The 56,956-nt window shown below is 60.3% G+C and carries 51 protein-coding genes and 1 pseudogene (2 of these 52 only partly in view); 29 read left to right on the plus strand and 23 right to left on the minus strand.

What is annotated here, in order from left to right; translation table 11 throughout:
* From AEQ67_RS32580 to AEQ67_RS32590, 3 genes are all read left to right on the plus strand, one after another.
* Positions 1-333 carry the 3' portion of an OmpA family protein gene (locus AEQ67_RS32580; RefSeq protein WP_059407924.1) on the plus strand. The gene continues 381 nt to the left of window position 1, outside the view, so only the last 333 of its 714 coding nucleotides appear in the window; its start codon lies beyond the left edge, outside the window; it ends in the stop codon at positions 331-333.
* A 148-nt stretch (positions 334-481) separates the two neighbouring features.
* Positions 482-760, plus strand: a complete 279-nt coding sequence (locus tag AEQ67_RS32585) for a DUF1145 domain-containing protein (RefSeq protein ID WP_059407926.1) — start codon at positions 482-484, stop codon at positions 758-760.
* Positions 753-1,511, plus strand: a complete 759-nt coding sequence (locus AEQ67_RS32590; protein ID WP_059407927.1) for a collagen-like triple helix repeat-containing protein — start codon at positions 753-755, stop codon at positions 1,509-1,511. Before AEQ67_RS32585 ends, AEQ67_RS32590 begins: the two co-directional genes overlap by 8 nt.
* 120 nt (positions 1,512-1,631) lie before the next feature.
* On the opposite strand, the gene AEQ67_RS32595 is transcribed toward AEQ67_RS32590, so the two are convergent.
* Positions 1,632-2,096 (minus strand): CopD family protein, encoded by a 465-nt coding sequence (locus AEQ67_RS32595; RefSeq protein WP_059407928.1) that lies wholly within the window; start codon positions 2,094-2,096, stop codon positions 1,632-1,634.
* A gap of 99 nt (positions 2,097-2,195) precedes the next feature.
* On the opposite strand from AEQ67_RS32595, the gene dinG reads away from it, so the two are divergent.
* The 5 genes from dinG (at position 2,196) to pdxH (ending at position 10,209) form a co-directional block, all read left to right on the plus strand.
* Positions 2,196-4,340, plus strand: a complete 2,145-nt coding sequence (gene dinG, locus AEQ67_RS32600) for an ATP-dependent DNA helicase DinG (protein WP_059407930.1) — start codon at positions 2,196-2,198, stop codon at positions 4,338-4,340.
* Positions 4,341-4,435: 95 nt separating this feature from the next.
* Positions 4,436-6,940, plus strand: coding sequence for a beta-galactosidase (locus AEQ67_RS32605; protein ID WP_059407932.1), 2,505 nt, complete (start codon positions 4,436-4,438; stop codon positions 6,938-6,940).
* 223 nt (positions 6,941-7,163) lie between these two features.
* Positions 7,164-8,309 carry a serine hydrolase domain-containing protein gene (locus AEQ67_RS32610; RefSeq protein WP_059407936.1) on the plus strand — a complete coding sequence of 382 codons (1,146 nt, stop codon included), beginning with the start codon at positions 7,164-7,166 and terminating at the stop codon, positions 8,307-8,309.
* A gap of 115 nt (positions 8,310-8,424) precedes the next feature.
* Entirely contained in the window at positions 8,425-9,537 is a 1,113-nt protein-coding gene (locus tag AEQ67_RS32615; RefSeq protein ID WP_059407938.1) for an OmpA family protein, read from the plus strand.
* A 24-nt stretch (positions 9,538-9,561) separates the two neighbouring features.
* On the plus strand, positions 9,562-10,209 hold the full coding sequence (pdxH, locus tag AEQ67_RS32620; RefSeq protein ID WP_059407940.1) for a pyridoxamine 5'-phosphate oxidase: 648 nt from the start codon (positions 9,562-9,564) through the stop codon (positions 10,207-10,209).
* A gap of 5 nt (positions 10,210-10,214) precedes the next feature.
* Here the strand turns inward: pdxH and AEQ67_RS32625 are convergent, their stop codons facing one another.
* Entirely contained in the window at positions 10,215-10,451 is a 237-nt protein-coding gene (locus AEQ67_RS32625; protein ID WP_059407942.1) for a hypothetical protein, read from the minus strand.
* Positions 10,452-10,618: 167 nt separating this feature from the next.
* Here AEQ67_RS32625 and AEQ67_RS32630 point away from each other — a divergent pair, with 167 nt between their 5' ends.
* Complete coding sequence (locus tag AEQ67_RS32630; RefSeq protein ID WP_059407943.1) at positions 10,619-11,083, plus strand: glycine zipper 2TM domain-containing protein; 465 nt, start codon at positions 10,619-10,621, stop codon at positions 11,081-11,083.
* 267 nt (positions 11,084-11,350) lie between these two features.
* Here the strand turns inward: AEQ67_RS32630 and AEQ67_RS32635 are convergent.
* Positions 11,351-11,593, minus strand: a pseudogene (locus tag AEQ67_RS32635) (Na+/H+ antiporter NhaA); the annotation flags it as partial.
* An 86-nt stretch (positions 11,594-11,679) separates the two neighbouring features.
* On the opposite strand from AEQ67_RS32635, the gene AEQ67_RS34535 reads away from it, so the two are divergent.
* A complete protein-coding gene (locus tag AEQ67_RS34535) occupies positions 11,680-12,657 on the plus strand; it encodes an RHS repeat-associated core domain-containing protein (protein WP_082378011.1) in 978 nt (325 codons plus the stop codon).
* 168 nt (positions 12,658-12,825) lie between these two features.
* On the opposite strand, the gene nhaA is transcribed toward AEQ67_RS34535, so the two are convergent.
* Positions 12,826-14,013 carry a Na+/H+ antiporter NhaA gene (gene nhaA / locus AEQ67_RS32640; RefSeq protein ID WP_059407945.1) on the minus strand — a complete coding sequence of 396 codons (1,188 nt, stop codon included), beginning with the start codon at positions 14,011-14,013 and terminating at the stop codon, positions 12,826-12,828.
* Between the two features lie 239 nt (positions 14,014-14,252).
* Between nhaA and AEQ67_RS32645 the strand changes: the two genes are divergently transcribed.
* Positions 14,253-15,347, plus strand: a complete 1,095-nt coding sequence (locus AEQ67_RS32645) for a PLP-dependent cysteine synthase family protein (protein ID WP_059407948.1) — start codon at positions 14,253-14,255, stop codon at positions 15,345-15,347.
* 120 nt (positions 15,348-15,467) lie between these two features.
* Here the strand turns inward: AEQ67_RS32645 and AEQ67_RS32650 are convergent, their stop codons facing one another.
* The 3 genes from AEQ67_RS32650 to AEQ67_RS32660 form a co-directional block, all read right to left on the minus strand.
* Positions 15,468-17,081: an NAD(P)/FAD-dependent oxidoreductase gene (locus tag AEQ67_RS32650; RefSeq protein ID WP_059407950.1), complete on the minus strand. Its 1,614-nt coding sequence runs from the start codon at positions 17,079-17,081 to the stop codon at positions 15,468-15,470.
* 95 nt (positions 17,082-17,176) lie between these two features.
* On the minus strand, positions 17,177-17,842 hold the full coding sequence (locus AEQ67_RS32655) for a COG3650 family protein (protein ID WP_059407952.1): 666 nt from the start codon (positions 17,840-17,842) through the stop codon (positions 17,177-17,179).
* Between the two features lie 186 nt (positions 17,843-18,028).
* Positions 18,029-18,628, minus strand: coding sequence for a short chain dehydrogenase (locus AEQ67_RS32660; RefSeq protein WP_059407954.1), 600 nt, complete (start codon positions 18,626-18,628; stop codon positions 18,029-18,031).
* 104 nt (positions 18,629-18,732) lie between these two features.
* Here AEQ67_RS32660 and AEQ67_RS32665 point away from each other — a divergent pair, with 104 nt between their 5' ends.
* Positions 18,733-19,662 carry a LysR family transcriptional regulator gene (locus tag AEQ67_RS32665; protein ID WP_059407956.1) on the plus strand — a complete coding sequence of 310 codons (930 nt, stop codon included), beginning with the start codon at positions 18,733-18,735 and terminating at the stop codon, positions 19,660-19,662.
* A gap of 145 nt (positions 19,663-19,807) precedes the next feature.
* Here AEQ67_RS32665 and AEQ67_RS32670 read toward each other — a convergent pair whose 3' ends face one another.
* From AEQ67_RS32670 to AEQ67_RS32690, 5 genes are all read right to left on the minus strand, one after another.
* Complete coding sequence (locus tag AEQ67_RS32670; protein WP_059407957.1) at positions 19,808-20,509, minus strand: ABC transporter ATP-binding protein; 702 nt, start codon at positions 20,507-20,509, stop codon at positions 19,808-19,810.
* Positions 20,510-21,277, minus strand: coding sequence for a high-affinity branched-chain amino acid ABC transporter ATP-binding protein LivG (gene livG, locus AEQ67_RS32675; protein ID WP_059407959.1), 768 nt, complete (start codon positions 21,275-21,277; stop codon positions 20,510-20,512).
* The gene (locus tag AEQ67_RS32680) at positions 21,274-22,530 is read right to left on the minus strand and encodes a high-affinity branched-chain amino acid ABC transporter permease LivM (RefSeq protein WP_059407961.1); all 1,257 of its coding nucleotides are present in this window, start codon (positions 22,528-22,530) and stop codon (positions 21,274-21,276) included. The genes livG and AEQ67_RS32680 overlap by 4 nt, the downstream gene beginning before the upstream one ends.
* Positions 22,527-23,450: a high-affinity branched-chain amino acid ABC transporter permease LivH gene (livH, locus tag AEQ67_RS32685; RefSeq protein ID WP_059407963.1), complete on the minus strand. Its 924-nt coding sequence runs from the start codon at positions 23,448-23,450 to the stop codon at positions 22,527-22,529. Before livH ends, AEQ67_RS32680 begins: the two co-directional genes overlap by 4 nt.
* Positions 23,451-23,682: 232 nt before the next feature.
* Positions 23,683-24,810 (minus strand): branched-chain amino acid ABC transporter substrate-binding protein, encoded by a 1,128-nt coding sequence (locus tag AEQ67_RS32690; RefSeq protein ID WP_059407965.1) that lies wholly within the window; start codon positions 24,808-24,810, stop codon positions 23,683-23,685.
* A 338-nt stretch (positions 24,811-25,148) separates the two neighbouring features.
* On the opposite strand from AEQ67_RS32690, the gene AEQ67_RS32695 reads away from it, so the two are divergent.
* A complete protein-coding gene (locus tag AEQ67_RS32695) occupies positions 25,149-25,454 on the plus strand; it encodes a DUF2288 domain-containing protein (RefSeq protein WP_059407967.1) in 306 nt (101 codons plus the stop codon).
* A 303-nt stretch (positions 25,455-25,757) separates the two neighbouring features.
* On the opposite strand, the gene AEQ67_RS32700 is transcribed toward AEQ67_RS32695, so the two are convergent.
* A complete protein-coding gene (locus AEQ67_RS32700; RefSeq protein WP_059407969.1) occupies positions 25,758-27,953 on the minus strand; it encodes a hypothetical protein in 2,196 nt (731 codons plus the stop codon).
* Between the two features lie 198 nt (positions 27,954-28,151).
* Between AEQ67_RS32700 and AEQ67_RS33450 the strand changes: the two genes are divergently transcribed.
* Positions 28,152-29,048, plus strand: a complete 897-nt coding sequence (locus AEQ67_RS33450; protein WP_063854486.1) for an NAD(P)-dependent oxidoreductase — start codon at positions 28,152-28,154, stop codon at positions 29,046-29,048.
* Here the strand turns inward: AEQ67_RS33450 and AEQ67_RS32715 are convergent.
* Both AEQ67_RS32715 and AEQ67_RS32720 read right to left on the minus strand, forming a co-directional pair.
* Positions 28,939-30,903 carry a putative bifunctional diguanylate cyclase/phosphodiesterase gene (locus AEQ67_RS32715; protein WP_059407972.1) on the minus strand — a complete coding sequence of 655 codons (1,965 nt, stop codon included), beginning with the start codon at positions 30,901-30,903 and terminating at the stop codon, positions 28,939-28,941. The two genes, AEQ67_RS33450 and AEQ67_RS32715, sit on opposite strands and share 110 nt — an antisense overlap.
* Positions 30,904-31,048: 145 nt before the next feature.
* Positions 31,049-31,414, minus strand: a complete 366-nt coding sequence (locus AEQ67_RS32720; protein WP_059407974.1) for a YkgJ family cysteine cluster protein — start codon at positions 31,412-31,414, stop codon at positions 31,049-31,051.
* A 369-nt stretch (positions 31,415-31,783) separates the two neighbouring features.
* Between AEQ67_RS32720 and AEQ67_RS32725 the strand changes: the two genes are divergently transcribed.
* Entirely contained in the window at positions 31,784-33,133 is a 1,350-nt protein-coding gene (locus tag AEQ67_RS32725; protein ID WP_059407976.1) for a spinster family MFS transporter, read from the plus strand.
* Between the two features lie 184 nt (positions 33,134-33,317).
* Here the strand turns inward: AEQ67_RS32725 and rapA are convergent, their stop codons facing one another.
* Positions 33,318-36,164: an RNA polymerase-associated protein RapA gene (gene rapA, locus AEQ67_RS32730; protein WP_059407978.1), complete on the minus strand. Its 2,847-nt coding sequence runs from the start codon at positions 36,162-36,164 to the stop codon at positions 33,318-33,320.
* Positions 36,165-36,382: 218 nt separating this feature from the next.
* Between rapA and AEQ67_RS32735 the strand changes: the two genes are divergently transcribed.
* The gene (locus AEQ67_RS32735; protein WP_059407980.1) at positions 36,383-36,724 is read left to right on the plus strand and encodes a hypothetical protein; all 342 of its coding nucleotides are present in this window, start codon (positions 36,383-36,385) and stop codon (positions 36,722-36,724) included.
* Positions 36,725-36,786: 62 nt separating this feature from the next.
* On the opposite strand, the gene AEQ67_RS32740 is transcribed toward AEQ67_RS32735, so the two are convergent.
* From AEQ67_RS32740 to AEQ67_RS32750, 3 genes are all read right to left on the minus strand, one after another.
* Positions 36,787-37,965: an aminotransferase class V-fold PLP-dependent enzyme gene (locus AEQ67_RS32740; RefSeq protein ID WP_059407982.1), complete on the minus strand. Its 1,179-nt coding sequence runs from the start codon at positions 37,963-37,965 to the stop codon at positions 36,787-36,789.
* Positions 37,962-38,432 carry a RidA family protein gene (locus AEQ67_RS32745; RefSeq protein ID WP_059407984.1) on the minus strand — a complete coding sequence of 157 codons (471 nt, stop codon included), beginning with the start codon at positions 38,430-38,432 and terminating at the stop codon, positions 37,962-37,964. Before AEQ67_RS32745 ends, AEQ67_RS32740 begins: the two co-directional genes overlap by 4 nt.
* 87 nt (positions 38,433-38,519) lie before the next feature.
* Positions 38,520-39,392, minus strand: coding sequence for a LysR substrate-binding domain-containing protein (locus AEQ67_RS32750; RefSeq protein ID WP_059407986.1), 873 nt, complete (start codon positions 39,390-39,392; stop codon positions 38,520-38,522).
* A gap of 186 nt (positions 39,393-39,578) precedes the next feature.
* On the opposite strand from AEQ67_RS32750, the gene AEQ67_RS36055 reads away from it, so the two are divergent.
* Together AEQ67_RS36055 and ccoM are read left to right on the plus strand one after the other, a co-directional pair.
* Positions 39,579-39,740, plus strand: coding sequence for a hypothetical protein (locus tag AEQ67_RS36055; protein ID WP_020299074.1), 162 nt, complete (start codon positions 39,579-39,581; stop codon positions 39,738-39,740).
* Between the two features lie 144 nt (positions 39,741-39,884).
* Positions 39,885-39,998, plus strand: a complete 114-nt coding sequence (gene ccoM / locus AEQ67_RS36630) for a cytochrome c oxidase subunit CcoM (protein ID WP_010462558.1) — start codon at positions 39,885-39,887, stop codon at positions 39,996-39,998.
* Positions 39,999-40,266: 268 nt separating this feature from the next.
* Here ccoM and AEQ67_RS32765 read toward each other — a convergent pair whose 3' ends face one another.
* Both AEQ67_RS32765 and AEQ67_RS32770 read right to left on the minus strand, forming a co-directional pair.
* Positions 40,267-41,742: an inorganic phosphate transporter gene (locus tag AEQ67_RS32765; protein WP_059407990.1), complete on the minus strand. Its 1,476-nt coding sequence runs from the start codon at positions 41,740-41,742 to the stop codon at positions 40,267-40,269.
* Positions 41,743-42,119: 377 nt separating this feature from the next.
* Entirely contained in the window at positions 42,120-42,320 is a 201-nt protein-coding gene (locus tag AEQ67_RS32770; RefSeq protein WP_007935837.1) for a hypothetical protein, read from the minus strand.
* Between the two features lie 673 nt (positions 42,321-42,993).
* Between AEQ67_RS32770 and pcaR the strand changes: the two genes are divergently transcribed.
* From pcaR to pcaC, 11 genes are all read left to right on the plus strand, one after another.
* Entirely contained in the window at positions 42,994-43,836 is an 843-nt protein-coding gene (pcaR, locus tag AEQ67_RS32775) for a pca regulon transcriptional regulator PcaR (RefSeq protein ID WP_059407993.1), read from the plus strand.
* 139 nt (positions 43,837-43,975) lie between these two features.
* On the plus strand, positions 43,976-45,322 hold the full coding sequence (locus AEQ67_RS32780; protein ID WP_059407995.1) for an MFS transporter: 1,347 nt from the start codon (positions 43,976-43,978) through the stop codon (positions 45,320-45,322).
* A gap of 269 nt (positions 45,323-45,591) precedes the next feature.
* A complete protein-coding gene (locus tag AEQ67_RS32785; RefSeq protein WP_059407998.1) occupies positions 45,592-46,449 on the plus strand; it encodes a CoA transferase subunit A in 858 nt (285 codons plus the stop codon).
* Positions 46,449-47,228 (plus strand): CoA-transferase subunit beta, encoded by a 780-nt coding sequence (locus tag AEQ67_RS32790; RefSeq protein ID WP_059407999.1) that lies wholly within the window; start codon positions 46,449-46,451, stop codon positions 47,226-47,228. Before AEQ67_RS32785 ends, AEQ67_RS32790 begins: the two co-directional genes overlap by 1 nt.
* Positions 47,225-48,430, plus strand: coding sequence for a 3-oxoadipyl-CoA thiolase (gene pcaF, locus AEQ67_RS32795; protein WP_177333696.1), 1,206 nt, complete (start codon positions 47,225-47,227; stop codon positions 48,428-48,430). The genes AEQ67_RS32790 and pcaF overlap by 4 nt, the downstream gene beginning before the upstream one ends.
* Before the next feature lie 36 nt (positions 48,431-48,466).
* A complete protein-coding gene (pcaH, locus tag AEQ67_RS32800; RefSeq protein ID WP_059408005.1) occupies positions 48,467-49,171 on the plus strand; it encodes a protocatechuate 3,4-dioxygenase subunit beta in 705 nt (234 codons plus the stop codon).
* Position 49,172: 1 nt separating this feature from the next.
* On the plus strand, positions 49,173-49,739 hold the full coding sequence (pcaG, locus tag AEQ67_RS32805; protein ID WP_059408007.1) for a protocatechuate 3,4-dioxygenase subunit alpha: 567 nt from the start codon (positions 49,173-49,175) through the stop codon (positions 49,737-49,739).
* A 194-nt stretch (positions 49,740-49,933) separates the two neighbouring features.
* Positions 49,934-51,229 (plus strand): MFS family transporter, encoded by a 1,296-nt coding sequence (locus AEQ67_RS32810; protein WP_059408009.1) that lies wholly within the window; start codon positions 49,934-49,936, stop codon positions 51,227-51,229.
* A gap of 45 nt (positions 51,230-51,274) precedes the next feature.
* A complete protein-coding gene (locus AEQ67_RS32815; protein ID WP_059408011.1) occupies positions 51,275-52,639 on the plus strand; it encodes a 3-carboxy-cis,cis-muconate cycloisomerase in 1,365 nt (454 codons plus the stop codon).
* 11 nt (positions 52,640-52,650) lie between these two features.
* Entirely contained in the window at positions 52,651-53,442 is a 792-nt protein-coding gene (pcaD, locus tag AEQ67_RS32820; RefSeq protein ID WP_059408013.1) for a 3-oxoadipate enol-lactonase, read from the plus strand.
* 10 nt (positions 53,443-53,452) lie between these two features.
* Positions 53,453-53,845, plus strand: a complete 393-nt coding sequence (pcaC, locus tag AEQ67_RS32825; RefSeq protein WP_059408015.1) for a 4-carboxymuconolactone decarboxylase — start codon at positions 53,453-53,455, stop codon at positions 53,843-53,845.
* 272 nt (positions 53,846-54,117) lie between these two features.
* Here the strand turns inward: pcaC and AEQ67_RS32830 are convergent, their stop codons facing one another.
* A complete protein-coding gene (locus tag AEQ67_RS32830) occupies positions 54,118-55,377 on the minus strand; it encodes an OprD family porin (protein WP_059408016.1) in 1,260 nt (419 codons plus the stop codon).
* A gap of 444 nt (positions 55,378-55,821) precedes the next feature.
* Positions 55,822-56,956: the 3' portion of an efflux RND transporter outer membrane subunit EmhC gene (gene emhC / locus AEQ67_RS32835; RefSeq protein WP_059408018.1), read on the minus strand. 326 nt of this gene lie beyond the right edge of the window; only the last 1,135 of its 1,461 coding nucleotides appear in the window; its start codon lies off the right edge, out of view — the gene reads right to left on this strand; its stop codon occupies positions 55,822-55,824.

The following is a 56,956-nucleotide window of genomic DNA, read 5'->3' on the forward strand; positions in this document are numbered from 1 at the left end:
ACGTTGCCCGGCGACGTGCTGTTTGCCTTCAACAAGTACGAACTGACGCCCTCCGCGCAGAGTCAGTTGGATGCGCTGATGCCCAAACTGCAGAGCGCCGATGTGGTGAGCATCAAGGTCGTCGGTCATACCGACAGTAAGGGTACGGATGCCTATAACCAGGCACTCTCGGAGCGCCGCGCCAGCAGTGTGGCGGCCTACCTGTTGAGCCAGGGCCTGGCGCCCAACAAACTCACTAGCGAGGGCAAGGGTGAAAGCCAGCCTGTGGCCGACAACGAAACAGAAGCAGGGCGGGCGAAAAACCGTCGCGTGGAGTTGCACATCAACCGCTGAGCCACGTAATAGAGCCGTCGGACGACAATTACAGTCGCCCCGACGGCCATTCGGTGGCCTTTGCGAAGAATTTTCTGTTGCCCTCTGGCTTATCCCGCGTGGAAGCCGTTACTGTGCGCGCAAAGAATAATTCTCAACGGGGGAGCGTATGAAGGTGTTTTGGGGGCTGGGGAAGCTGTTGACCCTGCTGTTCTGGTTGGTGGTGCTGGTCAATCAGCTCATGCCGTTTGTCAATCCTCTGCATCTGTTGGTCGATCTGGCCGGCAGCCTGCTGGCAGGGCTCCATCTTCTTGAAACGCTGTTCTGTTATCGCAGCCTCAGAGGTCGCGCCCATCCTTGGCTTGATCGCTTGAAGATCCTTTTCTTTGGCGTTTTCCACCTGCAAACCATCCCGGCTCCGACCGCACCGAAGGCTTCCCATGCGTAAACTCTGTCTGCTCGCTGCACTCGTCAGCCCATGGGCCTGCGCTCAGGTTGTCAGCGTCGAAACCAACTCGCTGATGCGCTTGCCCAACACCGCCAGCACCTTGCAACTGGAACGCCTGGAAGTCGCCGATTACGGCACGTTGCTGATTCCTTCGAATGTGACCGAAGTCTCCGTTGGCGAATTGCACCTGGGCCGGGACGCGCGGATCGCTATCGTGCCAAGCGAAAAGACGCTGGAGTTGAAGGTGAGCCGTGCCCAGTTGTCTGAAGGCAGTCAGATTACCGCTCGCGGCGCGCCGGGGACTTATCTCAAGGCTGCCCGCTCCGGGCGCAATCTGAATTTACAGATCAAGGCGCTGAACGCGCCACAATTGTCGGTCGACGCTCGCGGCGGTGCGGGTGCGCCGGGTTTTGTCGGTCTTGACGGGGCCAACGGTCAGCCGCCGGGTTGCACCTGGGGCCAGGCCGGTCGCGGTGCCGATGGCAGCGATGGCAGTGACGGCCAGGCCGGTGCGCCGGGCGCGCTGGTTCGACTGGAAGTGCCGCGCGATTACCCGGCGCAGCAGATCAAGGTTCAGGTCGCCGGCGGTGCCGGTGGTGTTGCAGGGCCTGGCGGTAAGCCGGGGGCGGGTGGCAAGGCCAAGGGCTGCTTTGTCTACAAGGCCGATGGCGGCAAGAGCGGACGTCCTGGCGCTGATGGCCAGCCAGGGCCTGCGGGGGCGGCGGGTTCGGTGACGGTTCAGCGGTTGTAAGACGTTTCTGAGTTTTGTGTTGTCTGATCGATCGCTATCGCGGGCAAGCCCGCTCCCACAGGGATCACTGCGAACCCTGTAGGAGCGAGGCTTGCCCGCGAAGGCGTCAGCCCAGTCGCCTCAAAACATCGGCCGCGCCGCTGCAATCGCCACCAACACCAACCCGACAATCAGATTGATCCCCACCAACTTACGAATCTTCCCCAGCACCGCAGCCCCGGTCGGCCAATCCTGTGCCGTCACCGCCGTGCGCAGTCCCGGCAGCAACAACGCCTGAATCCGGATAAACAGCGCGGTCATCACCACGTACAACCCCATCATTACCTGCACGTAACGCGGCGCGGTTTCAAACCCGGCGTATTGCAGATGAATCATGCCCACACCGCTGATCGGCAAAAGCACCACCGCGACCCAGACCCAGCGGAAAAAACCTTGAAACACTTCTACCCACAGCTTCAGCCGGGCAGGGCCTTCCAGTGCCTTCATCGCCGCGGGGCGCAAGACCATCCAGGCGAAAAACATGCCGCCCACCCACACCAGTGCGGCGAGGATATGCAGGCTATAAACAAAGCTAAAGGCGGTCATTGAGGTACTCCGTTCTGCGCGGGATTAATTAGCGCGGTATGATAGCCGCCGAACCAAACCACTGAAAATTTATCCAGCGTTTTTTGCGCCCGACAATCCATGATCAGCACTGAACTCAAAACCACGATCCAGGGCGCCTACTCGCGTTTTCTCGAAGCCAAGAGCTTGAAACCGCGCTACGGCCAACGCCTGATGATCGCCGAAATTGCCAAGGTCCTCGGTGACATCGACACCGACGACGAAGGCCGGCGCAGTGGCGACCCCGCGATTGTCGCGGTGGAAGCCGGCACCGGTACTGGCAAAACCGTGGCCTACAGCCTGGCGGCGATTCCCACCGCCAAAGCCGCGGGCAAACGCCTGGTCATCGCCACGGCCACCGTGGCCCTGCAAGAGCAGATCGTCTACAAGGACTTGCCGGACCTGATGCGCAACAGCGGGCTGAATTTCAGCTTCGCCCTGGCCAAGGGGCGCGGGCGCTACATGTGCCTGTCCAAGCTCGACATGTTGCTCCAGGAAGGTCACGCGCAAACCGCCACGGCGCAGTTGTTCGAAGAAGAAGGCTTCAAGATCGAAGTCGATGAGGCCAGTCAGAAGCTGTTCACCAGCATGATCGAGAAGCTCGCCGGCAATAAGTGGGACGGCGACCGCGACAGCTGGTCCACCGCCCTGGAAGACGCCGATTGGGCGCGCCTGACCACCGATCACAGCCAGTGCACCAACCGCCATTGCCCGAACTTCGGCCAGTGCGCCTTCTACAAGGCCCGCGAAGGCATGGGCAAGGTCGACGTGATCGTCACCAACCACGACATGGTGTTGGCCGACCTGGCCCTCGGCGGCGGCGCTGTTCTGCCGGACCCGCGCGACACCATCTACGTCTTCGACGAAGGCCACCACCTGCCGGACAAGGCCATCGGTCACTTCGCTCATTACACGCGCCTGCGTTCCACCGCCGACTGGCTGGAAACCACCGCCAAGAACCTCACCAAACTGCTGGCCCAGCATCCATTGCCGGGTGACCTGGGCAAGTTGATCGAGCAGGTGCCTGAACTGGCCCGCGAGATCAAAACCCAGCAGCAGTTCATGTTCACCGCGTGTGAGCAGGTCGCCGACTTCAAACCCGGCGAAGACGTCGAAGGCCGCGAGCGGCCGCGTCACCGTTTCGTCGGCGGGGTGATTCCCGAGCACATGCGCGAAATGGGCGTCGAACTGAAAAAAGCGTTCGCCCGTCTGACCGACCTGTTCACCCGGCTCACCGAGCTGCTCAAGGAAGGCATGGATGGCGAGGTCAACATCGGCATCGCCAGCAACCAGGCCGAAGAGTGGTATCCACTGTTTGGCAGCCTGTTGTCGCGCTCTTCGGGCAACTGGGAGTTGTGGGGCGCGTTTACCGCTGAAGACCCGGAAGACAATCCGCCCATGGCCCGTTGGCTGACCCTCGCCGAAAGCGGTTCGCTGTTCGACATTGAGGTCAACGCCAGCCCGATCCTTGCGGCGGAAATGCTCCGGCGCAATCTGTGGAACGTGGCTTACGGTGCACTGGTGACCTCGGCGACGTTGACTGCACTCGGGACGTTCGACCGTTTCCGCATGCGCGCCGGCCTGCCGAAAAAAGCCGTGACTGCCGTGGTCCCTAGCCCGTTCCACCACGCCGATGCCGGTGTACTGCGGGTGCCGGACCTGAAAGCCGACCCACGGGATGCGCCAGCCCATACCGCCGCGATCATTCGTGATTTGCCGGCACTGGTGGAAGGTTCGCGCGGCACGTTGGTGCTGTTTTCTTCGCGCAAACAGATGCAGGACGTGTTCGACGGTCTCGACCGCGACTGGCGCAAGCAAGTGTTCATTCAAGGCAACCTGTCGAAACAGGAAACCCTGAACAAGCACAAGGCGCGGGTTGATGGCGGGGATTCCAGCGTGCTGTTCGGCCTGGCAAGTTTTGCCGAGGGCGTCGACTTGCCCGGTGCGTATTGTGAGCACGTGGTGATCGCGAAGATTCCGTTCTCGGTGCCGGATGATCCGGTCGAAGCGGCCCTCGCCGAGTGGATCGAGGCGCGGGGCGGCAATCCGTTCATGGAAATCTCCGTGCCGGATGCCTCGCTGAAACTGGTCCAGGCCTGCGGGCGCTTGCTGCGTACCGAAGAAGACCGCGGCACCATCACCTTGCTCGACCGGCGTCTGGTGACCCAGCGCTACGGCAAGGCGATCCTCAATGCGTTGCCTCCCTTCCGTCGTGAAATTTCCTGAAACACCGGTGGGCAAATGTGCCCACCGCGTTGTCTATCTCTCTACCATCGCTTTTCCACTGGCCATTGATGGCCGTTAGGGAGAATTTCGTTCTCATGATTCGCCGTTCGCTGCCTGCCGTTTTTGCCCTGATGTTCGCAGCCCCGTTGCTGGCGGCCCCTGCTGCCCAGCAGACGCTGTTCAACTTTGTACGCCCCGCCGACGTCGTCCAGATCGCGACTCAGGACGCCAGCCTGCCGCAATCCAATGCCGAGCAAACGGCCGAAGGCGAAGTGCTGCGCCGGGTGACCTTCAATCCGGTGGCCCAGCCGACCTTGCGCCTGACCCCGCAAACCGGCGCCTGGGACTGGTCGCAGTCGGGCGTCATGAGCCTGCGAATCCAGAGTGCGATGAACTGGGCCGTGACGCTCTACGTGAAAATCCAGAGCAACGATGGCAAGACGCTGATCAGCCGCGTCGATCTGCCGGCGGGCCCGGCGCAAACCCTGTTAGTGCCGTTGGTCGCCAGCACACCCTTGAGCCAAGGCATGAAAGCCGGCCCACCAATGCCGATGAATGTCGATGGCCAGCGCGTACTGCTGGCCAACAGCAGCGGTGAACTGGATCGCAGCCAAGTGGTGTCGGTGAGCTTGTCGATGGATCAACCGAAAGTGGCCCAGAGCATCCTGCTGGAACGCTTCGGTGTGCAGGACGGCGAGGCCGTGACCAAAGCCGCTTACGGCGGTCTGGGGGGCGCTTACGGCCAATCGACCCGGGCCAAATGGCCGGAAAAAGTCAGCAGCGATGAGCAACTGAAAAGCGCCGCCGCCAAGGAACAGCAGCAGCTGAAAACCTGGCTGGCCGAGCGCGAGAAATCGTCCCTCGACAAATTCGGTGGCTTGAACAAAGGCCCGGCGTTCAAGGCCAGCGGCTTTTTTCGCACCGAGAAGCGTGACGGTCGCTGGTATCTGGTGACGCCGCAAGGGCATCCGTTCTATTCCCTGGGGGTCAACACCGTTACCCCGGACGTTAACCAGACCTACATCGCCGGCCGCGAGTGGATGTTCGAGTCCCTGCCCAAACCCGACGAGGTGCTGGCCAGCCACTACGGCGAAGGCGACAACCGTGGCGGCAACGGCGTCGATCAGGGCCGGAGCTACAACGCCGGCCGCTGGTACGATTTCTATGGTGCCAACCTGCAGCGCTTATATGGCGCACCTTGCGCGTTGGGCAGCGAGACGAAGGCCGGTGTTGCCGAAGCGGCCAAGGCCGATGCGGTTGAGGCGACGGCCGACAAGGCTGCCGAGCAACCGGTTGCGCCTACGACGGCCGAAGCCGGTGTCGCCGAGGCCGCCAAGACCGGCGCAGTCGAAGCGACGGCCGCGAAAGCAGCCGAGCAAACACCGGCCGAACCGTGCAAAGCGCTGGTTGATGAACAGCGCTGGGCTGGCCACACCCTGGATCGCCTGCAAGCCTGGGGTTTCAACACCATCGGCAACTGGAGCGCTCCGGCGCTGGGCAGCACCGACCGCGTTCCGTACACCCTGCCGCTGTCGATTGTTGGCGATTACGCCAGCATCAGCACCGGCACCGACTGGTGGGGCGGCATGCCTGACCCGTTCGACCCGCGTTTCGCCATGGCCACCGAGCGTGCCGTGGCCATCGCGGCCCGCGACCATCGCGACGATCCGTGGCTGATCGGCTACTTTGCCGACAACGAACTGGCCTGGGCCGGCCCCGGCGACGATCCGAAAGCCCGCTATGCGCTGGCCTACGGCACCTTGAAGATGACCACCGATGTGCCGGCCAAACGTGCGTTCCTCAAGCAATTGCGCGACAAATATCGCAACCAGGCCGGTCTTTCCAAAGCCTGGGGCATCGACCTGCCAGCCTGGGAGTTGATGGAAGACCCAGGCTTCGTGCCGCCGCTGCCGAGCGCCGAACACCCGGAAATCGAAGCCGACTTCAAATACTTCCAGAAGGTCTTCGCCGACACCTACTTCAAGACCATCTCCGACTCGCTCAAGTGGCATGCGCCGAATCAGCTGTTGCTGGGCGGCCGCTTTGCCATCAGCACCCCGGAAGCAGTGGCGTCCTGCGCCCAGTATTGCGACGTGTTGAGCTTCAATATGTACACCCTGCAACCGCAGGACGGTTATGACTTCGCCACACTGCGCAACCTGGACAAACCGGTACTGATCACCGAGTTCAACTTCGGCTCGACCGATCGCGGCCCGTTCTGGGGCGGCGTGACGCAATTGGCCAAGGAAGAAGATCGCGGCCCGGCTTACGCCAATTTCCTCAAGCAGGCGATGAGCGAGCCTTCGATTGTCGGGGTGCACTGGTTCCAATACCTCGATCAACCGGTGACCGGGCGCCTGCTGGATGGCGAGAATGGTCACTTCGGACTGGTGGGCATTACCGATCTGCCGTTCCAGGGATTTGTCGACAGTGTGCGCAAGAGCAACCTGGCGACCGTCGATCAGTTGGGCAAAGAGGCGCAGATGACCACGGCCGACAAATCCGGCAACGATGCGGGCGGCGGCCGCAAAGGCGACGCCGGCAAAGGGGCGGGGCAGGGCGCTGGGCATGCGGGTGGGCATTCGGGCAATGGCCATTAACACCTGAAACCGAGTCATCGTTCATCGCGGGCAAGCCCGCTCCCACAAGGTTCACGCTGACCATTGTGGGAGCGGGCTTGCCCGCGATGGCGGCCTGATAGGCACCATAAATTTTCGATCAATACCAAGGGCAACCGACCGCCCAGCCCGCCCCTGTTCCCAAATCCTTCAATGGCTGGAACAATGCGGGCCACTTTACAGCCTTATATCCGGGGAGTTGCGGGTGCAGATTCAGGGTTTTTACGAGCTTAAGTTCGAAGCGGTGCGCGAAGCATTCGCCGCGCTGTTCGACGATCCTCAGGAACGTGGCGCAGCGTTGTGCATCCAGATCGGTGGCGAAACTGTCGTCGATCTTTGGGCCGGTAGCGCCGACAAGGATGGCCTCGAAGCCTGGCACAGCGACACCATCGCCAACCTGTTCTCCTGTACCAAGACCTTTACCGCCGTCACCGCCCTACAATTGGTGGCCGAAGGCAAGCTGCAACTGGACGCCCCGGTTGCCCGCTACTGGCCGGAATTCGCCGCTGCCGGCAAAGACGCCGTGACGTTGCGCCAATTGCTCTGCCATCAGGCCGGCCTGCCGGCGCTGCGCGAGTTGCTGGCCCCGGAAGCGCTTTACGACTGGCAAACCATGGTCGACGCCCTGGCCGCTGAAACGCCGTGGTGGACGCCGGGCGAAGGCCACGGTTACGCCGCGATTACCTATGGCTGGCTGGTCGGCGAGTTGCTGCGTCGCGCCGATGGCCGTGGACCCGGTGAGTCCATCGTGGCGCGGGTGGCGAAGCCGTTGGGTCTGGATTTCCATGTCGGTCTGGCAGACTCGGAATTTCACCGCGTGGCGCACATCGCTCGTGGCAAGGGCAACATCGGCGATGCCGCAGCCCAGCGCTTGCTGCAAGTGACCATGCGCGAGCCGACGGCCATGACCACCCGAGCCTTCACCAACCCGCCGTCGATCATGACCAGCACCAACAAACCCGAGTGGCGGCGCATGCAGCAGCCGGCGGCCAATGGCCACGGCAACGCCCGCAGCCTGGCCGGGTTCTACGCCGGGCTGCTCGACGGCAGCCTGCTGGAAAGCGAAATGCTCGACGAGCTGACACGTGAACACAGCCTCGGCGAGGACAAGACTTTACTGACCCGGACCCGTTTCGGCCTGGGTTGCATGCTCGATCAACCGGACGTCCCCAACGCCACTTACGGCCTTGGCCCGCGTGCGTTCGGCCATCCGGGCGCCGGCGGTTCCATCGGTTTTGCTGATCCGGAACACGATGTAGCCTTCGGCTTTGTGACAAATACCTTAGGGCCGTACGTCTTGATGGATCCGCGCGCGCAAAAGCTTGTGCGAGTACTGGCCACTTGTCTGTAAATCCCGCTTAAGGGTCCTGGAACCGGAACCCGAAAGCCTTTTCAGTCTCAAAGCGTCTGTTTATGTGGGCCGAACCGGCCGGATTTTTTCATTACTTCATTTTTGTGGATATCCAATGTCAACTAAATCAACCCTCGCCTTGGCACTGTGCTTCGCTATCACCGGTTGCGCGCAAACTCCACAAAATGACTCGGATGGCAGCAGCTGGTGGCCGTTCGGTTCCTCCGACAAAGTCGCCGCTAAAACTCCGGCTCCAGCTCCAGCACCTTTGAAGCCTGCCGCGACCGCGCCGGTGGCCAAGACTGAAAGCGCCAGCCCTTGGTACTGGCCGTTCGGTTCCGACGACGGCGCCGGCAAGACGCCAGCCAAGGCTGAGGTAAAACCTGAAGCCAAACCCGCAGCCAAGCCGGTTGAAGTGGCCAAGGCCGAGGCCGACGCAGGTGGCAAATGGTGGTGGCCGTTCGGCGGCAAAGAGCAGAGCACCGCCAAAGTCGTGCCGATGCCGGATCCGAAAGTCACCCAGGCCTGGCTCGACGACTACGAGCCGCGTCTGCGTGAAGCGATCAAGGACAGCAACCTGCAACTCGAACGCCGTGAAAACGTGTTGGTAGTCACCGCGCCGGTAGAAGGCTCGTTCAACCCTGACCGTCCGGCCATGCTGCTGCCAGTGACCCTCGGTCCCTTCACCCGTGTCGCGAAAATCCTCGAAGTCGATCCAAAGACTGCCGTGCTGGTTCTGGGTCACAGCGATACCTCGGGCGCCGCACCGGCCAACGTGAAACTGAGCCAGGAACGCGCCCAAGCCGTGGCCGCGATCTTCCGCCTCAGCGGCCTGCAACGTGATCGCCTGATGCTGCGCGGCATGGGTGGCGAAGCGCCGCGTGCTGCCAACGACAGCAATGAAGGCCGTGCCTTGAACCGTCGCGTGGAACTGCTGGTGACTCCGCAAAACACCATGGTCGCGCTGCTGAGCAAGTACAACATGCCGGCACCGGCGCCAGTGACATTGATCGCTGCCAAGGACATCAAGCCAGTCGCCACGCCAGTCACCCCTGCGCCGGCCGCGAAGAAAGCCGATGTGCCTGCCGCGAAAAAGGCCCCGGCGAAGAAAGCCGCTGCCAAGAAGGCTCCAGCGAAAACCGCGACTCCGGCGAAAAAGACCGCTCCGGCCAAAGCCGCTGCCGACGCGAAAAAAGTCGACGTTGCCGCCGACGCCACAAAGAAGTGATTCGTTAACCAAAAGGAATGCGCCATGACCCAGGGCCTGGCTGATATGCGTCGCGACTACACCCGTGATGGCCTGACCGAGGCACAAGCCCCGGCCGAGCCGTTCGCGCTGTTCCATCAATGGTTCGCTGACGCGGTGAAAACCGAGCAGGCACCCGTGGAAGCCAACGCCATGACCCTGGCCACGGTCGATCAGGACGGTCGGCCCCATTGCCGCATTCTGCTGCTCAAAGGGTTGGATGAGCAGGGCTTCACCTTCTTCACCAACTACGACAGCGCCAAGGGCCAGCATCTGACCGCGAATCCGTTCGCGGCCATGACGTTTTTCTGGCCTGCGCTGGAGCGTCAGGTGCGCATTGAAGGGCAGGTGGTGAAGGTTTCGCCTGAGGAGTCCGACGCGTACTTTCAGGTCCGGCCCTTGGGCAGCCGCCTCGGAGCCTGGGCTTCGCCGCAAAGCAGGGTGATCGCCGATCGTGCCGAGCTGGAAGCGCTGCTCAAGAACACCGAGCAACGTTTCAGCGACACCCAGCCTCACTGCCCCGAGCATTGGGGCGGTTATCGTCTGCTACCCGAGCGCATCGAGTTCTGGCAAGGCCGTCCGAGCCGCCTGCACGACCGCCTCAACTACCGCTTGCAGGGCGCCGACTGGATTCTTGAACGTCTGGCACCCTAAGCAGTCTACCGACCGGGATAACCTGCCGCAGCGGCCTCCAGCCACTGCGGCAGGGCCCGACGCTTGATCTTCTGCGCTTGAGCGTTCGCCCGTTGCTGGTGCGTGAAGGCTTTTTTCTGCTCATCGGCACCCGCCAGGGCTAACGCCAGATCGCGGTCCATCCAGCGTTTGATCCGTACGTACAGCCACCCGTGGAAGTACAGACCGGCGACAGTGGTGACGACAATGATGAAGTAATCCATGACAATCCTTGGGCCAGTGGGCAAATTGCGCAATTTGTCGCTACTGTGTGTTGAGTTCGTGGAGGCGCCTGTACCGGGCCTGAATCAAAACAATTTTATCCGGGCGATGCCGTGACACGCGTCAAGCCGCGGAGTTTAATGAATACCTGTCCTTTGGAGTTGATGCTATGCGTAAGTCTGTTCTGTTGGTTGCTTCCTTTTCCACGATGGCGATGTTGCTCACTGGCTGCCAATCGAGCCTGACCGGTGACTCTTACTCCCGTGACGAAGCGCGTCGTGTGCAGACCGTTCGCATGGGCACCATCGAATCCCTGCGTCCGGTCAAAATCGAAGGCACCAAGACCCCAATCGGCGGCGCAGCGGGTGCAGTCGTGGGCGGTGTTGGCGGTAGCGCCATCGGCGGCGGTCGCGGCAGCATCGTTGCAGCGGTCATCGGCGCAGGCGCCGGCGGCCTGCTCGGTTCGGCCACCGAAGAAGGCCTGACCCGCGCCCAAGGCGTGGAAATCACCGTTCGCGAAGACGACGGCAGCATGCGCGCCTACGTGCAACAGGTTCAGGAAAACGAAGTGTTCCGTGTTGGCGAACGTGTGCGGATTGCCACGGTGGATGGTACGAGCCGCGTTTCGCACTAAGCGCAAACGGGTAGAAAAAAACCCCGATCAGGTGACTGGTCGGGGTTTTTTTTCATCACGAGGGGGCGCTCAGATCAAAAGCTACAGGCTAACGCTCGACCTGTAAGAGCTGGCTTGCCAGCGAAAGCGGCCTGACAACCAACCAATCTCTCGCAGGCGTACACAGTCCAAATATGGGAGCGGGCCTGCTCGCGAAGGTCGTTAACGATGACGCGTTTTAACAGGATAAACGCGGCGCGTTTGAGTGCTTCGCTGGCAAGCCAGCTCCTACAGGGGATGGTGGTTTTCAGATGTCGCGTTCGCTGGAGAACTCCCCTTTCGACTCGCCACTGCCGTCACCGCATAACCAATCAACGCCGCCAATATCGAACCGGTCAAAATCCCCATCCGGTCCATCCCGGCGTACTCGCTGGCACCCGGCACAAACGCCAGGGAACCGACAAACAAACTCATGGTGAAGCCGATCCCGCAGAGGACCGCCACGCCCAGCACCTGGCCCCATGAGGTTCCCTACCTATCAGTTCTGATAGTGGCTAGAACCAGTTGGATGTACGAGAGTAAAAGCCTACTTCAACGGTCCGGTCAGGAGGTCGCTCATGCAGGCGCAAAATCAAAGGTTGCTCAGTCGCTATCGGTACGACCCTCTGGATCGTCTATCCGCATGCACGGTAGCAGCGCAGGGAAACACACAATGGTTTTACACAAGAGATCGTTTAGCTACTGAGATTGAGGCAGCGATGCAACGTTCGATCGTTCAACATAAGGATCACTTGTTAGCGCAACACGTACGCCTCAACAACACAGTAGGGACGTTCTTGCTCGCCACCGATCTACAGCGGTCAGTATTGAACTTGCTTGATGCGGAGCGGCGCGCTAACCCGTTTGCTTATTCGCCTTATGGTTATCGCCCACTGGAAGGCGGGTTACTCAGCCTGCTCGGTTTCAACGGTGAACGACCGGATCCAGTGACCGGGCACTACGTTTTGGGCAATGGCTATCGGGCGTTTAATCCGGTGTTGATGCGGTTCAATAGTCCGGACAGTTGGAGTCCATTTGGTAAGGGTGGGGTAAATGCATATGCATATTGCGGGGGCGATCCGTTTAATCGTGGGGATGAAACAGGCCATGCCTGGTGGATTTTCAGACCTGTTGTAAAATTGTTTCGTACGATATTTCAATCGAAGAAAACAACGAATCCCGTTTCAAAACCTTCACATGATGCGAGTATTCAGACAGCTAAACCTCTGCCCAAACAACCTACCCAGTTACCATCGACGAACGAGTCGGGATCGGCGCCAGATTTTTCTTCTTTTTTTCCAAGTCAAGCCCCAGGTACAAAGGGTTTCACCGCGCTCTCTAGGATTAATAAATCTTCGCTTTTGGTTTTCAATGGGGACAACTATGTTGGGAGTTACCCGATAGATAGAAAAAGTATGCTCATTGCCCGATTAGCCGTTACAGCCGAAACCGATATAGCGATCACACCGATGCAAAAGTCAGAAGTTATCAGGAAAACTCTCGGTCTCGGTGTGAGGAACGAGGGATCAATGTACATTCTTCCTGAACGACCATAACTTGGAATGGTGGAATCAGTTAGCGGGGCATCCTAATTGCCAGCAGCCAACTATCCTTGTCTTTTCGTCCCAAAGCAGCCCTGTTAAAGGGCTGCACGACGCTAACAAACGGGACGAGCCGTGACTGTATGACGAGCTTTTGATGAGACCAAAAGATGTCTTTGATTATCAGGATGACAAAACAGGGTTCTTACGACTAGCCACCGCCACCACCGCATAACCAATCAACGCCGCCAATATCGAACCGGTCAAAATCCCCATCCGGTCCATCCCGGCGTACTCGCTGGCACCCGGCACAAACGCCAGGGAACCCACAAACAAACTCATGGTGAAGCCGATCCCGCAGAGGATCGCCACGCCCAGCACCTGGCCCCAATTAGCGCCTTGGGGCAGGGCGGCGATGCCGATTTTCACCGCCAGCCAGGTCAGGCCGAACACGCCCAGGGTCTTGCCCAGCAACAGGCCGACCGCGATGCCCATCGGCACATGATGGGTGAAGCTTTCGACGGTCACGCCGCTCAGCGACAGCCCGGCGTTGGCAAAGGCGAACAGCGGCAGAATGCCGTAGGCCACCCACGGATGCAGGGCGTGTTCCAGGGTCATCAACGGCGAAGGTTCGGCGTTTTTCGTGCGTAGCGGGATGCAGAAGGCCAGGGTCACACCGGCCAATGTCGCGTGGACACCGCTTTTGAGCACGCAAACCCACAGGATCAAACCGATGATCATGTACGGCCCGAGCTTGACCACCCCGAGCCGGTTCATCGCGATCAGCGCCACGATGCAGGCCCCGGCCAGTGCCAGGGACAGGGTCGAGAGTGCGCCCGAATAAAAGATCGCGATGACAATGATGGCGCCAAGGTCATCAATAATCGCCAGGGTCATCAGGAACAACTTCAACGACACCGGCACGCGTTTGCCGAGCAGGGCCAGTACGCCGAGGGCGAAGGCAATGTCGGTGGCCATCGGGATGGCCCAGCCGCCCAGGGCTGCCGGGTTGTCGCGGTTCAAAAACCAGTAGAGCAGCGCTGGTACGACCATGCCGCCAATGGCAGCCGCGCCGGGCAGGACGATCTGCGAAGGTTTGGACAACTGTCCGTCAAGGACCTCGCGTTTCACTTCAAGGCCAATCAGCAGGAAGAACAGGGCCATCAAGCCGTCGTTGATCCACAGCAACAACGGCTTGGCGATTTTCAGCGCGCCGATCTGGGCCACCACGGGGGTGTCCAGCAGGCCGTTATAAAGCCACGACAGCGACGAGTTGTTGATGATCAGAGCCAGGGCGGCAGCGGCGATCAGTAACAGACCGCTGGCCGCTTCCAACTGGAAGAAACGCGTGAACGTGCTACGCAGAGGCAAGGTCGCTCTCCATCGATGAATTCAAAAGGTGGCACACCCTAACCCGTACCGTTAGTTGTTAAAACAAAAGTTATATTCTTTTTTGTTATATGCCGTTACAGCTCGAACGTTCGGCACGGACCTGAGCCTAGCAGTTGCCCGGCGTATTGGATCTCAGCTGTATCTGTGCGGGATGTAGGTTTTTTCCTAAGCTTATGGGCTGAGCCTTGCAACAAGGCCGACTCGACGAGAAAACCACCATGAGCGACAACCGACAGTGGGCCCGCGAAGCCATCCGGATCATCGAAGCGGACTTCCAGCGCAGCGCCGACACCCACCTGATCCCCTTGCCGCTGCCGGGTTTGCCGGGCATCGAGTTGTATTTCAAGGATGAATCCAGCCATCCCACCGGCAGCCTGAAACACCGGTTGGCCCGCTCATTGTTCCTCTATGCGTTGTGTAATGGCTGGCTCAAACCGGGCGCGCCGGTGATCGAGGCGTCCAGCGGTTCGACGGCGATTTCCGAGGCGTATTTCGCCCGTTTGCTGGGTTTGCCGTTTATTGCGGTGATGCCGGCCAGCACCTCCAAAGAGAAGATTGCGCAGATCGCGTTCTACGGTGGCAAGAGCCATCTGGTCGATGATCCGACGCAGATCTACGCCGAATCCGAGCGCCTGGCCCGGGAAAACGATGGCCACTTCATCGACCAATTCACTTACGCCGAACGCGCCACCGACTGGCGGGCGAACAACAACATTGCCGAGTCGATCTTCCAGCAAATGCGTTTCGAGCAACATCCCGAGCCGAGCTGGCTGATTTCCAGCCCCGGCACCGGCGGCACCACCGCGACGCTGGGCCGATACGTGCGTTATCGCCAGCATTGCACCCGCGTGCTGTGTGCCGATGCCGAGCGTTCGGTGTTTTTCGATTACTACCAGACCGGCGACGCCACCCTGCGACTGGATCATGGTTCACGGATTGAAGGCATTGGTCGGCCTCGTGTCGAGGCTTCGTTTTTGCCCAAGGTGATCGATGCGATGGTCAAAGTGCCGGACGCGTTGTCGCTGGCGGCCATGCATTACCTGGCGCAGCGTTTGGGACGACGGGTGGGCGGTTCGAGCGGGACCAACCTGATCGGCGCCTTGATGGCGGCCCAACAGATGGTGGCGGCGGGGGAGTCGGGGTCGATCGTGGCGATTTTGTGTGATGGCGGCGAGCGCTATGAAACCAGCTATTACGATCAAGCCTGGCTCAAGGCCCAAGGGTATGAGTTGAGTGGTTTGATCGATGCCGTTGCGGCGAGTGTCGAGCGCGGCGAGCCGCTGCCGGACACCGTGCTCCGCGCCAATATCTGACACACCTGAGTTTAAATGTGGGAGCGGGCTTGCCCGCGATGACGGATTCACATTCAACAGAGATGTTGACTGACCCATCGCTATCGCGGGCAAGCCCGCTCCCACAGGGTTTGTGTGGTGTCAGGCTTCGAGGCCGAGGATGTCTCGGGCCACGGCTTCGGCAATCCGAATCCCGTCCACACCCGCCGACAGAATCCCGCCCGCATAACCCGCACCTTCACCGGCCGGGAACAAGCCTTTCACGTTCAGGCTCTGCATCGACTCATTACGAGTAATCCGCAGCGGCGACGACGTGCGCGTCTCGATCCCGGTCAACACCGCGTCGTGCAGCGAGTAACCGCGAATCTGCTTCTCGAACGCTGGCAAGGCTTCGCGAATGGCTTCGATGGCGAACGCCGGCAAGGCCAGCGCCAAGTCGCCCAAGGCAACGCCCGGCTTGTAGGACGGTTCAACGCTGCCCAATTCAGTGGACGGCTTGCCGGCAATGAAATCACCGACCAGTTGCGCCGGCGCTTCGTAATTGCTGCCGCCCAGCACATAGGCGTGGGATTCCAGGCGTTCCTGCACCTCGATACCCGCCAGCGGGCCGCCCGGAAAATCGACTTCCGGGGTAATCCCGACGACGATCCCGGAGTTGGCGTTGCGCTCGTTGCGCGAGTACTGGCTCATGCCGTTGGTGACCACGCGGCCCGGCTCGGACGTCGCCGCCACCACGGTGCCGCCCGGGCACATGCAGAAGCTGTAGACCGAACGGCCGTTGCTGGCGTGGTGCACCAGTTTGTAATCGGCGGCGCCCAGTTTCGGGCGGCCGGCGTACTTGCCCAGGCGCGCACGGTCGATCAGCGACTGCGGGTGTTCGATGCGGAAACCCACCGAGAACGGCTTGGCTTCCATGAACACACCTCGGCCGTGAAGCATGCGGAAGGTGTCGCGGGCGCTGTGGCCGAGGGCCAGGATCACATGTTTGGAATGGATCTGTTCGCCGCCATTGAGCTCGACGCCGACCAGTTGGCCGTCCTCGATCAACACATCGGTAACGCGCTGCTGGAAGCGCACCTCGCCGCCCATCGCGCGAATCTGCTCACGCATGTTTTCCACCACACCGGTCAGACGGAACGTACCGATGTGCGGTTTGCTGACGTAGAGGATTTCTTCCGGCGCACCGGCCTTGACGAACTCGTGCAGGACTTTGCGCCCGATGAATTTCGGGTCCTTGATCTGGCTGTAGAGCTTGCCGTCGGAGAACGTCCCCGCGCCGCCTTCACCGAATTGCACGTTGGACTCGGGGTTGAGCACGCTTTTACGCCACAGGCCCCAAGTGTCCTTGGTGCGCTGGCGCACTTCGGTGCCGCGCTCGAGGATGATCGGCTTGAAGCCCATTTGCGCCAGCAGCAGGCCGGCGAAAACCCCGCACGGGCCGAAACCGACGACGATCGGGCGCTGCTGCAGATCGGCCGGCGCCTGGCCAACCACTTTGTAGCTGACATCCGGCGCGACGTTGACGTTACGGTCATCGGCGAATTTGTGCAGCACCGCGGCCTCATCGCGAACGTTGAGGTCGATGGTGTAGATGAAGCACAGTTCGGAAGATTTTTTGCGCGCATCGTAGCTGCGCTTGAACAAGGTGAAGTCGAGCAGGTCATCGCTGGCGATGCCCAGGCGCTGCACGATGGCAGGGCGCAGGTCTTCATCGGGATGGTCGATCGGCAACTTGAGTTCGGTGATTCGTAACATGACGGGATCCGGTTCGCGGGGCGCACAACTGCGCCAAGGCGTTTGAAACCGGAGATTATAAGCCCCAAAGGATGATTCCCGTGAGGCTAAAACGATCAGTCGTCGCGGGACCCGCCGAAATACCCGCAGCCGCGCTGAACCTTGCCATCGATGCGCAGTTCGGCGCTCATGTGCTGGACGCTGCCGGTGCTGCTGTCGACGCAACGTTGCGGCGCTACCCACAGTTCGATGTGCTGGTTATTGGCTTCGGTGCTGAGGTTGAAGCGGCCATCGCCCAGTTGCTCTTCAACGTACGGCACGGCCAATGGCGGCTGCCCGGCGCGCTCGATGACCATGCCTTTGCCGCTGACTTTCACATTCCACTCAGGCCCATGGCCGGCGGCGCGCAGGATCAGCAGTTTGAAGTTGGGATCGTTGCACGCGGCCCCCGAACGCTCGACGCGGTACAGCTGCTCCAGATCGAGGCGGCTGTCGGCGCCATTGGCGACGATGCGCCCGCGCACATCGGCAAACAGCTTGCCCTTGGCATCGGCCAGGGTCGCGGCCTCTTGCAGGACACTGGTGCCGCCGGTGTCGTTCACCACGTAGCTGCGTTGTTCGTTGCACGGCTGGAACAACAGCTTGCCGTCGGCGGCGGTCAACTGGCCCTGCATGCGGGTCTGGCCCACATGAGAGGCGCTTTCACGCGAACCATCGAGCAACTGGCAGGCAGCGAACAACGGAAGCAGGGCAACAAGGACTAGGGAACGGGCAACACGCATCTTTGGGTCTCCTGACAAGTGCCGCCACGTTACTCAGCCTGACCGTTCATCACAACCCCGACAGACCTACGTCGATCAACCTGTAGGAGCGAAGCTTGCTCGCGAAGGGGCCAGACCATCCAACATATCATTTGAATGACACACCGCTTTCGCGAGCAAGCATCGCTCCTACAGGGGGGCTGTGTATCAGCCGACGTGGAACGTCTGGCCGGTCTGCAAGCCTTCGACACTTTTGGCGTAGGCCAATGCCACATCCGCTGCCGGAACCGGTTTGTAGCCACGGAAATACGGCGCGTAGCTGCCCATGGCTTCGACCAGCACATTCGGGCTCACCGAGTTGACGCGCAGGCCGCGCGGCAGTTCGATCGCCGCCGAGCGAACGAAGCTGTCGAGGGCGCCGTTGACCAGCGCAGCCGAGGCGCCGCTGCGAATCGGGTCGTGGCTGAGCACGCCGGTGGTGAAGGTGAACGACGCACCGTCGTTGGCGAATTCGCGGCCGATCAGCAGCAGGTTGACCTGGCCCATCAGTTTGTCTTTGAGGCCAAGGGCAAAGCTGTCTTCAGTCATTTCGTCCAGCGGCGCGAAGGTCACGTTACCGGCGGCGCAGACCAGTGCATCGAACTTGCCGGTTTGCTCAAACAGTTTGCGAATCGAGGCGCTGTCGCTGATGTCCACGTGGAAATCACCGCTGTTGCGACCGATGCGGATGATGTCGTGACGCTCGGCCAGTTCCTTGTCGACCGCTGAACCGATGGTGCCGCTTGCGCCGATCAAAAGAATTTTCATGGGCTGATCCTTGTGTGAGTGGAAAGAGATCTCAGTCTAGAGTGGTTTTTTCCATTGATAAGCGCGCTAATAGGCAACCTTTGGTTTTCAAATGGAAACAGTCCATGAGCGAGATGGATGATCTGGCGGCGTTTGCGGTGTTGATCGAAGCGGGGAGTTTTACCTTGGCGGCGCAGCAATTGGGTTGCAGCAAAGGCCAACTCTCCAAGCGCATCAGCCTGTTGGAGACGCGGTTCAGCGTGGTGTTGCTGCAACGCACCACTCGCCGCTTGAGCCTGACCGCGGCGGGCGCGGCGCTATTGCCACAAGCCCAGGCGTTGGTCGTCCAGGTCGAGAGGGCGCGTCAGGCATTGGCGCGGTTGAAGGACGACATGGCCGGGCCGGTGCGTATGACGGTTCCGGTGTCGCTGGGGGAAACGTTCTTCGATGGCTTGTTGCTGGAGTTTTCCGGCAAGTACCCCGAGGTGCAGATCGAACTGGACCTGAGCAACAGCTATCGTGATTTGTCCCGGGACGGTTTCGATCTGGCGGTCCGTTCCGAAGTGGCCAACGATCAACGGTTGGTCGCGCGGCCGCTGTTGGCGTGGCACGAAATGACCTGCGCCAGCCCGGCCTATCTCGAACAGTACAGTGAACCGCAAACGCCTCAGGCACTGGCGGAACACCGCTGCCTGCTCAACAGTCATTACAGCGGTCGCGAAGAATGGCTCTATCACCAGCAACATGAGTTGTTGCGGGTGCGGGTGTCAGGGCCGTTCGCCAGCAACCATTACAGCCTGTTGAAAAAAGCCGCATTGGCTGGCGCCGGTATTGCGCGATTGCCGTCCTACTTGCTGCAAGCGGAATTGGCTGACGGGCGATTGCGCTGGCTCCTGCGCGATTATCAGACGCGGAGCATGCCGATGTACCTGGTGCATCCGTATCAGGGTGGATTGCCGAAACGCACGCAGGTGCTGGCGGATTATCTGATTGGCTGGTTTAAACGCAGTGGTGAGGCGCTGGACAGGCTTCAAACCATCACACGCCCCCTGTAGGAGCTGGCTTGCCAGCGAAGGCAATTTCACCTTCAGCGCAGGTGTTGGCTGATCCGACGCTTTCGCTGGCAAGCCAGCTCCTACAGGGGGATGTGGTGGGTATAAAAAAACGGCCCGAAGGCCGTTTTTTGTTTACCGCAATCGCTTAGCCACCGAGGTACGCTTCGCGCACTTTCGGGTCGGTCAGCAGGGCTTCACCGGTGCCTTGCATCACCACGCGGCCGTTTTCCAGCACGTACGCGCGGTCAGCGATTTTCAACGCCTGGTTGGCGTTCTGCTCCACCAGGAACACCGTCACACCGTCCTTGCGCAGCTGTTCGATGATGTCGAAGATCTGCTGGATGATGATCGGTGCCAGACCCAGCGACGGTTCGTCGAGCAGCAGCAGCTTGGGTTTGCTCATCAGCGCACGGCCGATGGCGAGCATTTGCTGTTCGCCGCCAGACATGGTGCCGCCACGCTGGGCGAAGCGTTCTTTCAGGCGTGGGAAAAGTCCGAGAACCTTGTCCATCTGTTCCTGATAATCGCCCTTGTCGGTGAAGAAACCACCCATGGCGAGGTTTTCTTCCACGGTCAGGCGGGCAAACACCCGACGACCTTCCGGCACCACCGCAATGCTCTTGCGCATGATCTGCGCCGAGGTCTGCCCCACGAGTTCTTCACCCATGTACTTGATGCTGCCGCTGTGGGCTTGTGGCGAACCGCAAAGCGTCATCAGCAGGGTGGATTTGCCCGCGCCGTTGGCGCCGATCAGGGTGACGATTTCGCCCTGACGGATTTCCACGTTGACGCTGTGCAGGGCCTGGATCTTGCCGTAGAAGGTGGAAACGTTTTCGAATTGCAGCATTTACGCTTCCCCCAGGTAGGCTTTGATCACTTCAGGATTGTCGCGGATCTGTTCCGGCGTGCCGTCGGCCAGGGGCGTGCCCTGGTTGATCACGACGATGTGGTCGGAAATGCTCATGACCAGTTTCATGTCGTGTTCGATCAGCAGCACGGTGACATCGTGCTCTTCACGCAGCACGCTGATCAACGCCTTGAGGTCTTCGGTTTCCTTCGGGTTCAGGCCGGCAGCCGGTTCGTCGAGCATGAGGATCCGCGGACGGGTCATCATGCAGCGAGCGATTTCCAGGCGACGTTGCTGACCGTAGGCCAGGGTGCCGGCCGGACGGTTGGCGAACGCCTTGAGGTTGACCTTTTCCAGCCAGTACTCGGCGAATTCCATGGCCTCGCGCTCGCTTCTGCGGAACGCCGGGGTCTTGAACAGGCCCGCCAGGAAGTTGGTGTTCAGGTGACGGTGCTGGGCGATCAAGAGGTTCTCGACCGCAGTCATGTCCTTGAACAGCCGCACGTTCTGGAAGGTGCGCACCACGCCTTTGCGGGCGATCTCGTGGCCGGGCAGGCCTTCGATCGATTGACCGTCAAGCAGGATGCTGCCGCCGCTCGGCTTATAGAAACCGGTCAGGCAGTTGAACACGGTGGTCTTGCCCGCGCCGTTGGGACCGATCAGCGCCACGACCTGTTTTTCTTTGACGGTCAGGGCCACGCCGTTGACCGCGAGCAAACCGCCGAAGCGCATGCTCAGATTTTCGACTTTCAGGATCTCGCGGCTCATTTGCGCAGCTCCATGTGAGGACGTTGCATGGGCAGCAGACCTTGAGGGCGCCAGATCATCATCAGCACCATCAAGGCGCCGAACATCAACATGCGGTATTCACTGAACTCACGCATCATTTCCGGCAACAGGATCATCACCGTGGCCGCCAGCACGACGCCCAGTTGCGAGCCCATGCCACCCAACACCACGATGGCGAGGATGGTCGCCGACTCGATAAAGGTGAACGACTCCGGTGTCACCAGCCCTTGGCGCGCGGCGAAGAAGCTGCCGGCGAAACCGGCGAAGCAGGCACCCAGGGTAAACGCCGAAAGCTTGATGATCGTCGGGTTAAGACCCAACGCACGGCAGGCGATTTCGTCTTCACGCAGCGCTTCCCAGGCACGACCCAGGGGCATGCGCAGCAAACGGTTGATCACGAACAACGCGAACAGGGCAAGGAACAAGGCGACCAGGTAAAGGAAGATCACCTTGTTGATCGAGTTGTATTCCAGGCCGAAGTATTCGTGGAACGTCTGCAGACCTTCAGCGGCTTTACGTTCGAAGGTCAGGCCGAAGAACGTTGGTTTTTCGATGTTGCTGATGCCGTTCGGGCCGCCGGTGATGTCGGTCAGGTTACGCAGGAACAGACGGATGATTTCACCGAAGCCCAGGGTCACGATCGCCAGGTAGTCACCACGCAAACGCAATACCGGGAAGCCGAGCAGGAAGCCGAAGGTGGCTGCCATCAGACCGGCAATCGGCAAGCAGATCCAGAAGCTCAGCCCGTAGTAGTGCGACAGCAGCGCGTAGCTGTAGGCGCCGACGGCATAGAAACCGACATAACCGAGGTCGAGCAGGCCGGCCAGGCCGACCACGATGTTCAGGCCGAGGCCGAGCATGACGTAGATCAGCACCAGGGTGGCGATGTCCACCGCGCCGCGAGAGCCGAAGAACGGCCAGATCAGCGCACCGATAATCAGCGCGATGATGATCCAGCGCTGAGTGGTCGGCAGGGTCAGGAACGTACTGGCCTTGGCCGGCATGACCGGCAGGTTCGGCGAGGATTTCCAGGCCGAGCTGATCTGCTGGTCGAACAGCACCCGCAGGAACATCAGCACCGAGCACACCGCGATAGTGATCAGGGTGGCCGTACTGGTGCCATGCACTTCGAGGTTGATGCCGACGATGGTCAGTTTCAGACCGAGTACCGGGTAGGCCACGGCCCACACCAGCAAGGCGCTGAACAACGCCTGTTTAAGATTCCTAGTCATACTTTCTCAACCTCCGGACGGCCCAACAGGCCGGTTGGCCGGAACAACAACACCAGAACCAATAGACCGAACGCGACGACGTCCTTGTACTGGTCGCCGAAGATATCGGCACCAAACGCTTCTGCCACCCCCAGCACGATCCCGCCGAGCATGGCGCCGGGGATGCTGCCGATACCGCCCAGTACCGCTGCGGTGAAGGCCTTGAGGCCGACGAGGAAACCGGCGTTCGGGTTGATCACGCCGTATTGCATGCTCAGCAGCACGGCCGCGATGGCCGCCAGTGCGGCACCAATGACGAAGGTCAGGGCGATGATGTTGTTGGTGTTGATACCCAGCAGGTTGGCCATCTTGATGTCTTCGGCACAGGCGCGGCAGGCGCGACCCAGGCGAGAGCGGGAGATGAACAGCGTCAGGCCGAGCATGGCGACCAGAGTCACCACGAACACCACGATTTGCATGTAGGAAATCAGCACTTCATGTGCGCCACCTGGCCCGATGGAGAAGTTGCCGGGGATCAGGTTGGGGATGGATTTGTCCTTGGAGTCTTGCGCCAGCAGAACCGTGTTCTGCAGGAAGATCGACATGCCGATGGCGGAAATCAGCGGGATCAGACGGTTGCTGCCGCGCAGGGGGCGGTAGGCGATCCGTTCGATGCTGTAGCCGTAGGCACTGGTCACGACGATGGTTGCGAGAAAAGCGGCGGTCATCAACAGCGGAACACTGTCGAGTCCCATCATGGACAGGCCCGCGATGGCGATGAACGCCACGTAGGAACCGATCATGTACACCTCGCCGTGGGCGAAGTTGATCATTCCAATGATGCCGTAAACCATCGTATAGCCGATGGCGATCAGGGCATACGTGCTGCCAATGGTCAGACCATTAACCAGCTGTTGGAAGAAGTGATAGATGTCAGGCATTACAGCGCTCCTAAAAACCTGATACGCATTTCACTGGTGGAGTCATTTTCCCGCTCGAGCCCCGTGGATCTGCATCCACTTCGAACGCGAGGTTTGCCAGCGAACCGCTGATGACGGTTTTGAGATTTTCAGGTGGGGAGACTGGCGGATCACGCCAGCGCGGCCCAATACGTTCGTAAAACAAAGCCCACGGCACGCCGTGGGCTTTATTGGCAGTCAGTCAGGCAACGCCTTACTGAGGCTTGGCTTCAGTTTTAGGTTTGCCGAAGTGCCACTCGTAAACCACAAATTTGAAGTCTTTCAGGTCGCCCTTGTCGTCGAAGCTCAGGTCGCCGGTCGGAGTTTTGAAGGTGCCCGCGTGGATGGCAGCAGCCACTTTGGCGGTGTCTTCGCTCTTGGCAGCCTTGATGCCGTCGGCGATCACTTCCACAGCCGAGTAGGCCGGGAATACGAACGGACCGCTTGGGTCTTCTTTCTTGGCTTTGAACGCGTCAGCCAGGGCGATGTTGGCCGGATCCTGGTCGAAGGATTTCGGCAGGGTCACCAGCAGGCCTTCGGAAGCGTCCTTGGCGATCTGCGAAATCGAGTCGTTACCCACGCCTTCCGGACCCATGAACTTGGCTTTCAGGCCTTTTTCCTGGGATTGACGCAGGATCAGACCCAGCTCCGGGTGGTAGCCGCCGTAGTAGACGAAGTCGACGTTGGCTTGCTTGAGCTTGGAGATCATCGAAGAGAAGTCTTTGTCGCCGGCGTTGATGCCTTCGAACACGGCAACCTTGACGCCTTTGCCTTCCAGGGTTTTCTTCACGGCGGTGGCAATGCCTTCACCGTATTGCTGTTTGTCGTGCAGAACAGCAACGATTTTCGGTTTTACGTAATCGGCGATGTAGTTACCGGCGGCAGGGCCTTGAGCGCTGTCCAGACCGATGGTACGGAACACCATTTTGTAACCACGGGACGTGATGTCCGGGCTGGTGGCAGCCGGGGTAATCATGATCACGCCTTCGTCTTCGTAGATGTCCGAAGCCGGTTGAGTGGAGCTGGAGCACAGGTGACCGACCACGAACTTGACGCCGTCGTTGACGACTTTGTTCGCGACCGCTACCGCTTGTTTTGGATCGCAGGCGTCATCGTATTCAACGGCTTCGAGTTTCTTGCCGTCTACGCCGCCTTTGGCGTTGATCTGTTCGATGGCCATTTTGGCGCCACTGAACTGCATGTCGCCGTATTGGGCTACAGGACCGGTCTTAGGGCCGGCGATGCCGATCTTGATGGTGTCAGCTGCGAACGAATGGCTGGCAACCCCGGCCAGAACCATAGCGGCAAACAGTTTGCAAATCTGCTTAGTAGCCTTAGTCATAGTGCTCCACTCTTACTGTTGTAGTTTTTATAGTCCTGGCGCCGTAGCAGCAGAACCGGGTCAGATATCTTCGATATCCTCCGGAAAATGCCCCCGGCAACTGTACCGGTACAGTGTAGAGCGCCGATTGTTAGCCTGGGAAGGCGGCGCCAGGGGGCAAATCCTGAGGGTGTCGCTTTTTTGAAAGAAAAAGACAGAATTGCGGCGGGGGGTCAGGCTGAATTAACAGCAATCCTTGGCTTTCCTGCACTTTTCGATCGATGACTCAATTGCATCCGGGGTTTTCTGCCAGACCACCAACGTTATGATTGCGTCGATTTCTTTTCCGGACAGGACCCATGACTCAAGAACCTAGCACCCTCTATGCCAAGCTGCTTGGTGAAACCGCATCTATTACCTGGAAAGAGCTGGAGCCGTTCTTCGCCAGGGGTGCCCTATTGTGGGTCGACCCGGGTCTGGATTTGATCGCCGCGGCCGAGGCGGTGGCGACCGATGAAGGCGAGAAAGTGGCTGCCTGGCTGGCTGCCGACAAGGTCGCCAAGCTGTCTGAAACGCGGGCGCTGGATCTTTTCGAACGTGCCCCGGAACTGTGGGCCGTGGTCGTTTCGCCGTGGATTTTGATCCAGGAAAGGGCGACGAGCTGACATGCCGCACTAAAACAGTGCGCTGCCAGAACGGCTAAAAGTGTGTAGGCGAGTAGCGTGATGGCATGTTGCCGTAGAGAAAGGCCACAGAAGGGTCTTGGCGAGGGTGACGTAAACGTAACGGGAACAGTTTATTGAGCAGCCGATGGGCTGCTTAATTGTTTCTGAATGTTGGGATTTGCGGCGAATGTGCTGCCGCCATCGCGGGCAAGCCCGCTCCCACAGGTTCAGTGGCGTTCATGGATGTTGTGCTCGACACGGACACTGTGGGAGCGGGCTTGCCCGCGATGAGGTCGACGCAGATTAGAAGGTCTTGCCGGTATGGTTATTCAACGAAATAACCTTGGTCTTGCCAATCCGGTGACGATAGATCTCGCGCAGGTACTTGATCGCCTTCTTCACGCAATCGCGCGACAAACGAATGTCATTGATCGAGACGAACTTGTCCTTGTCGTTGATCAGCTCGCGGTACTTCTTCTCGTACATCGGTTTGATCGCGTACCAGTTGGTGTCGAGGATCTTCGCCGGGTTCTCGAACTCGTTGAGCAAGTCGTCGATCAGGCCCTCGTCAAACTCTTCGTTGATGATGAAGTCGAGGATCGAGTTGTCCAGGGTCTCGTCGAAGCGGTACGGGGTTTTCGCAAAGCAGCGTTTGATAAACGCCACAATCAGCGTCAGGAAGTCGTCCGACAGGCACGGGCTCTTGGCGATCAAGGTGGTCAGCGACAAGTTGGCCGAGGCGCCGATCACCAGCGCATAACGCTTGAGCGTGGTGTTGGGGAACAGGCTGTTGAGGTGGGTCTTCAACCGGTTCAGGTCCATGTAGGACAGCTTGTAGTCCTTCGGCAAGGACACGATCGACACCACCGATGAGCAGTTCTTGAAGAAGTGCAGGTCGTGCAACGCGGCGGCGTCATAACCCGAGTTCTTGTACTGCTCCAGCGACGCACGATAACGCTTGGACTCGATCGGCAACAAGCTGATGCCTTCAATCGCCTGGGTCACTTTGTTGAAGTGCGGCAGGTCGATGGAACGGAAGAACAGGTCGTCAATGTTCAGGCGCTGCGGCTCTTTCTCGAACACCTTGAACTTGTCGCTGCTCGGCGGCGGGGTTTCCGGCACCACGGATTCGGCATAGGCAATCGCCACCGGGCCGGCCAGGCTCATGAACAGGTCGTTGGCGTCGAGGCGAATGGTTTCGCCGATGTCGATGCCGGCGCGACGGAAATAGTTCTGGTCGTAGTCAGTCGTGACCGCCTGCGCCGTCAGGATGTTGAAGATCTGCTGCGAGATGTACTGGTTCGCGTGCTTCTCCATCGCATTGACGTCGATGTTCTGGATGTTGCCGTCATCGCTTTCTTCGGCATACCGCATGATGTCGTTGGAGATCAGCATCATCGCGTTCCATGGGCGAATACGCCCCATGACACTGGCTTCGCTGCTGTCTTCGTTGGCGAAGTTGTAGGAGAAGTCCCACTCTTCCGACAGGTATTTACACAGCAGTCGACCGGCGTTGATGTGCAGCGCTTCGGACATTTCACTGCGGTGATCGGAAATGTTCGGCAACACGCAGATGCCGCTGGTGAAGATCGGCTCGAACACGAACGAGTGGCCGCTCTTGCCGTCGTGCTCGTCCATTGGCTTGGTGTCGAACGTCTTGTTCATGTACGAGTGCTGCTGGGCCAGGCCGAATTCCGAGGCCATGCCCGAACCGGTGCCGCCGCCGGCACTGAAGATCGAGAAATACAGGCGCGACTGGTTGGCCTTGATGCCACAGCTGTCGATCAGGTACGAGTGAATCATCTTCCAGTCGGGGCTGGAGAAACGCTGGGTATCCTTGTTCAGGATGATCTTGGCCAGGTACTGACCGAGGATCGGCGCGTTACCGGCGCCCCCGGCGTGGACTTCCGACAAGTCCATTATTTTCATTTTGCTGTAGTCGCGCAGGAAGCCGCTTTTTTCGCCCTTGCGCGAGAAACGGATGCGGCCGGCGATGTCTTTGTCCAGGTCGCCGAGCATCACCAGCGGTTCCACCAGGAACACCGGTTTGGTGGCCTTGTTCGGCCCCAGGCGCAGATTGTTACGGATCCATTGTGCCGGGCTGTAGCCCTTTTCAGCGAAGCGCTTGTCCGGCGAGAGACGGTCTTCGTTGTTGAATTCGTTGAGGTAGAACTTGCGGGCGTTGTACACCAGTTCCGCGACGTCCAGCGCGATGTTCGAACCGCAACGACCGAGGCCGATCAGGCACACCGACGGGAATTCCTGATCGTTGTGCTGTTCGTTGTCGCCTTCCAGGTGCGGTGGGCGCGGGAACACCATGTCGCGCAGGCCGTCGAGGTTATCGAGGATGCGGTCGGTGTTGGTTTCGGTGAAGTACAGATATTGCTGAGTGGCCAGCGGGCGCGATGGCGTCAATGGCTTCGAGGGCGCAGGGCTGTTCGCCGCGGGGCTCAGCGTCAGATCGGATATCGCAGTGGCCGGATTGTTTTTAGAAGTCATTGTGCGCCATATACCTGGGCTGGTTGGTTGGGCGACAGCCTGTCGTCAAACCATCACGGGATGGGAACTCGCGTCTTTTTTCAGCGCGTATTGGGTCCAAGCGTCAGGGCTTTTACCTGGGCATCGCTCGGGGGAATCCTTTCCCAAGTCATGATGAATCGGCCAATATTCGGCGATCTTTAATCAAAAGGAGGCCAGATGATGGCAACGTTACCTTCGCTCGGGTTTGCCGGGATCGGCCTGATGGGCTTGCCAATGTGTCGGCGCCTGCTGGCGGCGGGCTATCCGCTGACGGTATGGAACCGCAATCCGGCCAAATGCGCGCCGCTGGTCGAGGCCGGCGCACGACAGGTCGCCACACCTGCCGAGCTTTGCCAGCATGCTGACGTGGTGATGCTGTGCCTGGCGGACACGTCGGTGGTGCGCGAGGTGGTATTCGGCGCGTCAGGGATTGCGCAAGGTGCGAAAAGCGCTCAATTGCTGGTGGATTTTTCCAGCCTGGAACCTACCGCCACGCGGGAAATGGCGACAACGCTGGTCAGCAAAACCGGCATGAAATGGCTGGATGCGCCGGTGTCCGGCGGAGTGATCGGTGCCGAGGCCGGCAGCCTGGCGATCATGGTGGGTGGCGACGCGGCGGACCTGGAGCGCGTCAGGCCGGTGCTGTCGAGCCTCGGCCAGCGCGTGACCCACATGGGCGCCGTCGGGGCAGGGCAGGTGACCAAGGCTTGCAACCAAATGATTGTGGCCTGCAATGCACTGGTGATCGCCGAAGTGGTGGCGTTGGCCGAGCGCTCCGGCGTCGACGCCAGCCTGATCGCCGAGGCGTTGGCCGGCGGTTTCGCTGACTCGAAACCCTTGCAGTTCCTCGCTCCGCAAATGGCCGAAAGCCGCTTCGAACCGGTGAAATGGCACGTGCGCACGTTGCTCAAGGATCTGGATGGCGCGGTGAAGTTTTCCCGCGAGCAGGGTTCGGCGACACCGATCAGTGGATTGGCCGCACAATTGATGCGACTGCATGGGAGCCAGGGATTCCTGGAAAAAGATCCGTCGACGTTAGTGCAGTTGTACCGCGAGCCAGACTCAAAGGACTGAAATTGCGCGACTGCTTGCGCTGGTTGATTTCGTTCAGCACTGGACGCAACTCGGCCAGCGGCATCGCCACCAGCACATTCTCGGTCACTTCCAGCTCAATCCGGTGTTGCGCCACGCCGGCTGCGCGCAGGGCGTGTTTGACTTCATCGGCGAACGCGATGCGTGTCAGGTTCAACGGTGAGCACTTGACGATGATCTTGAGTCCTTCGCTACCGTGGCTGGACAGCTCGCCAAGGTCTTCACAGGCCTTGCGCAGCACCCAGTTGTCCAGTTCGGCGATCAGGCCGTTGGCCTCGGCGATGGCGATGAACCGATCCGGTGCCAGCAAGCCGAGCTCCGGATGTTGCCAGTGCACCAGCGCTTCAAGCTTGCTGACCTGGCCGGTTTTCAGGTCGAGGATCGGCTGGTAATAGAGCATCAAACCGATGTTTGCGTGCAGGGCCTGGCGCAGTTCTTCCTCCAGTGGATGCTCGCGCGTGGCGCGGGCCTTCATGTCTTGACGGAAAAAATGCAGCCCGTTGCGACCGTTGCCCTTCGACTGGTACAGCGCCAGGTCGGCGTTTTTCAGCAGCTCTTCGCAGGTCTTGCCGTCTTCTGGAAACAGGCTGATGCCGATGCTGGTGGTCATGACCATGTGCTGTCCGGAGAACTCTATGGGCTCTTGCATTTTCAGCATGATGAGCTGGGCCATGTGCCGTGCCTCTTCACGGTCGTGCAGGCCGATGAGGATGCAGAACTCATCACCGCCGAAACGTGCCACCACGTCCTCGTGGCTGCGTACCGAAGCCTTGATGTGGTTGGCCAGGATTCTGAGCAACTCATCGCCCGCGTCATGCCCAAGACTGTCGTTGACTCGCTTGAAGTGGTCGATGTCGAGGAACATGACCGCCAGCATGCCACCTTCATTGGTTTTCTCGATCAGCCTCTCGGCGAAGATCTGGTTGAAGCCACGACGGTTGATCAGGTTGGTCAGCGCGTCGTAGTGCGCCATCTGTTGCAATGACAGGCGCGCCTGATCCAGTTGGCCGACCAGAGTGTTGACCCGCTGCAGGTCGCGCTCCTTGTGTTGCAGTTTCTTGTCCGCCAGTGCCGCGCTAATGCTGCTGCCGATGACAAGCAGTGTCATCACCGCCACCGTCAGTCCCAATTGCAGGTGATTGTTATCGCCGGGCAGCGGCAGGAGGCTGTTGTCGGGTAGCACCAGATCGAGCGCCGCCATGCCGGTGAAGTGCATGCTGACGATGCCGGCCCCGAGCACCAGGCTGGCGGTGTATTTGAGCAGTTGATGAAACACACCGCTGCCATGGCGCAGATAACTGGAAATCAACAGCGCAGCCAGGCTGGCGCCGATGGCGATCACGATTGAGAGGGCAAACAGGTCGGGATGGTAATAGGCCGTCGCATTCGAACGCATCGCGGCCATGCCCACGTAGTGCATGGTCGCGATGCCCAGGCCAATACATACCGCGGCGCGCAGGTATTGCCAGAAATTCAAATGAGGACGCCTGAGGGTGTGCATCGCCAGCCACGAGGCCGTCAGTGCGAACAGCAGCGAGGTCAGGGTGATGGGCATCTGGTATTGAATTTCGATCGGCGCCTGGAACGCCAGCATGCTGATGAAATGCATCGCCCAGATACCGCCCGCCAGACACCCGGCACCGACCCAACACCAGAGTCGTTGGGCTGCGGGTTTTTCTGCATGGCGGATCCGTTCGGTCATGTCCAGCGTGGCGAAGCTTGCTGCACACGCCACCACATAGGCCAGCATCACCAGAAAAGGGTTATGTGCGCAATTGAGAATGACCTGACCGCTCGCTGGCAGTTGGGTTGTGAAATGCACACCAAGCCATTCCATCGCACGCCCCGTTTTTGTTATCTGGCCAACACCATGCCTCTGGCGAATGTGTTGGAGTATAGAGGTCATGTTAAGAGTGCAACGGGTGGTGGCACATTGCTGTCAATGATTTTGGCATTAGCCTTATAGCGATGGGCGCTATGCGTTAAGCGATTTGCTCATAAGGCATTTCGAACTCGGGTTGCAGGGCCGGCAGCCCGAACGCTGCCCTGGCAGCATCGCAATCCACATTTGCCTCGCCATTGGCCCAGGAAGCGTCGAACTCTCGGCAAGTGCTGGAGCGCTGGTCGTAGATCGAGCACTGCACGGTGCTGCCCACTTCACCGACCAGCCCGACACAGCGGGTGGGTTTGCAGTCTGTGCCGAGCATGGCCACCCGACTGGGGCTGATGGGCGCGACAAGCTCGTCGGGCACCGTTCCCCCGGCCGAGGTGCATTCACCCCAGAAAAAAGACACGCGAAAATGAGAACAGCAGGCACCGCAATTCAGACACGGACTGGCTTCGGACATGGGCGATAATCAAAGGAGGGATGGGGGACACGGTGGGGCAGACAAGGCCGCTATTCTAGGCTTCGCATCGGGCTTGGGAAGGGGGGGCGAGAGGTATTTTTCAAGGGCCTGAATGGCTGTGAAACTTCTACCCTGCCATCACCACAATCCCTTGTAGGAGCGAGCTTGCTCGCGAAGAGGCCAGCACATTCAATTCAAATGGCGGCTGCTCCACCGCTTTCGCGAGCAAGCTCGCTCCTACAGGTTTGAGGTGTGGCGCCATGGGCTGATATCACACTTACGAATAATTACAGACAGCTTTGGCGAGCCTGACTAGATTGCAGGTTCCGGGGACAGTGAGGCCCCAATAACAATAAAAGAGACGGACCCATGCAGAACTCGACGCAAGCGGCGAATGCCTGGCGCATTCTGTTCCTGTTGTTCCTGGCCAACCTGTTCAATTTTTTCGACCGCACCATTCCCGCCATCATCATCGAGCCGATCCGCATGGAGTGGCACCTCAGCGACTTTCAGCTGGGGATCATCGGTACTGCCTTCACGATTGTCTACGCCATTGCCGGCCTGCCTTTGGGGCGCCTGGCCGATACCGGTTCGCGCAGCAAGTTGATGGGCTGGGGCCTCGCGGCGTGGAGCGGCCTGACGGCGGTCAACGGCCTGGTGGGCAGTTTCTGGGGGTTTCTGATCGTGCGCATGGGCATCGGCATCGGTGAAGCCAGTTACGCACCGGCCGCCAACTCGCTGATCGGCGACCTGTTCCCGGCCCATCGCCGTGCGCGGGCGATGGGTATTTTCATGCTGGGGCTGCCGTTGGGTCTGTTGCTGGCGTTCTTCACCATTGGCGCGATGGTCAAGGCGTTCGACAGCTGGCGTGCGCCATTCTTCATCGCGGCGGTGCCGGGGCTGATCCTGGCGATCTTCATGTTCTTCATCAAGGAACCAAAACGCGGCGCCGCGGAAAGCGTGCAAGTCTCGCAGGAACGTGTGGACCGGCCGATCCGTCGGGTGCTGGCGGTGCCGACCTTTCTATGGCTGGTGATGGCGGGGCTGTGTTTCAACTTCGCGACCTATGCTTGCAACTCGTTTCTGGTGCCGATGCTGCAGCGTTATTTCCTGATGCCATTGCAGGAAGCGGCGGTGGCGACCGGGGTGATCGTCGGTGTGACCGGTCTGTTCGGCCTGACGCTGGGTGGCTGGGTCGCCGACAAGATTCACCAGCGGGTGGCCAACGGTCGTCTGCTGTTTGCCGCGTTCAGCCTGATCATCTCGACCGTGTGCACCGCCTGGGCGCTGCATTCGGGGCGGATCGAGATCGGGGTGTTTGTCGCGGTGTTCAGCGTCGGCTGGTTGTTTGCCTACAACTTCTACACCTGCGTTTACACGGCGATTCAGGACGTGGTCGAGCCGCGGTTGCGGGCCACGGCGATGGCGCTGTTCTTTGCCGGGCTGTATCTGTTGGGGGGTGGTTTGGGGCCTGTCGTCGTCGGTGGTCTGTCCGATCACTTCGCGCACACGGCCATGCTGGCGGCCGGTGCCGAGCAGATGACCGAGGCGTTCAAGGCGGTCGGCCTGCATGACGCCATGTACCTGATCCCGGTGGCGCTATTTTTCACCATGGTGTTTCTGTTTTTGGCGTCGCGGTGTTTTGTGAGGGATGCCAAGCGGATGAAGGATGGGTTGGTGGCGGTGGTTGAACCTGGGGGTATTGTGGCGACCGCATGATCGCCATCGCGGGCAAGCCCGCTCCCACAGTGTTTGTGTCGAGCACAATATCGGTGAACGCCACTGAACCTGTGGGAGCGGGCTTGCCCGCGATAGGACCATCAACAACACCAAAACAATCAAGCAGAAAAAAGGCCCGCATCGCTGCGGGCCTTCTTGTTTCTGGCAATGGAGCCGGGGGAAGTTAACCCGCCACCAACACCCGAATCGCTTCCAGTCGCAACGCAGCCTTGTCGAGCATGGCCAAGCCTTGCTCGCGCTGTTTACGCAGGGCAATCAGTTCGCTGTCGCGGACGGTCGGGTTGACCGCTTGCAACGCGGTCAGGCGCGCCAATTCTTCGTCGGTATCGGCCGCCAGGCGACGTTGCGCCTCGGCAACGCGCTCGGCATGACGCGGGAAGATTTTCTCTTCGCCAGCATTGATCCGTGGCGTCAGCTGATCGCGCTGGGCCTGGATGAACTTGTTGGCGCTGGCGCGAGGCACGCTTTCGAGTTGATCGTTCAGTGTTTCGAACGACACCCGCGCCGACAAATCATTGCCATTGGCATCCAGCAGGCAGCGCAGGGCGGCCGGCGGCAGGTAACGGCCCAGTTGCAGCGAGCGTGGCGCAACCACTTCGCTGACGTAGAGCAGTTCCAGCAACACGGTGCCAGGTTTCAGCGCCTTGTTCTTGATCAGCGCCACGGCGGTGTTGCCCATCGAACCGGACAGCACCAGGTCCATGCCACCCTGAACCATCGGGTGTTCCCAGGTGATGAACTGCATGTCTTCGCGAGACAGCGCCTGGTTGCGGTCGTAAGTGATGGTCACGCCTTCGTCGTCGCCCAGCGGGAAACTGGCGTCGAGCATTTTTTCGCTCGGCTTGAGGATCAGTGCGTTTTCCGAATGGTCTTCGCTGTCGATGCCGAAGGCGTCGAACAGGGTTTCCATGTAGATCGGCAAGGTGAACTGATCGTCTTGCTCAAGGATGTCCTCGACCAGTGCATCGCCTTCACCGGCGCCGCCGGAGTTGAGTTCCAGCAAGCGGTCACGGCCGGTGTGCAGCTCGGCTTCCAGACGCTCGCGTTCGCTGCGGGCTTCGTCGATCAGCGCTTGCCACTCGCCGTCATCAGCGTTTTCCAGCAACGGCAGCAGGCGCGGGCCGAATTGATGCTGCAAGGCGTTGCCGGTCGGGCAGGTGTTGAGGAATGCGTTCAGCGCTTCGTGATACCACTGGAACAGCCGTTCTTGCGGGCTGGTTTCGAGGTACGGTACGTGCAGTTCGATGATGTGCTTCTGGCCGATCCGGTCCAGACGACCGATACGCTGTTCCAGCAGGTCCGGGTGCGATGGCAGATCGAACAGCACCAGGTGGTGGGAGAACTGGAAGTTGCGACCTTCACTGCCGATTTCCGAGCAGATCAGCACTTGCGCACCAAATTCTTCGTCGGCGAAGTAGGCGGCGGCGCGGTCACGCTCAAGGATGTTCATGCCCTCGTGGAACACCGTGGCCGGGATGCCGGAACGCACGCGCAGGGCGTCTTCCAGGTCCATGGCGGTTTCGGCATGGGCGCAGATCACCAGCACTTTGGTGCGCTTGAGCATCTTCAGTGTGTCGATCAGCCACTCGACGCGCGGGTCGAATTTCCACCAGCGTTCTTCTTCGTTGGCGTCCGGCTGGGCCTGGAAGCTGACTTCCGGGTACAGCTCGGCGTGATCACCCAGCGGCAGTTCGAGGTATTCATCCGGGCACGGCAGCGGGTACGGGTGCAGTTTGCGCTCCGGGAAACCCTGCACGGCGGCGCGGGTGTTGCGGAACAGCACGCGGCCGGTGCCGTGGCGGTCGAGCAATTCGCGGACCAGGCGGGCGCTGGCTTCGGTGTCGCCATCGTTGACGGCGGTGAGCAGCGCTTCGCCTTCGTTGCCGAGGAAACCGTGAATGGTCTTGTGCGCTTCAGGCGACAAGCGCCCTTTGTCCAGCAGTTCCTGAACGGCTTCGGCCACCGGGCGATAGTTTTCGCTCTCGGCGCGGAAGGCGTGCAGGTCATGGAAGCGGTTCGGATCGAGCAGGCGCAGGCGCGCGAAGTGGCTGTCCTGACCCAGTTGTTCCGGGGTCGCGGTCAGCAGCAGCACGCCAGGAATGACTTCCGCCAGTTGTTCGACCAGCGAGTATTCAGGGCTGGCCTTTTCTTCGTGCCACACCAGGTGGTGCGCTTCGTCGACGACCATCAGGTCCCAACCGGCGGCGAACAGCGCGTCCTGAGCCTTCTCGTCTTCCACCAGCCATTCCAGTGCAACCAGTGCAAGCTGGGTGTCTTCGAACGGGTTGGCGGCATCGCTTTCGATGAAGCGTTCTTCGTCGAACAGCGCAACCTGCAGGTTAAAGCGGCGGCGCATCTCGACCAGCCACTGGTGCTGCAGGTTCTCCGGCACCAGGATCAGCACGCGGTTGGCGCGGCCCGAGAGCAGTTGGCGATGGATCACCAGACCGGCTTCGATGGTCTTGCCCAGACCCACTTCGTCGGCCAGCAGAACCCGCGGCGCGATACGGTCGGCGACTTCACGGGCAATGTGCAACTGGTGCGCGATCGGTTGCGCACGCACGCCGCCCAAGCCCCAAAGGGCCGACTGCAACTGGCGGCTGGTGTGTTCCAGGGTGTGATAACGCAAGGAGAACCAGGCGAGCGGGTCGATCTGCCCGGCGAACAGACGGTCGCTGGCCAGACGGAACTGAATGAAGTTCGACAGTTGGGTTTCCGGCAGGGTGACCACTTCGTTCTGCGCGTTGAGGCCGTGGTAGACCAACAGGCCGTCGACGTCGTCGACTTCGCGTACGGTCAGTTTCCAGCCTTCGAAGTGAGTGATCGAGTCACCCGGTGAAAAGCGCACACGCGTGAGGGGCGCATTCCGTAGCGCGTACTGGCGAGTGTCGCCAGTGGCCGGATAGAGCACGGTCAGCAAGCGACCGTCCTGTGCCAGAACGGTGCCTAAACCCAGCTCGGCTTCGCTGTCACTAATCCAGCGTTGCCCCGGTTGATACTGCTGCGCCATGCTGCCTGACTCCCACCTTGAAAAAGCGGGCTATCTTAACGGAATGAGGCCTTCAGGGCCAAAGGACTCTCACAAAAACTAACGCTAATACGTTAGTTCACCGATGCAAGGGGCGCAGGCCAGGGCACCAATGAGTGCCAACCGGGTCACAGTTTGCGACCGATGGCTCAAGTCGCCATCCCCGCAGCCGACAGCCTGCTGACAGGAGACTGATAATTATGCTGCCACCGATGCTCCCCTTGAGTGCCGTGCCGATCACCTCGCAACATGACCCGGTCCGTCAGCGACCGGACATTGCGCCCGTGGTGCCGGTGCAGGAAAGCTCCAACCAAAGCACCATCGACCTGAAAAATCGCGACCCCGAAGAGGCCGCCTTGCAACTGCGCGAGGAACAGCGCCGGCAGCAGGAGCGGGACAAGCGTCGCCGTGAAGCCAATGAAGATCCTGAAGAACACCTGGCGATTCCTGGTGACGAGCTCAACGCCGACAACACCGTGCCGGTGGCGCCGCTGATGGACGACCAGCCGCGTCAGGGCCTTTGGGTGGATATCCAAATCTAGAATCACACGCCCCCCGTGTAGGAGCTGCCGAAGGCTGCGATCTCGTCAGGCGCCATCATTGCTCACTGACCCACCGCAGCTAACTCTCCCAGCAACACTTCAATCTCCTCCTCGGTGTTCAAGTAACTCACCGCAATCCGCGCGATGCTTTCCAGCCCTCGGGCCTGCATGTCCAGCGGCGTATACGCCACGCCATTGGCGCCGATATTGATCCCTCTCCGTGCCAGTCGTAGCTTCAGCTCAACACTGTCCCAACCCTTGAGCGTAAAGGCGATCAGCCCGGATTGATGGTCTGTCGGACCGAGGTTGTGCAACGTCAGGCCGGGGATCGAGCCAAGCCTTGTACGCAGGCCCCGGCTCAGCGAGTCGATCCGTTGACGAATCCGCGTTGCACCCAACCGGTTGAATTCCTCCAGCGCATTGGCCAGTCCGGCCAGCAAGGCCACCGACACTTCACTGGTTTCAAAGCGCCGCGCATCGTTGCGCAGAGCGAACCCTTGGCCATCCCAGGGGGCTGACAGTACGTCCCGTTGATGGGGAACGAGCCGTTCGAGAAAGCCCGGCTTTATATAGAGCAGCGCCGTCCCGCGCGGTCCTCGGAGAAACTTGCGTCCGGCACCTTTAAGCACGTCACAGTTCAACGCTTGCACATCGCAGGGCAATTGCCCCAGCGCCTGGCCGGCGTCAATGAAGTAAGGAATACCGTGTTGCATGGCCACGGTGCCGATGGCCTCGGCCGGGTTGATCAGGCCACCGTTGGCCGGTAGCCAGGTCAGTGCGATCAACCTCACCCTTGGCGTAATCATTTGCTTGAGGGCAGCTACCGATACTGCGCCAGTTTCGTCGCAGGGGATCACCTCCAGTTGTGCCCCGGCACTGACCGCCTGGGCGATACAGGCCAGATTGCCGCCCCATTCGTGGCGTCCGACCAGAATGCGATCACCGGCCTGCCACGGCCCCAAGGCATTGAACGCCATGCCCCAGGCCGCTGATCCGCTACTGGCGAAAGCGATGGCTTCGGCTGTGGCGTTGAACAGCGTGGCGGCCGCGTTTCGAGCGCGGGCCTGCACGCTCTGATCGGCGGCTTCCATCGGGCCGGTGGTGGCTTCGCACTGCAACTGCTCGATCATCGCGTCGAGGGTGGCCTGGCTGGGCAGCGAAGCACCGGCATGGTTGAAGTGAATCACGCTGGCACAACCCGGTGTTGCCGCCCGCAAACGCTCCACTTCGGCGATGTTCATGGCCGCAGCTCGAAAATCGCGTCGATCTCCACCGCCACGCCACTGGGCAGGCTGGACACGCCGACGGCGGTGCGCACGTGCCTGCCTTTGTCGCCGAGGGCGTTGACCAGCAAATTAGATGCACCGTTGGCGACTGCACCTTGGCGTTGGAAGTCTGGGGCGCTGGCGATGAACACGCCGAGACGGATGATGCGCACCAGTTTCGACAGGTCATCGCCGAGAGCATCACTGAGTTGTGCCAGCAGCCCGAGGGCGGCGAGTTCGGCGGCGTTAGCGCCTTCTTCCTCGGAGATCGACTCGCCCAAGCGGCCGATGAAAGCAGGTTTGCCGTCCTGCAACGGGATCTGACCGGAAATGAACAGTTGGTTTTGGCTGACGACGTGGTTCACGTAGTTGGCGATCGGCTGGCTGGGCGTCGGCAGGGCCAGGCCAAGTTCCTGGACGCGAAGGGCGATTGAGTCGGTCATGGTGAATCCTCCTGAATGAAGGCTCAGCATGTTGATCTCTCGTTAGCGCGACAAACGGATAGATTTAATCCGACGTATTCATAAAGCTCATGTGTCGGCGATTTCATTCAGCCATTGGCTGAAACATGTGGCTGCATGGCTGGGAGGACGGTCGGGGGTCACCAGCCAATAACCGATCTCGCCAGTGAATGGCGGGGTGTCGAAGGCGTCCACCAGTGCGCCTTCCTTGAGCCGGCGTTCGATCAAATGATGACGGCCCATGGCAATGCCTTGCCCGGCCACGGCTGCTTCGACGACGATGTTGTAATCGTGGAGCATCACGCTCGGGTAGTGAGCGAGGTCGATGGCGTTATGCGTGCTCCAGTCGATCCACTCGAACGGTTGATGGGACTTGGCCATGAGCAGCGGGCCTTTGCCGACGCCTTGCGCCTTGAATGCCGGGCTGCAAACGGGCGTCAGTGTTTCGCCCATGAAGCGCCGGGCCCGGACCTTGGGCCAGCCGCCCTTGCCGTAACGGATCGCCAGGTCGACTTCGCCACCGCCGACGTCGGCCAGTTGCACCGACGGCAGTAGTTCGACATGGATGTGCGGGTGACGCGCATTGAAACTGGCCAGGCGCGGCGCCAGCCACAGGGTCGCGAATGAGGCGAGGAGGCCGATGCGCAGGGTGGTTTCCTGTTGGTCGTCGCCGCGCAGTTCGCGGGGAGCCAAGGCGATGGACGCAAGGGCAGGTTGAATCTGCCGGTAGTACGTTTCGCCGGCAGGGGTCAGATCAATGGCCCGGGTGCGGCGGATGAACAGCCGCTGGTTGAGGAACTGCTCGAGTTTGTGCACTTGATGGCTGATTGCACTTTGGGTCACTGACAACTCATCGGCGGCCTTGATGAAACTCAAATGTCGCGCCACGGCCTCAAAGGCGCGCAGGGCCATCAAGGGCGGCAGGTCCTGGTGCAATTCCACGGCGCGGGTCCTTTGTGGCCATCGTAAAGTGGCGATTGTGCGGTGAAAAACCGCCTTGAGCACATATTTTGTTAAGCCACTGTTGCGCGGGTGACTGGTCAGCGCCGGCGCCAGACCGCATTATTGGCGCAATCCTGCCGAGCGATGCGGCAACTGAATTTCATTTCAAGCGATGCACTGAACGCCATGAGCCAAGACGACAAACTGATCGACCTCAACACCGAACGCGCCAAGCGGGTTCATGACCTCAACGACAAACGCCTGAATGAAGTGCGCCAGGCATTTGAGCAGGCTATGCCGTTGGGCAAAGCGAAGAAAAAGCCGAAGAACAAACCGAAAAAGCGTTGAAACACCCTGCATCGGTTGATGCAGGTCAGTTATTTCCCCTCCTTTACGTCCAGTCTCGGGCGACATTGATCCCGGTCAATATATTCTCCTGCCTGATTGGTTAACTTAGCCCCATCGCAACAGGGCAAGTGCAGGAGAGCCGTCATGTTTTTCGACAACGTGGTGATCGCCGGAGTGCTGACAGTCGGCCTCATGGTTCTGTTTTTTGCAGGGTTTGGATTTTTTATCTGGAAGGATTCGCACAAGCGCAAACCGTAGGTCTTTCTGGAAGCAATGAGCACGCAAGGCATTTTGGGCAACTTCGGTTGCCTTTTTTTTTGCCCACGAAAAACTGTCGGTTACATAAATTCCCCCGTAGGAGCTGGCTTGCCAGCGAAGGCGTCGTGTCCTTTAACATTTACGTCGACTGGCACTGCGCATTCGCTGGCAAGCCAGCTCCTACAGGGGATTTGTGGTGTCTGGAAAAACGCAGGCATGAAAAAGGCGCGGCTCTTACGAGGCGCGCCTTTTTCGTTGCAGCGATGTATCAGCTGCCGAGTGCCTTGGAGGCCAGCCAGAACAGGCCGGCCGACAGGCCCACTGTCGCTGGCAGGGTCAAGACCCAGGCCAGCAGGATGGTTTTGACGGTGCCGCCTTGCAGGCCGCTTTTGTTGGCGACCATGGTGCCGGCCACGCCCGAGGACAAGACGTGGGTGGTGGACACCGGCAGGCTGAAGATATTGGCCAGACCGATCATGCACGCGGTGGTGATCTGCGCCGACATGCCTTGTGCGTAAGTCATGCCTTGCTTGCCGATTTTCTCGCCGATGGTCAGTACCACGCGTTTCCAGCCGACCATGGTGCCCAGGCCGAGTGCCAGGGCAACCGCCAGAATCACCCAGAACGGGGCGTATTCGGTAGTGGTAGTCAGGTCTTTACGCAGCTTGTCCAGGTCAGCCTTTTCACGGGCATTGAGGGTCGGCAGCTTGCCGACTTTCTTCGCCGTGTCGTCCAGGCAGAGTAGATAACGACGTACTTCGATGCGGCTTTCCGCTGACAGCGAATGGTAGTCGGCTACACCCTTGAGGGTGCCGAGCAGGGCGTCGATGGTCGGTTCGGTCTGTTGCGGGTTGCAACGGAATTTCTCCGGCAGATCGCCTTCCACGCTTTTGCCCAGGGCCAGGTATTCACCCAGCGTATCGGCATTGCGCTTGTAGAACTGGCTCAGGTGCAAGGTCGCATCGCGGGTGCGTTCGATCTGATAGGTGGTGCTGCTCAGGTCGAGTACGAACTGCGCCGGCACGATACCGATCAATACCAGCATGATCAGGCCGATGCCTTTCTGGCCATCGTTGGAACCGTGTACGAAGCTCACGGCCATGGCCGAGATCACCAATACCAGGCGGTTCCAGAACGGCGGATGCTTCTTGTCGTCGAGCTTGCGGCGCTGGTCCGGCGTCTTGTGCATCTTCGACAGCGGGCGCCACCATTTCAGGCCGATCAGCACGAGGGCTGCGACCAGGAAGCCGGCCATCGGCGAGAACACCAGGGACGCGCCGATATCGATCGCTTTCTGCCAGTTCACGCCATCGGCCAACGGAATGTCGTTGATCAACGCGTTGGCCAGGCCGACACCGAGGATCGAACCGATCAGCGTGTGCGAACTGGAAGCCGGGATACCGAAGTACCAGGTGCCCAGGTTCCAGGTGATGGCGGCGGCGAGCAGCGAGAACACCATGGCCAGTCCGTGACCGGTGTTCACATTGATCAGCAGTTCTACAGGCAGGAGGTGGACGATGGCATACGCCACGCCAACACCGCCCAGCAGCACGCCGAGAAAGTTGAACACACCGGAAAAAAACACCGCCAGATGGGGCGGCATGGCTTTGGTGTAGATGACAGTGGCCACCGCGTTTGCGGTGTCATGAAAGCCGTTGATGAACTCGAAGGCGAGGACAAAGGCCAGGGCGAGCAAGAGGCTCACAAGCACCCAAGCATCCAGTCCGCTGAATAAATCGATCATGAAGGTTTTCTGACCCGGTCGTAAGGGGGCGCGATTATGCCAGAAAAGACTGCTAATCGATGCACTTGCTGCTCATCGGCAACATTCTTCAACGATTTTTTTTGCAGAAGCGCCACGCGCACCGGGTTTTTACCGGGCTTTGCAAGTCATTGAATTTCTTTGAGAAGGCCGCAGCCACAAGGGTTTCTCTCGTAGGAGCGAGCGGCTTGAACGCTTGTGTGAAATTTCTGAAAAGAGGGTCAGAAACGAGCCATTTGCCTCATCCAGCAGGGGAGGCGGCGCTGCCCGCTCGTAGCGGGCGCGAAAGGCATCATCCGTACATCCCGCTTTTAACGGGGTGCAGACGCAGACCCTTGAAAGGATTCAGGCCGAGTCGGTCATGGCTCTTCGGCTTTGAGTTCCTTTTCCATCTTCTGCAATTCTTGAGTGAATGCCTGATCCTGAACGGTGGCGCGTTTACGCCAGGGTTTGCGTTCCGGTTCGGGCTGAGCGGCGTAGGTGGTGACTTCCCCGCCGTAAACTTCCTTGTAACGTTGTTCCTGGCGCTCAAGTTCCGCGCGCAGTTCGTCTTTCGTCACAGTGCTACCTGATTGAGTTGAGATAAATTCTGGTGAAACGCGCTGCACAAATCTATTAATCACGCTCGTCGAAAGGACAAAACCCGCGAAGGCGTCGTTTTTCGGCGTTGCGATCAAGACTTCCATGTTGCAGGCGGCCACGGCACCAGAGAAAAACAGCTGACGTAGCATCAGTTTCCTGTTTCAGCGAGCGCATTGGCGAAGCATATGAAATGAGCGTCAGGCACTTGCTGCGGGTAGCAGCGATGGATCATCGCGCTACCGGGTGACGGTTTCGGCAAGTAAAAACCGAGTCGCCACTGAATTGTATTATAGCGGTCGATTCGAAGAACACTATCTCCAAAGAATTTAAAGTAGGTTGTTGCCTGTGTTGTTTTGTTACTCGCAACTTCTGCGGGTAACTACGGTACTGAGTGGCGCCACTTTGCACTGATGTCTTTCTGGCGTCATTAAGCCGAACAAAGTTAGTACATCGGCCTCCATTAAGTCATGACCAAAAATAACATGGAGTCGGCTGACGAAAGTCGCTGGGCTAAAAACGCCCGCGTTGGCTGCGTCGATTGCGATTATCGGTCGCAGGTTCGATAATCGCCCAGTGTTGGCTGTCCGGGCTTGTATACAGGACTGGTAGCCGCTTGTAATAGCCGCTGATCCGTGTGGAAAAGGACCTGTTATGAACGATCAAATGCGCAATTCCTTCGCTTCGGTGGCGCCGCCGATCGTCGCATCGCCCGCCAAACGGATCCAGGCGCTGACCGGTGATCCGGATTTCATGACGTCCCTGGCTCGTGGCCTGGCCGTGGTGCAAGCGTTCCAGGAACGCAAGCGGCACCTGACCATCGCCCAGATCAGCCACCGTACGGAAATACCCCGCGCCGCCGTGCGACGTTGCCTACACACGCTGATCAAGCTCGGCTATGCCACCACCGATGGCCGCACGTATTCGCTGCTGCCCAAAGTGCTGACCCTCGGCCATGCCTATGTGTCATCGACGCCGCTGGCGGTTTCCGCCCAGCCGTACCTGGACCGCATGAGCGAGCAACTGCATGAGGCCTGCAACATGGCCACCCTGGAAGGCGATGACATTTTATACATCGCCCGCTCGGCGACCACCCAGCGACTGATTTCCGTCGACCTGTCGGTGGGCGGACGCCTGCCGGCCTATTGCACTTCGATGGGCAGGATTCTTCTCGCCGCCCTGGACGACACGTCCCTGGGCGAATACCTCGATCATGCCGAGCTGCAAGCCAAGACCAGTCGCACCTTGCACACTCCCGAGGCCTTGCTCGAATGCCTGCAAGAGGTGCGGCAACAAGGCTGGTGCATTGTCGATCAGGAACTGGAGCAGGGCCTGCGCTCGATTGCTGTCCCGGTGTACGACGCTTCCGGTCAGGTAGTCGCGGCACTCAACGTCAGCACTCACGCGGGTCGGGTCAGTCGCAACGAACTGGAGCAGCGTTTTCTGCCGGGGCTTCTGTCCGCCAGCCGCGACCTCAGCGCACAACTCTTTGCCTGAGCTTTCACCTAAGCTGTTCGATAAACGCACAGAGTCGCGTTTATCGAATTGACGCTCTTTCCACAAGATCACTAATGTCGCGGCAGCGCCAGCACTGGCTGGCACCTGTCCGACTGCGTTCTTGCGTGGAATAAAAATAATGAACCAGCCTCAGTCTGCTGTAGGAAACTGCCTCGACGTGCAGTCCTTCATCAACGCTCAACCCATTTCGCGCTACCAATGGCGGGTGGTGATCCTGTGTTTCCTGATTGTTTTCCTCGATGGCCTCGACACCGCGGCCATGGGTTTCATTGCGCCGGCCCTGTCTCAGGATTGGGGCATAGACCGCGCCAGTCTCGGCCCGGTGATGAGTGCGGCGTTGATCGGCATGGTCTTCGGCGCATTGGGTTCCGGCCCATTGGCTGACCGCTTCGGGCGAAAAGTCGTCCTGGTGGGCGCGGTGCTGTTGTTCGGCGCTTTCAGCCTGGCCTCGGCTTACAGCAGCAACGTCGATCAGTTGCTGGTGCTGCGCTTTCTCACGGGCCTGGGTCTTGGTGCCGGCATGCCAAACGCCACCACGCTGTTGTCCGAATACACCCCGGAGCGCAAGAAGTCGCTGCTGGTGACCAGCATGTTCTGCGGTTTTAACCTCGGCATGGCCGGCGGCGGTTTCATTTCCGCCAAGCTGATCCCGGCCTTCGGCTGGCACAGCTTGCTGATGATCGGCGGGATTCTGCCGCTGATCCTGGCCGTCGTTCTGCTGTTTTGGCTGCCGGAATCGGCGCGCTTCCTTGTCGTCCGCAATCGCGGCACCGACAAAGTGCGCAAGACCCTGGCACCGATTGATCCGACCGTCGTGGCCCAGGCTTCCAGCTTCAGCGTGCCGGAACAGAAAACCGTGAAGGCGCGCAACGTGTTCGCGGTGATCTTTTCCGGCACCTACAGCACCGGCACGTTATTGCTGTGGCTGACTTACTTCATGGGCCTGGTAATTGTTTACCTGCTGACCAGTTGGCTGCCGACCCTGATGCGCGACAGTGGCGCGAGCATGGAGCAGGCGGCGTTCATTGGCGCACTGTTCCAGTTTGGCGGGGTATTGAGCGCAGTGGGCGTAGGTTGGGCGATGGACCGGTTCAATCCGCACAAGGTCATTGGCACTTTCTATCTGTTGGCCGGGGTATTTGCCTACGCGGTCGGGCAGAGCCTGGGCAACATTACGCTGTTGGCGACTTTGGTGTTGGTGGCGGGGATGTGTGTCAACGGCGCGCAATCGGCGATGCCGTCGTTGGCTGCGCGGTTTTATCCGACCCAGGGCCGGGCGACCGGGGTGTCGTGGATGCTCGGGATTGGCCGCTTCGGCGCGATCCTCGGGGCCTGGATGGGCGCGACGCTGCTGGGTCTGGGCTGGAATTTCGAGCAGGTGCTGACGGCGTTGGTGATCCCGGCGGCATTGGCGACCACGGCGGTGGTGATCAAGGGCATGGTCAGTCATGCGGATGCGACCTGAGCATTTGATCCGGCATTTCGGGTGGGGTTGATGGCCTCTTCGCGGGCAAGCCTCGCTCCTACAAGGTACTCGTTCCCTGTAGGAGCGAGGCTTGCCCGCGAAGCTTTTAGCGATCGATAGCGAGACAACAATGTGTTCGATAAACGAACACTCAGTCGATTATCGGATTGTTTGGGGTTTTTCTGGGGCTTACTCTTCAATCACTCCGGCGCTGAACCTCGCGCCTTTTTCTTCCACTGTCGGTTCACAACAAAACGGGAGCCTGCCCCATGGCTGAAATCCTTTCGCTGCACGACGCGGTGAAGCAATTCGTTAATGACGGCGATACCGTCGCGCTCGAAGGCTTCACCCACCTGATCCCGACAGCAGCGGGTCATGAAATCATTCGTCAGGGCAAGAAAGACCTGACGCTGGTGCGGATGACCCCTGACCTGATCTACGACCAGTTGATCGGTGCCGGTTGCGCTCGCAAGCTGATTTTCTCCTGGGGCGGCAATCCCGGCGTCGGTTCCCTGCACCGTCTGCGTGATGCCGTCGAGAAGCAGTGGCCGCACGCGCTGGAAATCGAAGAACACAGCCACGCCGACCTGGCCAATGCCTACGTCGCTGGCGCTTCCGGCCTACCGTTCGCGGTGCTGCGTGCCTACGCCGGCTCTGACCTGCCGAAGGTCAACCCGCTGATCAAAACCGTCACCTGCCCATTCACTGGCGAAGTGCTGGCCGCCGTGCCTTCAGTGCGCCCGGACATCACCGTGATTCACGCGCAGAAAGCCGACCGTAAAGGCAACGTGCTGCTCTGGGGCATTCTCGGCGTGCAGAAAGAAGCCGCGTTGGCGGCCAAGCGCTGCATCGTCACCGTCGAAGAAATCGTCGACGACCTCAATGCCCCGATGAATTCCTGTGTGCTGCCGACCTGGGCCTTGAGCGCGGTCTGCCACGTTCCTGGCGGCGCGCATCCGTCTTACGCTCACGGTTACAACGAGCGCGACAACCGTTTCTACCAGGCGTGGGACCCGATTGCCCGCGACCGTGACACCTTCACCGCGTGGATCAACGAGTACATCCATGGCTGCGCTGACTTCAGCGAGTTCCAGGCCAAGCTGGCCGCTGCTTCGGAGGCGAAGTAATGACTTACACCACCAATGAAATGATGACCGTCGCCGCTGCCCGCCGTCTGAAGAACGGTTCGGTGTGCTTCGTCGGTATCGGCCTGCCGTCGAAAGCCGCCAACCTGGCGCGGCTGACGTCCTCGCCGGATGTCGTCCTGATCTACGAATCGGGTCCGATCGGTGCCAAGCCGAGCGTCCTGCCGCTGTCGATTGGTGCCGGTGAGCTGGCGGAAACCGCCGACACTGTGGTCCCGACCGGTGAGATTTTTCGCTACTGGCTGCAGGGCGGGCGCATTGACGTCGGCTTCCTCGGCGCCGCGCAAGTCGACCGCTTCGGCAACATCAACACCACCGTGGTCGGCGACTACCATGCGCCGAAAGTCCGTCTGCCGGGTGCCGGTGGCGCGCCGGAGATCGCTGGCTCGGCCAAAAGCGTGTTGATCATCCTTAAACAGTCGGCACGTTCCTTTGTCGACAAACTCGACTTCATTACCTCGGTCGGCCATGGCGAGGGCGGAGATTCACGCAAGCGTCTCGGCCTGCCGGGTGCCGGTCCGGTCGGCATCATCACCGACCTGTGCATCATGGAACCGGAAACCGGCACCCATGAATTCGTGGTCCCCGCGCTGCACCCTGGCGTCACCCGCGAACAAGTGACCGCCGCCACCGGTTGGGCGATTCGTTTTGCCGAACAGGTTGAAAACCCCGCCGAGCCGACTGAAGTCGAACTCACAGCCCTGAGGGATCTGGAAGCCCGCACCGCCGCGGCCCACGGCCAAGCACCCGGAGAAGCGTGATGCGTGACGTTTATATCTGCGACGCGATTCGCACCCCCATCGGCCGCTTCGGCGGTGGCCTGTCGGCGGTTCGCGCCGACGATTTGGCCGCCGTGCCAATCAAGGCGCTGATGGAACGCAACCCTTCGGTAGACTGGAACGCCGTGGATGAGGTGTTCCTCGGTTGCGCCAACCAGGCCGGTGAAGACAACCGCAACGTGGCGCGCATGGCGTTGCTGCTGGCCGGGCTGCCGGAAACCATTCCTGGCGTCACCCTCAATCGCCTCTGCGCCTCGGGCATGGATGCCATCGGCACCGCGTTCCGCGCCATCGCCAGCGGCGAGATGGAGCTGGCGATTGCCGGCGGCGTCGAGTCGATGTCGCGCGCCCCGTTCGTGATGGGCAAGGCGGATGCTGCGTTTTCGCGCAACATGAAACTTGAAGACACCACCATTGGCTGGCGCTTCATTAACCCGCTGATGAAAGCCCAGTACGGTGTCGATGCGATGCCGCAGACCGGCGATAACGTGGCTGACGATTACGAGATTTCCCGCGAGTCGCAGGACGCTTTCGCCCTGCGCAGTCAGCAGCGGGCAGCCGCCGCGCAGGCCGCAGGATTTTTCGCCGAAGAAATCGTTGAAGTGCGCATTGCCCACAAGAAGGGCGAAAGTATCGTCAGCCAGGATGAACATCCGCGCGGCGACACGTCCCTGGAAGTGCTGGCCAAACTCAAGCCGGTCAATGGTCCGGACAAGACCGTCACCGCCGGCAACTCCTCCGGTGTGAACGACGGTTCGGCAGCGTTGATTCTCGCGTCCGCCGAAGCAGTGAAGAAACACGGCCTCACCGCCCGCGCGAAAGTGCTGGGCATGGCGAGCGCCGGCGTTGCCCCTCGGGTGATGGGCATCGGCCCGGTGCCGGCCGTGCGCAAGTTGACCGAACGCCTCGGCCTGGCGGTCAGCGATTTCGACGTGATCGAACTCAACGAAGCCTTCGCCAGTCAGGGTTTGGCCGTGCTGCGTGAATTGGGGTTGGCGGACGATGCACCTCAGGTCAACCCGAACGGTGGCGCGATTGCCTTGGGCCATCCGCTGGGCATGAGTGGCGCGCGTTTGGTGCTGACGGCGCTGCATCAGCTGGAAAAGACCGGCGGCAAGAAAGGTCTGGCGACCATGTGCGTCGGCGTCGGTCAGGGGCTGGCCCTGGCGATCGAACGCGTCTGACACGCCGCGTGACTAATAAGAACTGAGGAATGCTTCATGACTGACAAGCCTGGTTACCGTCGCCCGCAGGAGGGCACTCAGCCGGAATACCTGCACCCGACCTATCAATCCACCAACCGGCGCGCGCCGTCCAAGCCGTTGGTGTTTTTGCCCCATTCGCTGTCGGAAATTACCGGCCCGACCATCGGCGCCGAGCGTATCAACGCGCAGGACAACGACCTGACCGCCCAGCACAAGGCCGAGCCATTGGGCGAGCGCATCATCATTCACGGCCGCGTGCTGGATGAAGATGGCTTGCCGGTGCCGGGGATTCTGGTGGAGATCTGGCAGGCCAACGCCGCCGGCCGCTACAACCATGATCGCGACCTGCATGACGCACCGCTGGACCCGAATTTCACCGGCACCGGCCGCACCGTGACCGACGCCGATGGCTGGTATCAGTTCCAGACCATCAAGCCTGGCGCCTATCCGTGGGGCAACCACCACAACGCCTGGCGCCCGGCGCACATCCATTTCTCGCTGTTCGGGCCGAGCATCCTGACGCGCCTGGTCACCCAGATGTATTTCCCGGGCGACCCGCTGCTGGCTTACGACCCGATCTACAACTGCGTGCCCGATACCCGCGCCAAAGAGCGTTTGATCGCCAGTTTCGACCTGGAAAAAACCATTCCTTCCTACGCCCTCGGTTATCGCTGGGACATCGTCTTGCGCGGCCGCGAAGCCACGCCGATGGAGAAATAAGATGACGCTGAACGCGACCACGTCCCACACCGTCGGGCCGTACTACCACATCGGCCTGACCTGGCTGAACCGCGAAAACCTGACCGTCGAACAAACCCTCGGCGAGCGCGTGGCGATCACCGGGCAAGTCATCGATGGCAACGGCGACGTCGTCAACGACGCCATGCTGGAAGTCTGGCAGGCCAACGCCGCCGGCAAGTACGACCATCCTGAAGACGATCAGGACAAACCCCTGGACCCGAATTTCGAAGGGTTTGGCCGGGTGCCGGTGGATGCGCAAGGGCGCTTTCGTTTCACCACCATCAAACCGGGCACGGTGGAAGGCCTGAAAGGCACGACCCAGGCGCCGCATCTGGTGGTGCTGGTGTTTGCTCGCGGGCTGGTGAAGCACCTGCTGACGCGGATTTATTTTGATGGCGAGCCGGCCAACGTGGCGGATCCGTTACTGGAGTGCGTGCCTGCGGATCGCCGCAGTACCTTGCTGGCTAAGCAGGATGCGTCGGGCGTTTATCAGTGGAACGTGATTCTGCAGGGGACTGATGCGGAGACCGTGTTCTTCGATTATTGATTGAACACCACAAAACCTGTGGGAGCGGGCTTGCCCGCGAAAGCGGTGGGCCAGTCAACATTGATATCGACTGACACACCGCTTTCGCCAGCAAGCCGGCTCCTACAGGGGAATTGCGTTGCCTTATGCATCTGCGGAACGGGACTGTTGCAAAGTATGTCTAGACTCTCACTGTCCCCAAAGAGTGAATACCAATGACAACCTCTACAGCTCACTACACCGGTGAAGAGCGCAGCAAAAGGATCTTTGCGATCGTTGGCGCCTCGTCCGGCAACCTCGTCGAATGGTTCGACTTCTACGTCTACGCATTTTCCGCGATCTATTTTGCCCCGGCCTTTTTTCCCTCCGACAACCCCACGGTGCAGTTGGTCAACACCGCCGGTGTGTTTGCCGCCGGGTTCCTGATGCGGCCCATCGGTGGCTGGATCTTCGGCCGGGTCGCGGACAAGCACGGACGCAAGAATTCGATGATGATTTCGGTGCTGATGATGTGCTTCGGTTCGTTGCTCATCGCCTGCCTGCCGACCTACAACAGCATCGGGGTCTGGGCGCCGATCATGCTGTTGTTCGCGCGCTTGCTTCAGGGCTTGTCGGTGGGCGGGGAGTACGGCACCACCGCGACCTATATGAGTGAAATCGCCCTCAAGGGCCAACGCGGGTTCTTCGCCTCGTTCCAGTACGTGACGCTGATTGGTGGCCAGTTGCTGGCGGTGTTGCTGGTGGTGATCCTGCAACAATTCCTCAACGAAGATGAATTGCGTGCCTATGGCTGGCGGATCCCGTTTGTGGTCGGCGCGGCGGCGGCGGTGATTTCGTTGTTCCTGCGTCGTTCGCTCAAGGAAACCACCAGCAAGGAAATGCGCGAAAACAAAGACGCCGGCAGCATCCGCGCGCTGTTCCGCGACCACAAAGCTGCGTTCATTACCGTGCTCGGTTACACCGCCGGTGGTTCGCTGATTTTCTACACCTTCACCACGTACATGCAGAAGTACCTGGTGAACACCGCCGGTATGCACGCCAAAACCGCCAGTTACATCATGACCGGCGCGCTGTTCCTTTATATGTGCATGCAGCCGCTGTTTGGCATGCTCGCGGACAAGATCGGCCGACGTAACTCGATGCTGTGGTTCGGTGCTTTGGGTACGTTGTGCACCGTGCCAATCCTGTTGAGCCTGAAAAGCGTCAGCAGTCCGTTCCTGGCCTTTGTGCTGATTACCGTGGCGCTGGCGATCGTCAGTTTCTACACCTCCATCAGCGGCCTGGTGAAAGCCGAAATGTTCCCGCCGGAAGTGCGTGCGTTGGGCGTCGGCCTGGCTTACGCGGTGGCGAATGCGATCTTCGGCGGTTCAGCGGAATATGTCGCGCTGAGCCTCAAAGCCGTGGGCATGGAAAACTCCTTCTACTGGTACGTGACGGTGATGATGGCGGTGGCATTCCTGTTCAGCCTGCGCCTGCCAAAACAGGCGAAGTATTTGCATCACGACCTTTGATCTTTACCCGTGGGCCGAACCGGCCCACGCCTTCAGGGATTGTTTATGAACGAGCGACCGGGCAATCAATTGTTCGATGCCTATTTCACTGCCCGCGATATGCGTGACGTGTTCTGCGATCAGGGCCGGGTGCAGGCCATGCTCGATTTCGAAGCGGCACTGGCCCGGGCCGAGGCGCGGGTTGGCTTGATCCCACAGACAGCCGTCGCTTCTATCGAAGCGGCGTGTCGTGCAGACCATTACGATTTCGCCGCCCTTGGTGAGGCGATTGCCACGGCGGGCAATTCGGCGATTCCGTTGGTCAAGGCATTGGGCAAACAGATCGCAACACACGACACCGAGGCCGAGCGCCATGTGCATCTGGGCGCGACCAGTCAGGACGTGATGGACACTGGCCTGGTGTTGCAACTGCGCCGCGCGCTGGAATTGATCGAAGCGGATCTGGCGCAACTGGCGGAAACCCTCGCGACCCAGGCCTGGCGTTACGTTGCTACGCCACTGGCCGGACGCACCTGGCTGCAACACGCGACGCCGGTCACCCTCGGCATGAAAATCGCCGGTTGGCTGGGCGCGGTGACGCGCAGTCGCCAGCGTCTGCAGGAACTCAAACCGCGACTGCTGGTGCTGCAATTCGGTGGTGCCTCCGGAACCCTCGCGGCGCTTGGCGAGCAGGCGCTGCCGATTGCCGAAGCGCTGGCCGAGGAATTGCAACTGACGTTGCCGGAACAACCCTGGCACACCCAGCGTGATCGCCTGGTGGAGTTCGGCGCGGTGCTGGGCTTGATCGCCGGCAGCCTCGGCAAATTCGGCCGCGACATCAGCCTGTTGATGCAGACCGAAGCCGCCGAAGTGTTCGAACCGTCGGCACCGGGCAAGGGCGGATCATCGACCATGCCGCACAAGCGCAACCCGGTGGGGGCGGCGGTGCTGATCGGCGCGGCAACACGGGTGCCAGGTTTGCTCTCGACGCTGTTCAGCGCCATGCCGCAGGAACATGAGCGCAGCCTGGGCCTGTGGCATGCCGAATGGGAAACCCTGCCGGAGATTTGCTGCCTGGTCTCTGGCAGTTTGAAGCAAGCGCTGTTGCTGGCGGATGGGCTGGAGGTCGATGCCGATCGCATGGTCCGTAACCTCGACCTGACTCAAGGCCTGGTGCTGGCAGAAGCGGTGAGCATCGTGCTTGCCCAGCGAGTCGGGCGCGACACGGCGCATCATTTATTGGAGCAATGCTGCAAACGTGCCGTGGCCGAACACCGTCATCTGCGCGCTGTCCTCGGCGACGAGCCGCAAGTGACCGCCGAGCTTTCGCCCGCTGAACTGGATCGTCTGCTGGACCCTGCCCATTACCTCGGTCAGGCCCATACCTGGGTCGAACGAGCGGTGGCTGAACATTTCGCGTTGACTGCCTGAAGGAGATTGCTGTGGCTTTCGTACAACTCGCCGAGGGCGAACTGCATTACCAACTTGATGGGCCTGCCGAGGCGCCGGTGCTGGTGCTGTCCAACTCACTGGGCACCGATCTGCACATGTGGGACGCGCAGATTGCGGCGTTTACCGAGCACTTGCGCGTGTTGCGTTTCGACACCCGTGGTCACGGCCAATCGCTGGTGACACCGGGACCGTACAGCATCGAGCAACTGGGGCACGACGTGCTGGCGCTGCTGGATGCGTTGCACATCGAACGGGCGCATTTCTGTGGCTTGTCCATGGGCGGGTTGATCGGCCAATGGCTGGGGATCAACGCCGGTCAGCGTCTGAACAAACTGGTGGTGTGCAACACCGCAGCGAAAATCGGTGACCCGTCGGTGTGGAACCCGCGCATTGAAACGGTGCTGCGTGACGGTTCGGCGGCCATGGTTGCCCTGCGTGATGCGTCGATTGCGCGCTGGTTTACGCCGGACTTTGCCGAAACCAATCCGGCGGCGGCGAAGAAGATTACCGACATGCTGGCGGCGACTTCGCCTGAAGGTTACGCGGCCAACTGCGCGGCGGTGCGCGATGCCGATTTCCGCGATCAACTGTCGTCGATCAAGGTGCCGCTGCTGGTCATCGCCGGCACCGAAGACGCGGTCACGCCACCGTCCGGCGGGCACTTCATTCAGGAGCACGTGCAGGGCGCCGAGTACGCCGAGTTCTACGCGGCGCATTTGTCCAATGTCCAGGCCGGCGCCGCATTCAGCGAACGCGTCCTGGCATTTCTGTCAGCTGATTAAGGGGATTGTCGTGGACGAGAAACAACGTTACGACGAGGGCCTGAACGTCCGTCGCGCGGTACTCGGCGACGCCCACGTCGACCGCAGCCTGAACGCCCTGACCGAGTTCAACTCGGAGTTTCAGGAAATGATCACCCGCCACGCCTGGGGTGACATCTGGACGCGCCCGGGCCTGGCGCGGCATACCCGCAGCCTGATCACCATCGCCATGCTGATCGGCATGAACCGCAACGATGAACTCAAACTGCACCTGCGCGCCGCCGCCAACAACGGCGTGACCCGTGGGGAGATCAAGGAAGTGATCATGCAGAGCGCGATTTACTGCGGCATTCCGGCGGCCAACGCGACCTTCCATCTGGCCGAGTCGGTGTGGGATGAGTTGGGGGTTGAATCGCGGGAGTGATCCTGGAGATTTTCGGCGCCTGAACTGACGCCATCGCGGGCAAGCCCGCTCCCACAGGTTTTGTGTTGTGCCGCCGATTGTGGACACACCATAAATCCCTGTGGGAGCCGGGCTTGCCCGCGATGGCGGCGGTACATTCAATATTGATGTGACTGAAAGCATGCCATCGCTAGCAGGCCAGCTCCCACATGGGGCCGGTGTGAACACAGAATTCGCGCTCACCAAAGATCCCCTGTAGGAGCGAGGCTTGCCCGCGAAGGCGTCCCCAAGCCTTACAACAAACTGATCGGATAGCTGACGATCAGCCGATTCTCGTCAAACTCGTTATTGCTGAAGTCCCGGCGGATGGTCGAGTTGCGCCATTTCAGGTTCAGGTCCTTCAGCGCACCGCTTTGCACGGTGTAGCCCAATTCGCTTTCGCGACCCCATTCCTTGCCGTCGGTGATGCTGCCGGTGTGCACGTTATCGCCGCTGATGTAGCGGTTCATCATCGTCAGGCCGGGCACGCCGAGGGCGACGAAGTTGTAGTCGTGGCGCACCTGCCAGGATTTTTCCTTGGCATTGTCATAACTGGCGTTATAGCTGTCGTTGGCCAGGGTCCCGCCGCTGGTGCCGTTGACCCGCATCCACGCGCTGTCGCCGGTGAGTTTTTGCAGGCCGACGTAGAAGGTGTTGCCGCCGTATTTGGCCGAGAACATGCCCGACCAGGTCTTGTTGTCCAACTCGCCGGCCCGGGCGCTGCCGTCATCCTTGCCGTAGAAGAAACCGAGGTTGGCGCCCAGGGTCCAGTCGCCGATGGGCTGGCTGTGGATCAGATTGACGTATTGCTGGCTGTAGATGTCCTTGAGTTCAGCGTTCCACAAACCGACCTGGGTGCGTTTTTCATTGAACACGTATTCGCCACCCTGGAAGTTGAAGCGGTCGGAGGTGAACGCGGCTTTGCCGGTCATCGACATGTCGCTCATGCTGCTGTCATCGCGCGGGCTGTTGGCGCGGAACTGGCCGCCGTAGAGCGTCAGTCCGTTGATTTCCTTCGAAGTGATCTGGCCGCCACGGAAGGTTTGCGGCAACGAGCGACCGTCGTCCGAACGCAGGATCGGCAGCACCGGCATCCACTCGCCGACCTTCACTTCTGTTTGCGAAAGCTTGGCTTTGAACGCCACGTTGGTGCGCCCAAAGTTGTCCGCCGGGCGACCGTCGCTGTCCAGCGGCAACAACTGCGTACCACCGGTGCCTTTGCCGCCATCGAGCTTCACCGAGTACAGCCCCAGCACATCCATGCCGAACCCGACGGTGCCCTGGGTGAACCCGGACTTGGCGTCGAGAATGAAACTTTGCGTCCACTCTTCAGCCTTACCCTGAGCTTTGGTCGGGTTGGTGAAGTTGCGGTTGATGTAAAAGTTGCGCAGGTTCAGGTTGACCTTGGCGCCGTCGACAAAACCTGACTCCTCGGCCTGGGCGGGCAGGGCCGCGCTGGTCAGGGCGACAGCGATCAGGCCGGGAACGAAATACTGCGCGGTGGAAGGCGTCATGAGCTCGGGTCTCTCTAATTCTTGGGGATGAAACGGGGCGATGCCGCAACCTTTGGGGTTGCAGACAAACATCTGAAATCAGGACAAAAACGAACGGGATCAGCCGGACAGGGCGGGGCGCGGGGGCATGGTGTCGAACCTGTTGTTATTGGTCTTGTGAGGCGAATGGTGCGGGGAATGTACTGAATGGTTCAATCGGTGAAAGCGGGTTTTGGGCGATTATCGAACGTAAGATTGGCCGATGTATTGTGGTGAATGTGCGGGCGCCATCGCGGGCAAGCCCGCTCCCACAGTGGACTTTCTGCATCTATGAGATCTGTGGCAAACCCAAAAACCTGTGGGAGTGGGCTTGCCCGCGATGAGGCCATCACCCGCACCAAAGCTTTCCCCCGCAGACAACAAAAAGCCCACCAAAAGGTGGGCTTCTCATGTTTCAACGCGCTATCAGAACATCCTCATCTTCGGCGCATCTTCTTTCAACGGCTCATTCTTCGCCGTCTGCTCGTTCCAGCCACCACCCATTGCCTTGTACAGATTCACCTGGCTCACCAGCTGCGCCAGACGATCAGTGATCAGCACCTGTTGGGCACTGAACAGCTGACGCTGGGCATCGAGGAAGGTCAGGTTGCTGTCGACACCGATCCGGTAACGACGCTCGGCCAGGCGGTAGTAGTCCTGGTTGGCGCTGACGAAGTCACGCTGCGCCTTTAACTGATCGGTGTAGGTCTGGCGGGCGGCCAGGCCATCGGCGACTTCCTGGAAGGCTGTTTGAATGGACTTCTCGTAGTTCGCCACACCGATGTCTTTCTGGATTTTCGAGTAATCCAGGCTGGCGCGCAGGCTGCCGGCGTTGAAAATCGGCAGGTTGATCTGCGGTTGGAACAGCCAGGTGCCCGAACCGCCCTTGAACAGGCCGGACAGGTCCGGGCTGAGGGAGCCGGCGTTGGCCGTCAGGCTGATGCTCGGGAAGAACGCAGCCCGCGCCGCGCCGATGTTGGCATTGGCGGCCTTCAGGTTGTACTCGGCCTGGAGGATGTCCGGACGACGTTGCAGCAAGTCCGATGGCAGGCCGGCCGGCACGTCGCTCAGCAGGTCGTCAGCCAACGGCTTGGCGGCTTGCAGGTTGGCCGGCACACCGGTGCCGAGCAGCAGCACCAGGCTGTTTTCATCCTGGGCCACCTGACGGGTGTACTTGGCCAGTTGCGCACGGGCGTTTTCCACCGACGTGCGCGACTGCGCCAGGTCCAGCGCCGAGGCGACACCCACTTCGTTGCTGCGTGCGGTGAGCTTGTAGCTCTCCTCGAACGCACCGAGGGTGTCCTGGGTCAGTTTCAGCAGCTCCTTGTCGGCCTGCCAGGTCAGATAGGCATTGGCCACGCTGGCCACCAGGCTGATCTGGGTACTGCGGCGCCCTTCTTCAGTGGCGAAGTATTTCTGCAGCGCTTCTTCACTGAGGCTACGAACCCGACCGAACAGGTCGAGTTCATAAGCGCTGATGCCAACGGTAGCCGAGTACGAGCTGGTGATGCCTGCCTGACCGGTCTGCGAAGCATCTGCCGGGATTCGTTGACGGCTGCCG

It is taken from the genome of Pseudomonas sp. RIT-PI-q (genome assembly GCF_001297125.1).
Classification (GTDB): domain Bacteria; phylum Pseudomonadota; class Gammaproteobacteria; order Pseudomonadales; family Pseudomonadaceae; genus Aquipseudomonas.

Excerpts from the sequence above, each read along its gene's own strand:
- AEQ67_RS32650 (WP_059407950.1), bottom strand. The coding sequence starts at position 17,081 with ATGTTACGAATCACCGAACTCAAGTTGCCGATCGACCATCCCGATGAA.
- AEQ67_RS32630 (WP_059407943.1), top strand. The coding sequence starts at position 10,619 with ATGCGTAAGTCTGTTCTGTTGGTTGCTTCCTTTTCCACGATGGCGATG.
- AEQ67_RS32735 (WP_059407980.1), top strand. The coding sequence starts at position 36,383 with ATGCTGCCACCGATGCTCCCCTTGAGTGCCGTGCCGATCACCTCGCAA.
- AEQ67_RS32690 (WP_059407965.1), bottom strand. The coding sequence starts at position 24,810 with ATGACTAAGGCTACTAAGCAGATTTGCAAACTGTTTGCCGCTATGGTT.
- AEQ67_RS32680 (WP_059407961.1), bottom strand. The coding sequence starts at position 22,530 with ATGACTAGGAATCTTAAACAGGCGTTGTTCAGCGCCTTGCTGGTGTGG.
- AEQ67_RS32790 (WP_059407999.1), top strand. The coding sequence starts at position 46,449 with ATGACTTACACCACCAATGAAATGATGACCGTCGCCGCTGCCCGCCGT.
- AEQ67_RS32645 (WP_059407948.1), top strand. The coding sequence starts at position 14,253 with ATGAGCGACAACCGACAGTGGGCCCGCGAAGCCATCCGGATCATCGAA.
- AEQ67_RS32595 (WP_059407928.1), bottom strand. The coding sequence starts at position 2,096 with ATGACCGCCTTTAGCTTTGTTTATAGCCTGCATATCCTCGCCGCACTG.
- AEQ67_RS32590 (WP_059407927.1), top strand. The coding sequence starts at position 753 with ATGCGTAAACTCTGTCTGCTCGCTGCACTCGTCAGCCCATGGGCCTGC.
- AEQ67_RS32740 (WP_059407982.1), bottom strand. The coding sequence starts at position 37,965 with ATGAACATCGCCGAAGTGGAGCGTTTGCGGGCGGCAACACCGGGTTGT.
- pcaG (WP_059408007.1), top strand. The coding sequence starts at position 49,173 with ATGACGCTGAACGCGACCACGTCCCACACCGTCGGGCCGTACTACCAC.
- AEQ67_RS32745 (WP_059407984.1), bottom strand. The coding sequence starts at position 38,432 with ATGACCGACTCAATCGCCCTTCGCGTCCAGGAACTTGGCCTGGCCCTG.
- AEQ67_RS32665 (WP_059407956.1), top strand. The coding sequence starts at position 18,733 with ATGAGCGAGATGGATGATCTGGCGGCGTTTGCGGTGTTGATCGAAGCG.
- dinG (WP_059407930.1), top strand. The coding sequence starts at position 2,196 with ATGATCAGCACTGAACTCAAAACCACGATCCAGGGCGCCTACTCGCGT.
- livG (WP_059407959.1), bottom strand. The coding sequence starts at position 21,277 with ATGAGCCGCGAGATCCTGAAAGTCGAAAATCTGAGCATGCGCTTCGGC.
- AEQ67_RS32605 (WP_059407932.1), top strand. The coding sequence starts at position 4,436 with ATGATTCGCCGTTCGCTGCCTGCCGTTTTTGCCCTGATGTTCGCAGCC.
- pdxH (WP_059407940.1), top strand. The coding sequence starts at position 9,562 with ATGACCCAGGGCCTGGCTGATATGCGTCGCGACTACACCCGTGATGGC.
- AEQ67_RS32695 (WP_059407967.1), top strand. The coding sequence starts at position 25,149 with ATGACTCAAGAACCTAGCACCCTCTATGCCAAGCTGCTTGGTGAAACC.
- pcaR (WP_059407993.1), top strand. The coding sequence starts at position 42,994 with ATGAACGATCAAATGCGCAATTCCTTCGCTTCGGTGGCGCCGCCGATC.
- AEQ67_RS32660 (WP_059407954.1), bottom strand. The coding sequence starts at position 18,628 with ATGAAAATTCTTTTGATCGGCGCAAGCGGCACCATCGGTTCAGCGGTC.
- AEQ67_RS32720 (WP_059407974.1), bottom strand. The coding sequence starts at position 31,414 with ATGTCCGAAGCCAGTCCGTGTCTGAATTGCGGTGCCTGCTGTTCTCAT.
- AEQ67_RS32780 (WP_059407995.1), top strand. The coding sequence starts at position 43,976 with ATGAACCAGCCTCAGTCTGCTGTAGGAAACTGCCTCGACGTGCAGTCC.
- rapA (WP_059407978.1), bottom strand. The coding sequence starts at position 36,164 with ATGGCGCAGCAGTATCAACCGGGGCAACGCTGGATTAGTGACAGCGAA.
- AEQ67_RS32670 (WP_059407957.1), bottom strand. The coding sequence starts at position 20,509 with ATGCTGCAATTCGAAAACGTTTCCACCTTCTACGGCAAGATCCAGGCC.
- AEQ67_RS33450 (WP_063854486.1), top strand. The coding sequence starts at position 28,152 with ATGATGGCAACGTTACCTTCGCTCGGGTTTGCCGGGATCGGCCTGATG.
- AEQ67_RS36055 (WP_020299074.1), top strand. The coding sequence starts at position 39,579 with ATGAGCCAAGACGACAAACTGATCGACCTCAACACCGAACGCGCCAAG.
- livH (WP_059407963.1), bottom strand. The coding sequence starts at position 23,450 with ATGCCTGACATCTATCACTTCTTCCAACAGCTGGTTAATGGTCTGACC.
- AEQ67_RS32585 (WP_059407926.1), top strand. The coding sequence starts at position 482 with ATGAAGGTGTTTTGGGGGCTGGGGAAGCTGTTGACCCTGCTGTTCTGG.
- AEQ67_RS34535 (WP_082378011.1), top strand. The coding sequence starts at position 11,680 with ATGCAGGCGCAAAATCAAAGGTTGCTCAGTCGCTATCGGTACGACCCT.
- AEQ67_RS32815 (WP_059408011.1), top strand. The coding sequence starts at position 51,275 with ATGAACGAGCGACCGGGCAATCAATTGTTCGATGCCTATTTCACTGCC.
- AEQ67_RS32830 (WP_059408016.1), bottom strand. The coding sequence starts at position 55,377 with ATGACGCCTTCCACCGCGCAGTATTTCGTTCCCGGCCTGATCGCTGTC.
- AEQ67_RS32785 (WP_059407998.1), top strand. The coding sequence starts at position 45,592 with ATGGCTGAAATCCTTTCGCTGCACGACGCGGTGAAGCAATTCGTTAAT.
- pcaH (WP_059408005.1), top strand. The coding sequence starts at position 48,467 with ATGACTGACAAGCCTGGTTACCGTCGCCCGCAGGAGGGCACTCAGCCG.
- AEQ67_RS32715 (WP_059407972.1), bottom strand. The coding sequence starts at position 30,903 with ATGGAATGGCTTGGTGTGCATTTCACAACCCAACTGCCAGCGAGCGGT.
- AEQ67_RS32765 (WP_059407990.1), bottom strand. The coding sequence starts at position 41,742 with ATGATCGATTTATTCAGCGGACTGGATGCTTGGGTGCTTGTGAGCCTC.
- ccoM (WP_010462558.1), top strand. The coding sequence starts at position 39,885 with ATGTTTTTCGACAACGTGGTGATCGCCGGAGTGCTGACAGTCGGCCTC.
- AEQ67_RS32655 (WP_059407952.1), bottom strand. The coding sequence starts at position 17,842 with ATGCGTGTTGCCCGTTCCCTAGTCCTTGTTGCCCTGCTTCCGTTGTTC.
- AEQ67_RS32625 (WP_059407942.1), bottom strand. The coding sequence starts at position 10,451 with ATGGATTACTTCATCATTGTCGTCACCACTGTCGCCGGTCTGTACTTC.
- AEQ67_RS32810 (WP_059408009.1), top strand. The coding sequence starts at position 49,934 with ATGACAACCTCTACAGCTCACTACACCGGTGAAGAGCGCAGCAAAAGG.
- AEQ67_RS32615 (WP_059407938.1), top strand. The coding sequence starts at position 8,425 with ATGTCAACTAAATCAACCCTCGCCTTGGCACTGTGCTTCGCTATCACC.
- AEQ67_RS32700 (WP_059407969.1), bottom strand. The coding sequence starts at position 27,953 with ATGACTTCTAAAAACAATCCGGCCACTGCGATATCCGATCTGACGCTG.
- AEQ67_RS32725 (WP_059407976.1), top strand. The coding sequence starts at position 31,784 with ATGCAGAACTCGACGCAAGCGGCGAATGCCTGGCGCATTCTGTTCCTG.